At 38.9% G+C, this 47688-nt stretch carries 48 protein-coding genes and 1 pseudogene; 12 read left to right on the top strand and 37 right to left on the bottom strand.

Translation table 11 applies throughout. The features are described from left to right. From AC1M9J_RS13780 to AC1M9J_RS13800, 5 genes and pseudogenes are all read right to left on the bottom strand, one after another. Nucleotides 1-80, bottom strand: a pseudogene (locus AC1M9J_RS13780) (hypothetical protein); the annotation flags it as partial. A gap of 92 nt (nt 81-172) precedes the next feature. Beyond that, nucleotides 173-2308 carry an elongation factor G gene (gene fusA, locus AC1M9J_RS13785; RefSeq protein ID WP_035268315.1) on the bottom strand — a complete coding sequence of 712 codons (2136 nt, stop codon included), beginning with the start codon at nt 2306-2308 and terminating at the stop codon, nt 173-175. A 131-nt stretch (nt 2309-2439) separates the two neighbouring features. Then, on the bottom strand, nt 2440-2910 hold the full coding sequence (rpsG, locus tag AC1M9J_RS13790) for a 30S ribosomal protein S7 (protein ID WP_004648014.1): 471 nt from the start codon (nt 2908-2910) through the stop codon (nt 2440-2442). Nucleotides 2911-3090: 180 nt separating this feature from the next. Next, a complete protein-coding gene (rpsL, locus tag AC1M9J_RS13795) occupies nt 3091-3465 on the bottom strand; it encodes a 30S ribosomal protein S12 (protein ID WP_004648013.1) in 375 nt (124 codons plus the stop codon). Nucleotides 3466-3636: 171 nt separating this feature from the next. After that, on the bottom strand, nt 3637-5064 hold the full coding sequence (locus AC1M9J_RS13800) for an EcsC family protein (protein WP_481952509.1): 1428 nt from the start codon (nt 5062-5064) through the stop codon (nt 3637-3639). A 275-nt stretch (nt 5065-5339) separates the two neighbouring features. On the opposite strand from AC1M9J_RS13800, the gene AC1M9J_RS13805 reads away from it, so the two are divergent. Together AC1M9J_RS13805 and AC1M9J_RS13810 are read left to right on the top strand one after the other, a co-directional pair. Then, nucleotides 5340-6569 carry a beta-ketoacyl synthase N-terminal-like domain-containing protein gene (locus AC1M9J_RS13805; RefSeq protein ID WP_035268310.1) on the top strand — a complete coding sequence of 410 codons (1230 nt, stop codon included), beginning with the start codon at nt 5340-5342 and terminating at the stop codon, nt 6567-6569. A gap of 28 nt (nt 6570-6597) precedes the next feature. Continuing rightward, complete coding sequence (locus tag AC1M9J_RS13810) at nt 6598-7050, top strand: CopD family protein (protein ID WP_481596645.1); 453 nt, start codon at nt 6598-6600, stop codon at nt 7048-7050. A gap of 53 nt (nt 7051-7103) precedes the next feature. Here AC1M9J_RS13810 and AC1M9J_RS13815 read toward each other — a convergent pair whose 3' ends face one another. The 4 genes from AC1M9J_RS13815 to AC1M9J_RS13830 all read right to left on the bottom strand — a co-directional run bounded on the left by AC1M9J_RS13815 (nt 7104) and on the right by AC1M9J_RS13830 (nt 11483). Beyond that, entirely contained in the window at nt 7104-8525 is a 1422-nt protein-coding gene (locus AC1M9J_RS13815; protein WP_035268305.1) for an amino acid permease, read from the bottom strand. Nucleotides 8526-8659: 134 nt separating this feature from the next. Further along, nucleotides 8660-9019 (bottom strand): RidA family protein, encoded by a 360-nt coding sequence (locus AC1M9J_RS13820; RefSeq protein WP_035268302.1) that lies wholly within the window; start codon nt 9017-9019, stop codon nt 8660-8662. A gap of 56 nt (nt 9020-9075) precedes the next feature. Further along, entirely contained in the window at nt 9076-10179 is a 1104-nt protein-coding gene (gene alr / locus AC1M9J_RS13825) for an alanine racemase (RefSeq protein WP_481952510.1), read from the bottom strand. Between the two features lie 44 nt (nt 10180-10223). After that, entirely contained in the window at nt 10224-11483 is a 1260-nt protein-coding gene (locus tag AC1M9J_RS13830) for a D-amino acid dehydrogenase (protein ID WP_035268298.1), read from the bottom strand. A gap of 138 nt (nt 11484-11621) precedes the next feature. On the opposite strand from AC1M9J_RS13830, the gene AC1M9J_RS13835 reads away from it, so the two are divergent. Next, nucleotides 11622-12086 (top strand): winged helix-turn-helix transcriptional regulator, encoded by a 465-nt coding sequence (locus AC1M9J_RS13835; protein ID WP_092768640.1) that lies wholly within the window; start codon nt 11622-11624, stop codon nt 12084-12086. Nucleotides 12087-12140: 54 nt separating this feature from the next. Here the strand turns inward: AC1M9J_RS13835 and AC1M9J_RS13840 are convergent, their stop codons facing one another. Next, entirely contained in the window at nt 12141-12788 is a 648-nt protein-coding gene (locus tag AC1M9J_RS13840; protein WP_481952511.1) for an HAD-IA family hydrolase, read from the bottom strand. Between the two features lie 83 nt (nt 12789-12871). On the opposite strand from AC1M9J_RS13840, the gene AC1M9J_RS13845 reads away from it, so the two are divergent. Continuing rightward, nucleotides 12872-13639: a hydroxymethylpyrimidine/phosphomethylpyrimidine kinase gene (locus tag AC1M9J_RS13845; RefSeq protein ID WP_481952512.1), complete on the top strand. Its 768-nt coding sequence runs from the start codon at nt 12872-12874 to the stop codon at nt 13637-13639. Nucleotides 13640-13670: 31 nt separating this feature from the next. Here the strand turns inward: AC1M9J_RS13845 and AC1M9J_RS13850 are convergent, their stop codons facing one another. The 5 genes from AC1M9J_RS13850 to rpe all read right to left on the bottom strand — a co-directional run bounded on the left by AC1M9J_RS13850 (nt 13671) and on the right by rpe (nt 16878). Further along, entirely contained in the window at nt 13671-14339 is a 669-nt protein-coding gene (locus tag AC1M9J_RS13850) for a nuclease-related domain-containing protein (protein ID WP_051586594.1), read from the bottom strand. Nucleotides 14340-14375: 36 nt separating this feature from the next. Then, nucleotides 14376-14864 (bottom strand): methylated-DNA--[protein]-cysteine S-methyltransferase, encoded by a 489-nt coding sequence (locus AC1M9J_RS13855; RefSeq protein WP_481952513.1) that lies wholly within the window; start codon nt 14862-14864, stop codon nt 14376-14378. A 31-nt stretch (nt 14865-14895) separates the two neighbouring features. After that, nucleotides 14896-15213 (bottom strand): quaternary ammonium compound efflux SMR transporter SugE, encoded by a 318-nt coding sequence (sugE, locus tag AC1M9J_RS13860; protein ID WP_180000188.1) that lies wholly within the window; start codon nt 15211-15213, stop codon nt 14896-14898. A gap of 54 nt (nt 15214-15267) precedes the next feature. Further along, a complete protein-coding gene (locus AC1M9J_RS13865; RefSeq protein ID WP_481588038.1) occupies nt 15268-15585 on the bottom strand; it encodes a DMT family transporter in 318 nt (105 codons plus the stop codon). 606 nt (nt 15586-16191) lie between these two features. Then, the gene (gene rpe, locus AC1M9J_RS13870; RefSeq protein WP_481610419.1) at nt 16192-16878 is read right to left on the bottom strand and encodes a ribulose-phosphate 3-epimerase; all 687 of its coding nucleotides are present in this window, start codon (nt 16876-16878) and stop codon (nt 16192-16194) included. A gap of 229 nt (nt 16879-17107) precedes the next feature. Between rpe and AC1M9J_RS13875 the strand changes: the two genes are divergently transcribed. Further along, nucleotides 17108-17398: a DUF2218 domain-containing protein gene (locus AC1M9J_RS13875; protein ID WP_481594038.1), complete on the top strand. Its 291-nt coding sequence runs from the start codon at nt 17108-17110 to the stop codon at nt 17396-17398. A 29-nt stretch (nt 17399-17427) separates the two neighbouring features. Here AC1M9J_RS13875 and AC1M9J_RS13880 read toward each other — a convergent pair whose 3' ends face one another. From AC1M9J_RS13880 to AC1M9J_RS13920, 9 genes are all read right to left on the bottom strand, one after another. Next, on the bottom strand, nt 17428-18453 hold the full coding sequence (locus tag AC1M9J_RS13880) for a M48 family metallopeptidase (RefSeq protein ID WP_481952514.1): 1026 nt from the start codon (nt 18451-18453) through the stop codon (nt 17428-17430). 11 nt (nt 18454-18464) lie between these two features. Continuing rightward, a complete protein-coding gene (locus AC1M9J_RS13885; RefSeq protein WP_481952522.1) occupies nt 18465-19475 on the bottom strand; it encodes a YjgN family protein in 1011 nt (336 codons plus the stop codon). 219 nt (nt 19476-19694) lie between these two features. Beyond that, complete coding sequence (gene fghA / locus AC1M9J_RS13890; protein ID WP_481592379.1) at nt 19695-20531, bottom strand: S-formylglutathione hydrolase; 837 nt, start codon at nt 20529-20531, stop codon at nt 19695-19697. A 32-nt stretch (nt 20532-20563) separates the two neighbouring features. Continuing rightward, nucleotides 20564-21988, bottom strand: coding sequence for a C13 family peptidase (locus AC1M9J_RS13895; RefSeq protein WP_180028728.1), 1425 nt, complete (start codon nt 21986-21988; stop codon nt 20564-20566). A gap of 118 nt (nt 21989-22106) precedes the next feature. Beyond that, on the bottom strand, nt 22107-22925 hold the full coding sequence (locus tag AC1M9J_RS13900) for a class I SAM-dependent methyltransferase (protein WP_481594036.1): 819 nt from the start codon (nt 22923-22925) through the stop codon (nt 22107-22109). Next, entirely contained in the window at nt 22919-23743 is an 825-nt protein-coding gene (locus tag AC1M9J_RS13905) for an undecaprenyl-diphosphate phosphatase (protein WP_481592376.1), read from the bottom strand. The genes AC1M9J_RS13900 and AC1M9J_RS13905 overlap by 7 nt, the downstream gene beginning before the upstream one ends. A 12-nt stretch (nt 23744-23755) precedes the next feature. After that, nucleotides 23756-24421, bottom strand: coding sequence for a tRNA (adenosine(37)-N6)-threonylcarbamoyltransferase complex dimerization subunit type 1 TsaB (gene tsaB, locus AC1M9J_RS13910; RefSeq protein ID WP_481590799.1), 666 nt, complete (start codon nt 24419-24421; stop codon nt 23756-23758). A gap of 122 nt (nt 24422-24543) precedes the next feature. Continuing rightward, on the bottom strand, nt 24544-25074 hold the full coding sequence (locus AC1M9J_RS13915; RefSeq protein ID WP_481952515.1) for a gamma carbonic anhydrase family protein: 531 nt from the start codon (nt 25072-25074) through the stop codon (nt 24544-24546). A gap of 27 nt (nt 25075-25101) precedes the next feature. Beyond that, on the bottom strand, nt 25102-25716 hold the full coding sequence (locus AC1M9J_RS13920) for a CoA pyrophosphatase (protein ID WP_035268255.1): 615 nt from the start codon (nt 25714-25716) through the stop codon (nt 25102-25104). 130 nt (nt 25717-25846) lie between these two features. Between AC1M9J_RS13920 and AC1M9J_RS13925 the strand changes: the two genes are divergently transcribed. Continuing rightward, complete coding sequence (locus AC1M9J_RS13925) at nt 25847-26395, top strand: NUDIX hydrolase (protein ID WP_035268253.1); 549 nt, start codon at nt 25847-25849, stop codon at nt 26393-26395. Between the two features lie 35 nt (nt 26396-26430). On the opposite strand, the gene filF is transcribed toward AC1M9J_RS13925, so the two are convergent. The 6 genes from filF to filA all read right to left on the bottom strand — a co-directional run bounded on the left by filF (nt 26431) and on the right by filA (nt 34447). After that, on the bottom strand, nt 26431-28338 hold the full coding sequence (gene filF, locus AC1M9J_RS13930) for a putative pilus system protein FilF (protein ID WP_481952516.1): 1908 nt from the start codon (nt 28336-28338) through the stop codon (nt 26431-26433). A 12-nt stretch (nt 28339-28350) separates the two neighbouring features. After that, nucleotides 28351-29607 (bottom strand): putative pilus assembly protein FilE, encoded by a 1257-nt coding sequence (gene filE, locus AC1M9J_RS13935; RefSeq protein WP_481952517.1) that lies wholly within the window; start codon nt 29605-29607, stop codon nt 28351-28353. Then, nucleotides 29607-31274, bottom strand: a complete 1668-nt coding sequence (gene filD, locus AC1M9J_RS13940) for a putative pilus system OmpP1/FadL family transporter FilD (protein ID WP_180000164.1) — start codon at nt 31272-31274, stop codon at nt 29607-29609. Before filD ends, filE begins: the two co-directional genes overlap by 1 nt. A 12-nt stretch (nt 31275-31286) precedes the next feature. Next, nucleotides 31287-32495 carry a putative pilus system protein FilC gene (gene filC / locus AC1M9J_RS13945; RefSeq protein WP_092768595.1) on the bottom strand — a complete coding sequence of 403 codons (1209 nt, stop codon included), beginning with the start codon at nt 32493-32495 and terminating at the stop codon, nt 31287-31289. Between the two features lie 65 nt (nt 32496-32560). After that, the gene (gene filB / locus AC1M9J_RS13950) at nt 32561-33394 is read right to left on the bottom strand and encodes a putative pilus system C39 family peptidase FilB (protein ID WP_035268934.1); all 834 of its coding nucleotides are present in this window, start codon (nt 33392-33394) and stop codon (nt 32561-32563) included. A gap of 183 nt (nt 33395-33577) precedes the next feature. Then, nucleotides 33578-34447: a putative pilus system protein FilA gene (gene filA, locus AC1M9J_RS13955; RefSeq protein ID WP_092768589.1), complete on the bottom strand. Its 870-nt coding sequence runs from the start codon at nt 34445-34447 to the stop codon at nt 33578-33580. Nucleotides 34448-34692: 245 nt separating this feature from the next. Between filA and pabB the strand changes: the two genes are divergently transcribed. Further along, complete coding sequence (gene pabB / locus AC1M9J_RS13960) at nt 34693-36039, top strand: aminodeoxychorismate synthase component I (protein WP_481952518.1); 1347 nt, start codon at nt 34693-34695, stop codon at nt 36037-36039. A 48-nt stretch (nt 36040-36087) separates the two neighbouring features. Here the strand turns inward: pabB and hisC are convergent, their stop codons facing one another. Then, complete coding sequence (gene hisC / locus AC1M9J_RS13965) at nt 36088-37179, bottom strand: histidinol-phosphate transaminase (RefSeq protein WP_035268929.1); 1092 nt, start codon at nt 37177-37179, stop codon at nt 36088-36090. Between the two features lie 150 nt (nt 37180-37329). Then, nucleotides 37330-38631, bottom strand: a complete 1302-nt coding sequence (gene hisD, locus AC1M9J_RS13970; RefSeq protein WP_481608040.1) for a histidinol dehydrogenase — start codon at nt 38629-38631, stop codon at nt 37330-37332. A gap of 272 nt (nt 38632-38903) precedes the next feature. Between hisD and AC1M9J_RS13975 the strand changes: the two genes are divergently transcribed. After that, nucleotides 38904-39455 (top strand): hypothetical protein, encoded by a 552-nt coding sequence (locus AC1M9J_RS13975; protein ID WP_481952519.1) that lies wholly within the window; start codon nt 38904-38906, stop codon nt 39453-39455. A 39-nt stretch (nt 39456-39494) separates the two neighbouring features. Here the strand turns inward: AC1M9J_RS13975 and hisG are convergent, their stop codons facing one another. The 5 genes from hisG to AC1M9J_RS14000 all read right to left on the bottom strand — a co-directional run bounded on the left by hisG (nt 39495) and on the right by AC1M9J_RS14000 (nt 43835). Beyond that, nucleotides 39495-40196 carry an ATP phosphoribosyltransferase gene (gene hisG / locus AC1M9J_RS13980; RefSeq protein WP_481952520.1) on the bottom strand — a complete coding sequence of 234 codons (702 nt, stop codon included), beginning with the start codon at nt 40194-40196 and terminating at the stop codon, nt 39495-39497. A 4-nt stretch (nt 40197-40200) separates the two neighbouring features. Next, entirely contained in the window at nt 40201-41460 is a 1260-nt protein-coding gene (murA, locus tag AC1M9J_RS13985; protein ID WP_180000148.1) for a UDP-N-acetylglucosamine 1-carboxyvinyltransferase, read from the bottom strand. Between the two features lie 7 nt (nt 41461-41467). Next, nucleotides 41468-41719, bottom strand: coding sequence for a BolA family iron metabolism protein IbaG (gene ibaG, locus AC1M9J_RS13990; protein ID WP_481596636.1), 252 nt, complete (start codon nt 41717-41719; stop codon nt 41468-41470). A gap of 143 nt (nt 41720-41862) precedes the next feature. Further along, nucleotides 41863-42195 (bottom strand): ribosome hibernation-promoting factor, HPF/YfiA family, encoded by a 333-nt coding sequence (gene hpf, locus AC1M9J_RS13995; RefSeq protein WP_035268921.1) that lies wholly within the window; start codon nt 42193-42195, stop codon nt 41863-41865. 188 nt (nt 42196-42383) lie between these two features. After that, nucleotides 42384-43835 carry an RNA polymerase factor sigma-54 gene (locus AC1M9J_RS14000; RefSeq protein WP_481596635.1) on the bottom strand — a complete coding sequence of 484 codons (1452 nt, stop codon included), beginning with the start codon at nt 43833-43835 and terminating at the stop codon, nt 42384-42386. Nucleotides 43836-44291: 456 nt separating this feature from the next. Here AC1M9J_RS14000 and AC1M9J_RS14005 point away from each other — a divergent pair, with 456 nt between their 5' ends. The 4 genes from AC1M9J_RS14005 to AC1M9J_RS14020 all read left to right on the top strand — a co-directional run bounded on the left by AC1M9J_RS14005 (nt 44292) and on the right by AC1M9J_RS14020 (nt 47537). After that, nucleotides 44292-45191 (top strand): amino acid ABC transporter substrate-binding protein, encoded by a 900-nt coding sequence (locus AC1M9J_RS14005; RefSeq protein ID WP_180028739.1) that lies wholly within the window; start codon nt 44292-44294, stop codon nt 45189-45191. A gap of 69 nt (nt 45192-45260) precedes the next feature. Beyond that, entirely contained in the window at nt 45261-46103 is an 843-nt protein-coding gene (locus tag AC1M9J_RS14010; protein WP_481592365.1) for an amino acid ABC transporter permease, read from the top strand. 1 nt (nt 46104) lies between these two features. Next, nucleotides 46105-46782, top strand: coding sequence for an amino acid ABC transporter permease (locus AC1M9J_RS14015; RefSeq protein ID WP_180028741.1), 678 nt, complete (start codon nt 46105-46107; stop codon nt 46780-46782). 11 nt (nt 46783-46793) lie between these two features. Next, the gene (locus AC1M9J_RS14020; RefSeq protein WP_481952521.1) at nt 46794-47537 is read left to right on the top strand and encodes an amino acid ABC transporter ATP-binding protein; all 744 of its coding nucleotides are present in this window, start codon (nt 46794-46796) and stop codon (nt 47535-47537) included. Nucleotides 47538-47688 lie beyond the last annotated feature (151 nt).

Raw genomic sequence — 47688 nt, forward strand, 5'->3', positions numbered from 1 at the left:
GTTGTTTTACCATGGTCAACGTGACCGATTGTGCCCACGTTAACGTGTGGCTTATTACGTTCAAACTTAGCCTTAGCCATGAGATCTTCCTTTTTAAACTACTCATGGAGGATCACTCCATGAGCACTTGGTTTTAAACTATGAATTAGTTGGGCTTATAGTAATCGAAAGATTACTCGTCGTCACCTTTTTTACCACCAGCTTGGAACTTAGCAATGATGCCTTCAGCCACGTTACGTGGAGTTTCAGCATATTTAGCAAATTCCATAGAGTAAGTCGCACGACCTTGAGACATAGAACGCATGTGTGTTGCGTAACCGAACATCTCAGAAAGTGGAACTTCAGCACGGATTGCTTTAGTACCGCCAGGTAAATCGTCCATACCTTGAACCATACCACGACGACGGTTTAAGTCACCCATGATATCGCCCATGTAGTCTTCTGGAGTTTCTACTTCAACTTTCATGATAGGTTCAAGAAGAACAGGATCTGCTTTCATGAAACCATCACGGAATGCGTAAGAACCCGCCATTTTGAACGATAATTCGTCAGAGTCGACATCATGGTAAGAACCATCGAACAATGTCGCTTTGATGCCAACAACTGGGTAACCAGCTAGGACACCATTCTTCATACGTTCTTGAATACCTTTGTCTACAGCACCAAAGAATTCTTTAGGTACAACACCACCAACAACTTCTTCAGCGAACTCGTAGTCTTTACCAGCTTCAGGATCCATTGGCTCTAAACGTACATATACGTGACCGAATTTACCTTTACCACCAGTTTGACGAACAAACTTACCTTCTTGCTCAACAGATTTTTTAATCGTTTCGCGGTAAGCAACCATTGGTTTACCAATGTTCGCTTCAACACCGAATTCACGCTTCATACGGTCAACGATGATGTCAAGGTGAAGCTCACCCATACCAGCAATAATAGTCTGACCAGATTCTTCATCAGTACGAACGCGGAATGATGGATCTTCTTTCGCCAAGCGGCCCAAAGCAACTGACATTTTTTCTTGGTCAGCTTTAGTTTTAGGTTCAACTGCAAGTGCAATTACTGGCTCTGGGAATTCCATACGCTCCAATGTGATCACGTTGTTTTCATCACAAAGTGTATCACCTGTAGTCGTATCTTTAAGACCTACACATGCCGCGATATCGCCCGCACGAATTTCTTCGATGTCATGACGGTCATTAGCGTGCATCTGTACAATACGGCCAACACGTTCACGTTTAGATTTAACAGGGTTATAAACTGCACTACCAGCTTTTAGAACACCTGAGTAAACACGAACGAATGTCAAGTTACCAACGAATTTGTCGTTCATAATTTTGAACGCAAGCGCAGCAAACGGTGCTTCATCAGACGCTTCACGAGAACCTTCTGTCTCATCTTTGTCGTCTAAGATACCTTTAATTGCTTCAACGTCAGTAGGTGCTGGTAAGAATTCAATAACAGCATCCAACATACGTTGAACACCTTTGTTTTTGAACGCTGAACCACAAAGCATTGGTTGAATTTCATTCAATAATGTACGTGCACGAAGACCACCGATGATTTCTTCTTTAGTCAAATCACCTTCTTCTAGGTACTTATCCATGAGTTCTTCTGATGCTTCTGCAGCAGCTTCAACCATGTTCGTACGCCATTCTTGAGCAAGCTCAACAAGGTCAGCAGGAATTTCACCGTATTCAAACTTCATACCTTGAGATGCTTCATCCCAGATAATCGCTTTCATTTCGATAAGGTCTACTACACCTTGGAAGTTTTCTTCTGCGCCAACAGGAATCACGATTGGCACTGGATTACCACCAAGACGTGTTTTTACTTGTTCAACAGCACGGAAGAAGTTTGCACCAGTACGGTCCATTTTGTTAACGAACGCAATACGAGGTACTTTATATTTATTTGCTTGACGCCATACAGTTTCTGACTGAGGTTGTACACCACCTACAGCACAGTAAACCATGCACGCGCCGTCAAGAACACGCATAGAACGCTCAACTTCGATCGTGAAGTCAACGTGTCCCGGTGTGTCAATTACGTTAATACGGTGTTGTTCGAACTGGTTACCCATACCTTTCCAGAAGCAAGTTACTGCTGCTGAAGTAATAGTAATACCACGTTCTTGCTCTTGTTCCATCCAGTCAGTTGTTGCTGAACCTTCGTGAGTTTCACCTAGTTTGTGGCTCTCACCTGTGTAGAACAAAATACGTTCAGAAGTCGTTGTTTTACCAGCATCAATGTGTGCTGAGATACCAATGTTACGGTAACGAGAAATTGGGGTTTGACGAGCCATGATTTCTTGCATTCCTAAATTTTGTTGTTTAAAACAGGACGCTTTAAGCTGCTGAGCAGCTTAAAGCGATTCGATGACAAATCAGTGAAACCCGACTTACCACCCTCCTGAATAGGGGCTGTTTTATCCGCTTAGAAACGGTAGTGAGAGAAGGCTTTGTTGGCTTCAGCCATACGATGCACATCTTCACGTTTCTTGATCGCTGAACCTTTACCTTCAGCTGCGTCAAGCAACTCACCAGCAAGGCGTAACGCCATAGTTTTTTCAGAACGCTTAGCAGCAGCATCTACTAACCAACGCATCGCTAAAGCAGTACGACGGGATGGGCGTACTTCCATAGGAACTTGGTATGTAGCACCACCAACACGGCGTGCTTTTACTTCGACCATAGGACGAACTTTTTCAAGAGTAGTCTCGAAAAATTCAACTGGGTCTACTTTAGATTTTTCTTGAACGCGGTCTAAAGCACCGTAAACGATACTTTCAGCAATAGATTTTTTACCATCTTGCATTACGTGGTTCATGAACTTAGCGATTGTTTGGCTGCCGAACTTAGGATCCGGAAGGATTTCACGAGCAGCGACTACGCGACGTCTTGGCATTTTAATACTACCTATAAATATGACACTTCAGGTTTATCCAGCAGCAGTACAAAGTGTCATGTACTATTCGCTGGCCTTACTACACGTCGCTTGAATTTCACAAAATTAAATGCAGAAATCAGACAAGCGAGACGATAAAGGATTGCAGTTCTATACGTTTAAGAAAATGATCTAGTTAGATTATTTCTTAGGACGCTTAGTACCGTATTTAGAACGAGACTGGTTACGATCTTTAACACCAGCACAGTCTAAAGAACCACGAACGGTATGGTAACGTACACCTGGTAAGTCTTTAACACGACCACCACGGATAAGAACAACACTGTGCTCTTGTAGGTTATGGCCTTCACCACCGATATAGCTAGATACTTCAAAACCTGAAGTTAAGCGAACACGGCAAACTTTACGCATTGCTGAGTTAGGTTTTTTAGGTGTAGTTGTGTAAACACGTGTACAAACACCACGACGTTGTGGACAAGCCTTCAACGCAGGAACTTTTGATTTTTCAATCAAAGTCGTACGACCCTTACGGATCAACTGATTTGTTGTTGCCATGTGGCAATTCTCCCGTTAATAAAAAGCCCCAAAAAATACTACTTTTTGAGGGCATGCAATTGTAAGCCAAGAAGTAAAAATGGTCAACATTCAACATGACATCAAATATTGACCATTGTGTGCTTACAACGAAATTTTCAGAATGATTTGATCAACCATTCATAACTAAATTTATTGTTTTTTCTGTGAAGTAGGTAGTGAGTTTGCTGCTTCGTCTTTCTTTTTTGAATTACGACGCTTAGGGGGCACTTTTACCTGCACAATAGGTTCGCCTTGAGGCTGGTCTTTATCAGCGTCTTGAACACTTTCATTAGAAGCCGATTCCACATGTTTTTCAGCTAAGGCCTTAAGACCATCCTCAACACTGACCACTTCTTCTTTTTCAGACTCGGTAGATTTTGCTTCAATTTTAATTGCTGAAATTGAATCATTATGAACTGCAGACTCATCAACTTGAATAGACTCTTCTCCTTCAAGTTTTTTTGCAAACTCTTCAACCTCAACCACTAACTCATTATTGATTGACACTGCGGAATTCAATGCGAGTGAAGATTGCTTTAATAATTCTGTACCGCGCTCAAAGGCCTCCTGAACAGATACCTGCTCATCTGGATGTTGGAGAATGTACTTCTGTGCTCCTGAAAAAACAGCTCTAGCTTTAGTATGAGCCTCTTCCACCAAACGCCAGCTATATACTGCACCAATTCCAGCACCAGCCACAGGTGCTAATTTAGATAAAATTGAAATTTGAGGAATCTGATTCAACCAATTCCATTTATAACCACCTTCAGGATTACTCAGCCAATTTTTTAAAGCCGTGAAGTCGTTACTAGAGCCCAATAGGGTTTGTAGCTGATGAGTATCTTGTGTTTCCAATAAATTTGCGACTGTTCTTAATGCCACTAAAAGTGTTTGCTTTTCCGCAATAACACCTAAATCGACTTGTTTGAATACATACTCAACGATCTCTTGCTCTTGACGATGATTAAGTTCAAAACCGTGCGCGCGCCCTTCTTGGTAAATACTACGCAACGTAAATGCCAACGAGAAAGGAATATCGATGGCCGTACCAACTACGCCTGTCGCACCAGACACTGCCCCCTGAACCGCTGCAATCAACTTATTTTGATTGGCTAATGCTTCACCGATACGATTCGCACGATCAGGGCTTGATTTAAGTTCATCCAAGCTTTTTGCACCAACTTCCTTTAATACATGCTCAACTGAACTTAACTCAGAAACAAAATCATTCAATTTATCAAAAAAATAATCTGCAACTTTGTTGTTTAAGTCCGGAGAGATAAAAGAAGCAACATTATTTAATTTACTGTAATGACGACCAAAAATTTTTTGAGAAACTTGAGGGACATGATCACGAAATAATTGTTGAGGGGTTTCGTACTTTTTTTGTTCAGTCATTTTTCTCTCATCTAAAGTTATGTCAATAATTTTTTGTGGATCAGGTTGTTGCGTCAATTTCGCAATTGATCCTGGTGCAACATGTTGTGCCAGTTCAAATCCAGTAGCATTGAGCTTTTTAGCCACTCCAAATGCTTTTAATACCAGTCCGCTAGATTGCTTATTATTAGAATTTGCCATTTACAACCCTCCTTCGCATTTATCACTTATGTTTAAAATTCTATGCGCAGTCAAGAGTTATCTCAACTTTATCGTGTTTTATTCGGTTGCAATATAGTGAACATATCTGCCAATAAGCGTTTTAACGCTGCGATATTGATTTGCCATAAGAATTTAAAATAGATTCTGATATCATGATACGAATTTTTGACAAGATCTTATGGACTTTTACATCCAATCAAATCATCGATGTGAATTTTTCCATAAAATGACTTCACCATAATAGGGAATTGTAAATGAAACGTGTTGTAATCACTGGTATGGGCATTAACTCATGCATTGGTAATACATTAGAAGATGTAAATCATGCCTTACAAAATGGTATTTCAGGCACACGTTTTAACCCAACTTATGCTGAACTTAATTTTAAAAGTCATGTTAGTGCTGCAGCAGAACAAAATTTTGACGGTATTGACCGTAAACTGAAACGCTTTATGGGTGTATGTGCGATGTATGCCTATAACGCTGCAGTCGCTGCGGTTGAAAATGCGGGTCTAACCGCTGAAGATCTTGCGGGCAATCCTCGTTATGGTATTGCGGGTGGTTCAGGCGGCAACTCTACAGCTTCTGTCGCTGAAATGATTGAACTTCTTGAAGAGAAAGGCGCACGTAAAATTGGCCCTTTCTTTGTTCCACGCAATATGTCAAATACTATTACAGCTAACGTTGGTGTGGCATTCAAATTACAAGGTATCGCTCACTCTATTACAAGTGCTTGTGCAACCTCAGCTGATGCCATTGGTTACGCATACAACCTGATTCAACTTGGCAAACAGGATCTAATGCTCGCTGGTGGTGGTGAAGAAGACCATTGGTCACAAAGTCTATTATTTGATGCAATGGGTGCTTTATGCTCAAAATATAATGACTCACCAGAAACCGCTTCTCGCCCTTACTCTGCTGATCGTGATGGTTTTGTCATTGCTGGCGGCGGTGGTTTCGTGGTACTTGAATCTCTTGAGCATGCTCAAGCGCGCGGTGCAAATATTCTTGCTGAAGTCGTTGCATATGCAGCCAACTCTGATGGTGCTGATATGGTCGCACCATCAGGTGAAGGTGCAACACGTTGCATCTTGATGGCACTTGATGAAGCAAAACAGCATGGTGTTGAAAAAATTGATTATGTAAATACACACGGCACATCTACACCAGCTGGTGATGTGACTGAATTGAAAGCAATGGAACGCGCATTCGGTGAAGGTCAAGTACCACCTTTAAGTTCAACAAAATCTATGACAGGTCATAGCTTAGGCGCTGCAGGTGTACAAGAAGCGATTTACTCTATTCTCATGATGCAGAATGACTTTATTGCACCAAATATCAACGTTACTGAGCTTGATGAAGGTGCAAAACCATTTGATATCGTACTTGAAAAGCGCGATACAAAACTGAATACTGTAATGAGTAACAGTTTTGGTTTCGGCGGCGTAAATGCCTGCCTCATTTTCAAGAAATGGGAAGGCTAATTTAATTCCGCCCATAATGGGTGATTAGATGGATGCTCCTTCAGATGCTTTCCTATGGGTAAAAGCATTACATATTATTGCTGTGGTATGTTGGTTCGCTGCTTTGTTCTATCTACCACGGCTTTATGTTTATCATGCGATGAGTGACGATGCCATAAGTCATCAACGCTTTGAAGTCATGGAACGTAAGCTTTATCGTGGCATTATGTGGCCTGCGATGATCGCAACATTGATCACTGCACATTTTTTAGTGGACTGGGGTGATGCAACTCGACATTATCATGAAGCTTTATGGTTTTATTTAAAAGTTGGTTTAGTCGGATTACTGGTCATATACCACCTAGTGTGTGGATATTACCGTAAAAAACTCATTGATAATGCACACTATAAAAGTCATAAGTTCTGGCGCTATTTCAACGAAATGCCCACATTGATCTTATTCGCAGTTGTAATTTTAGTTGTGGTCAAACCTTCATTCTAACTAAAGAATATAAAAAAACCTCCATTCGTGGAGGTTTTTTCTTTCTCTAAAAATTAATTATGGTTACGCTTACGCATACGTGGTTTATAAAGAACACGGTATGTTACAGCCAACAGAATTAACCAGATTGGGCTAATCATCAAAGCTTTCAGCGTGTCTGGCTCTAAACTTAAAATGATTAATGCAAATAGCAAAAATGCCAATACAACGTATGACATTGCCACTCCACCCGGCATTTTAAAATTCGACTTTTCATGTAGCTCAGGTCGCAATTTACGGTAGCGTATATAGCACACCATGATAATCGCCCAAATACTAATGAAAAGAATCACACACAGCGAACTTGCTAATGTAAAAGCTTCCATCGTATTTGGCACAAAATACTGAAATGCTGCACCGGCCATAATAAATGTACATGAAAAGATTAATCCCTTAGCAGGTACGGCACGACTTGAAAGTTCTGCTAGCTTTTGAGGGGCTTGGCCGTCACGGGCCAATCCAAATAACATTCGACTGGTAGAAAAGACACCACTGTTCATGGAAGACATCACAGAAGACAAAACCACTAGGTTCATAATCACAGCAGCTGAACCAATACCCGCAAATAAGAATAATGTGACAAATGGACTTTGATCTGCTGGGATATTGATCCAAGGTGTCACAGACATAATCATGATCAACGAAAGCACATAGAAAATAATAATACGTGTCGGAATAGCATTAACCGCTTTTGGTAAATTTTTTTCAGGATCTTTGGTTTCCGCAGCCATCGTCCCGAGTAACTCTACACCAACAAAGGCAAACATTGCGATTTGAAAGCCTGCCAAAAAGCCCATGGATCCTTTCGGGAACATTCCACCATGAGACCAAATGTTACTGAAGCTTGCAACAGCACCACTTGGTGACTGAAAACTCGTAAACACCATGAAGGCACCCACCAAGATCAATCCAATAATGGCTAGAATTTTGATTAATGCAAACCAAAACTCAATTTCACCAAAAAGTTTTACAGTGACTAAGTTAATTGCGAGTATGAATAAGACACATCCTGCACTAATCGCTGCTTGCCCCATTGGGGTAAACATTTGATCTGGAGGTAACCAAAAACTGAGATAATTGATAATTGCTGCTAAATCAGCAATACCGACCAAAATCCATCCCAGCCAATAGGACCAACCAATATAATACCCTGCACCTGGTCCAATGAGATCATGTGCCATATCAATAAATGATTTGTAGTGCAGATTAGATAAAAGGATTTCACCAAGGGCACGCATCAAGAAAAAAAACATAGCACCAATAATCATATAAATGATGATGATTGAAGGTCCTGCAAGTGAAATCGTTTTTCCTGAGCCCATAAACAACCCTGTACCAATCGCTCCACCGATGGCGATGAGTTGTAAATGTCGATTTGAAAGCTTACGCTGTAATTCATTGGGAGATGATTGTTCATCAATATTTGTGGTTGTCATTATTCAACATCCTTTTACACCATCTAATCTAATCGATCAGCCTAAATTCCGCTTCAAACTGAGATTCGAGAGATTTTGTTATTATGAGAGGAGCCATAAATGACTCTTCCTCGTGAAGTCTTACTTATATTCAGTTATTTCAATGCAGCAATCACTGCGATTTCAATTAACCATTCTGGATTAACGAGGTCAGCCTGAATGGTTGCTCGTGATGGTGGTATTGAATCCTCCATCCATTCAATCCAAATTTGATTGAAGATTTGAAAATCTTCCAAATTCTTCACGAAAACTTGTGCTGACAATAAACGAGATTTATCTGTGCCTACTTGAGCCAAAAGAGCGTCGATCGTATTCAGCACATCTTTCGTTTGTAAGGCGATATCAGGCGTCGTAATCTTAGGTACTTGACCAGAAAGATAAGCCACTTGATTAAAGACTGTAACTGCACTCATCACGCCATTACTATTGAATTTTTGAATATCCTGATTTTGCATATTAATTCCTTGATTACTCAGTATCGATCCTAGTGTTGATCGTTGAATTTTTAACATTAAATTTCTAGAACAAATGGAACCCGCGTCGTTACGCCACACATTAACTCATATCCCACAGTACTCGCTCCTGCAGCGACCTCATCAATCGGTAACAAACTTCCGTACTTTGAGACGCCCCACAGTACGACTTCACTGCCAATTTTTGCATCTTCAATATGCGTGATATCAACAGCTAGCATGTCCATACTTACACGACCAATCAAAGAAGTTTTTTTTCCATTCACAAGCACTGTTGTGCCAGATTGAGTAATCCGTTGATATCCATCTGCATATCCACAAGCGACAATGCCAATTTTCATAGCTTGTTCTGCAAAAAATGTCGATCCATAGCCAATACTTTGCTGAGGATTAATTTCTTGAATTGCAATCAATTCACTTCTTAAAGACATTGTTGGTTTTAAGTCCCAATCTTGAATAGTATGGGTTGGATAATCCGGTGAACTCCCATACAACATAATGCCACTACGTACAATGTTAGAGTGGACATGATTGGCATGTCTAAGAATGGCTGCGCTATTACTTAGTGAACAAGGACCACCTAAAACGCTGACGATTTGATTGAATACTGAAATTTGATAGTCAACCCCAACCTGATTCAAGCGCTCGCCATCAGCATCAGAAAAATGTGTCATGTGAGTGATTGATGCCACTTGCGGCAATTCAGTTAACAGACTCCAAATTTCAGGGTAACGTTGAGGTTGGAATCCTAAACGGTTCATGCCACTGTTCATTTTCAAAAAAATATTAAAATGAGCATCAAGACTAAACCGCTTAATCCATTCGACTTGAATCTCATTATGAACGGTAAATTGAAGTTCCAAATCATGACACAACTGTAAATCCGCTTCTTGAAAGATACCTTCCAAAAGCAAAATTGGGCCTTTCCAACCTAAATCTCGAACTCGTTGTGCTTCACTCAGCTCTAGAAGTGCAATCCCATCAGCATCCTTTAAGGCTGAATAAATGCGCTCGATCCCATGGCCATAAGCATTAGCTTTTACAACAGCAAAAATTTGGGCATTTGGCACATGTTGCTTAGCAACTTTCAAATTATGTTTGATTGCGTTTAAATGAATGACAGCCTGTATCGGGCGAGACATATTCCTTGTCCTATTATATTTTTTAATAGCAAACCACGCAGCCTTTAAGCTGCGTGGTTATAACGTTGAATTGAAAGTCCATCGGTACTAATCTCTGGAGTCCGATTCAGCACTAAATCACTAATCAGCTTTCCAGAACCACATGCCATGGTCCAGCCGAGCGTGCCATGTCCAGTATTTAAAAATAGATTCTTATATTTCGTCGCACCGATAATAGGCGTACTGTCTGGTGTCATCGGTCGTAGTCCCGTCCAGAAACTGGCTTGTGCCATATCTCCACCTGGGAACAAATCACGTGTTACCATCTCTAAGGTGCCACGGCGATCCTCATTTAACTCTTTATTAAAACCACTTAACTCAGCCATCCCACCAACACGAATTCGTTGATCAAAACGAGTTATTGCAATCTTGTAAGTTTCATCTAAGACAGTTGATTGAGGGGCATATTGCGCATCCACGATAGGTATAGTTAATGAATATCCCTTTACAGGATAAATGGGCAAATCTAGACCTAATGGTTTAATAAAATCTCGTGAATAGCTACCGAAGGCAAGTACATAACGATCTGCCGTGAGTACCTGACCGTCTACAATAACGCCTTTAATTTCGTCGCCCTCAACTACGAGTTTTTCAACATTTTGATTAAATTTAAACTCAACACCAATACCTTTTGCATATTCAGCAAGCGCGTTGGTAAAGATATAGCAATCACCAGTCTCATCATTTGGAAGATGTAAGCCACCGACTAATTTGTCTTTAACTTCCGCTAATGCAGGTTCAACTCGACCTAGACCTTCACGATCTAATAACTCAAATTCGACACCTGTTTCTTTTAAAACTTCAATGTCTCGTTGAACTGCGTCTAATTGCGCATCCTTACGAAAAATTTGTAATGTTCCTTTTGAACGATTCTCATAAGATATGCCAATATTTTCGCGTAATTCTCTTAAACAATCTCGACTGTATTCAGCAACACGTACCATACGCTCTTTATTGATGGCGTAATGTGCCGCATTGCAGTTCTTCAACATTTGAGCCATCCATTTCAGCTGCCACAAGCTTCCATCTACATTAATTGCTAATGGTGCATGATGTTGAAACATCCATTTAACCGCTTTAAATGGAATTCCTGGTGCGGCCCATGGTGTAGAATACCCAGGAGAAATCTGTCCTGCATTGCCAAAACTCGTTTCTTCGGCAGGACCTGATTGACGATCTAATACAGTGACGCTTGCTCCTTGTTGCGCTAGGTAATACGCACTTGCAACACCAATGACACCACTACCTAATACAATAACGCGCATGAACTATCCCTCAGCACTGTGTAGTTTATTTCACTAGTATATTTTTGCTTTAATAGTTTTTTTCACTCTTTTAATCGTTATAATTTAGGTAATTTAAGGGTTTTATCCTGAAAAAATTAAAAAATAAGGAAATTATTCATGCGGAAATTAGATCGCACTGATCGTATGATTTTAGATATTCTGCAAAAGGACGGTCGTATTGCCATTAGTGAACTGGCTGCAAAAGTAAATCTTTCTACAACCCCATGCTCGGAAAGAGTGAAAAGACTAGAACGAGATGGAATTATTATGGGCTATTACGCCCGATTAAATCCGGAGTTATTGGAGCGTAATTTACTCGTCTTTCTAGAAATTAAGTTATCGGCGAAATCTGGAGATGTTTTTGATCAAGTCGCCAAGAATTTAGTTGAGATACCTGAGGTATTAGAGTGTCATTTAATTTCAGGTGAATTCGATTACTTGGTGAAAGCGAGACTAAAAGAAATGAGTGCTTATCGCCAACTACTGGGTGACCTGCTTAAAATGCTTCCCTCCTCTGCATCCTCCCATAGTTACATCGTGATGGAAGAGGTCAAAGAGTCCTTGTACTTGGATCTAAGCTAAGCTACGAAGAGCAATCTCTTGAGAGTTGCTCTTGAGCCCAAATTTCGGCTTAGATTAATCAACGTAATTTAAAATTTGATGGAAAGCTTGAATTCTGGCTTTGGGTGCAGCAGCGGCTAACTCTGCATCACTGCCATAACCGTATTCCACCGCAATCGTTTCAATCCCATTTTTTCGAGCACCGATAATGTCATGCTCTCGGTCCCCTACCATTAAACAGGTTTCTGGCTTAATTTTTTCTCGCTCTAAAATATATGCAATAAGTTCAGCTTTATTGGTGCGGTCACCATTTAACTCACTGCCATAGGCATAATCAAAATACGGTGTGAGATTGAAATGTTCAAGAATTTTCTGGGCATACACCTCAGGCTTTGCAGTAGCTAAAAACAATCTGTAACCTTTGTTCTTAAGTGTTGCCAATGTCTCTGTTACATCTTCAAATAATAAATTTTCAAATAAACCTTTTACAGCAAAGCGTTCACGATAACCAAGTAAAGCCTGTTCCGCCAAATCATCATTCACATCAACCTTCAAAATTTTGGCCAGCGAGGCTTTTAAAGGTGGTCCAATAATCCAATCAATATTCTCATCCTCCGCGATAAGATGACCTACTTTTTCTAAACCATAACGTGCAGAAGTCGTAATACCCACTTTAGGATCAGTTAGCGTTCCATCTAAATCAATGAGAATATTTTTAATCATGCTGTACCTTTTTTAGAAATGCTATCGAGACTTCTCAGAAACTTGCCTATACTACTCCAAATTGATCGATGAAGGACATTGTTGTGCGCCCTACTGTATTGTGCTTTTCTGGTTTAGATCCATCTGGTGGTGCTGGCTTACAAGCAGATATTGAAGCGATCGGCCAAAGTGGTGCTCATGCAGCAATCGCATGTACAGCGTTAACCATTCAAAACTCTCAACAAGTTTTTGGATTTGAAGCAACCTCAAAAGATTTACTGCTGGCTCAAGCGAATGCTGTAGTGAATGATCTTCCTATCAAAGTAGTGAAATCTGGCATGCTCGGCACTACCGACAATATCGCCGCTTTGGCAGAATTCCTAAGAGCACATCCTGATTTCCAATACGTACTCGATCCAGTTTTGGTTGCCAATAGTGGTGGCTCATTAGGAAATCAAGCAACATTGGTCAAGGCTTTTGTTGAATTGATTCCTCTTGCTACGATTCTTACACCCAATACCGTTGAACTTCGCGCATTAACAGGCTGTGAAGATTTAGATCAAGCCACACAGAAGTTATTTGAAATGGGTGCTAAAGCTGTATTAGTCAAAGGTGGTCACGAAGACACACCGACTTATATTAGAAATGCACTCTACATTAACGGTGATATGGTCTCTGAAACAAAATGCCCTCGTCTTGAAGGTGAGTATCATGGTTCAGGCTGTTCTCTTGCTAGTTTTATTGCAGGGAGGTTGGCACAAGGTGATCAAATTAAAAATGCAGTTCACCATGCGGAAACATGGCTATTTGGTGTATTAAAACGTGCTGAAATCCCAGTTGAAGGTGGCCAAAGAGTTCCAAAACGCTTCTAAATAAAAAGCCCACTGACTGTGGGCTTTTTTATTAATCTTTTAGTCTTTCTTTGACTGATCGGATATGTTCTCTATTGGTTTTCCACGATTTTTGAAGCGCTGCTTTTTCAATACGATATTTAATTCTCTGTAGTCTACGATCATCAATCACTTTCATTTGGTAGCTTTTAACTTCTTCAATCCAACTTTTACCCCAATGAACATGTACAGGAATTGGTGTTTTAAACTCACAATTAGGCACGAAAACTATTAACCCATGTATCGACAGATTTGAATCGATTAAATCTTTTAACAATCCCTCTAAAACCTTTATATGCTTGTAGTTTTGGTGCAATGGATTTTGAAATTTATGGCTAGATTTATAAATTTTTTGAGTCCACATTTTTTGATGTGATGAGCCAAAAATCCAACCTTTATAGTTTTTGGTCTCAATCACAAATATTCCATAAGGACTCAATAAAATATGGTCAATCTGTGTGGTCTGATTGTCCTGATCCAAAAATGTTAGATCATTCAGTAAAATATAGTCCTCATTCAAAAATTTTTTTGCATGATATTGGACAATGTATTCACCCAATTTTCCTTTGATATAAGGTACAAACATTTTGAATACAGGGATGATTGCTAGAATTAAGATCAACCACCATAACTGCGATATGAGATTAACAACAATTGTAATTATAGGATTTTCATTAGACATAATTTTTATATTTCATATGTTTATGCTGTTATAACATCACCACTTATCATCTTCAAGCTGCAGCAGCTTAAGCTTATTTTCCACACCTCCTGAAAATCCGACCAGCTTGCCATTGACACCTATTACACGATGACAAGGTACAATGATCGCGATAGGATTTTTCCCATTGGCCAACCCGACCGCTCGAACCGCTTTTACATTCCCAACATCCTCAGCAATTTGCTTATACGTTCTAGACTCTCCAAAAGGAATTTTTAACAGCGCATTCCATACCGAGCGTTGGAATTCTGTCCCATAAAGTTCTATGGGCAAATCAAATACCTGACGTTGTTTTAAAAAATATTCGCGAAGCTGTGTTTCGGCAATGCATAAAATCTCGTGATCATCCCGCTGAATGATTATTTGATTTTGAATAAACTGAGGAAGTGCATTCTCCCAAGCGACAACAATCAATGCTCGATCATGAGCAACCAATTGAAGTTCACCGACAGGTGTCATTATTTTTTTTAAATAAAATTGAGTCATTTTTTAATCGCCTGAAAGTTGAATCATCTAACTATGTTGATGATAACTTCATCAAGACCAAACCCGAAATAATCAATACTGCAGCGATCATTCTCATTGCATTTGCAGGTTCTCCAAGAATAAAAATCCCAACCACAAATGAACCTACAGCGCCTATGCCTGTCCATACGGTATAAGCTGTCCCGAGTGGCAAAGTTTTCATCGCATGGGAAAGTAAAGCAAAACTTGCGATCATGAAAACGATCGTCAAAATACTGGGTGTCAATTTGGTGAATCCATCTGAAACTTTCATAAAATAGGCCCAGACCACTTCCAACAACCCTGCAACAATCAAGACTAACCAAGCCAAAATAAACCCTCTCTCAATTAAAAAAAGCAGCGTATGGATACGCTGCCTTAAATCTTACGCTGAAGCTAATTTCATCATGACTAAACCTGAAATAATCAGAATAGCCGCAATCATCCGCATTGCTGTCGCAGGCTCACCCAGAATAAAAATGCCGACTAAAAAAGACCCTACTGCACCAATCCCCGTCCAAATCGTATAGGCAGTTCCCAGAGGGAATGTTTTCATGGCATGTGCCAACAACCCAAAACTGAGAACCATAAAAAATAGAGTAATTGCAGTCGGTGTGAATTTAGTAAATCCTTCAGACATTTTCATACTATATGCCCAAACGATCTCAAATAAACCCGCGAGAATAAGAATAAACCAAGCCATGATGCCTGCTCCCAATTAAAATAATTTAAGAGTCAGGCCGTCCTGACGATTTTTCTCAGAGAAATGAGGGAGGTCGTTCCTCCAAATGATGGTTGAATTATATCAACACACGCACAAAATAGGCGCAATTTTACAATTTTTGACCCAAAATACACCTACAAAAAATAGGTCATTATCGGACTAGCTTTTCTAGATTATTTCTGCATTTTTAGGCTATTGCATTACAAAGGCGATCGCTATTGGCAGATAGAAGACTAAATCCACACTAAATTAAAACACTTTACTGCACTATAGAATCACTGGTCTGGGATGTTTAAATTGATTTTTTATCTCGCTCTTTTAAGACTTATTCACGAAGATAAGCCAAATAATGAGCAACGAAAATTTCTCCCCCAAACAATACAACAGAAAAGATAAGAAGATCCATTTTTTGTAAAAAAGGACTCAAATGAGTCCTTTTTATACATTTATTGTCTAATAAACAAACCATTGAACTAAATATGATTATAATCTAATCAAATTATCCAGACTGTTATCAACACAGATATCCACCACGTTATCCATAGACTTATCCACAGATGTGTGTAGTGTTATACATGTTTCGGATCAAACGTTAATTGAACCTACTTTCGCCAACTCTGCACGCATTTCATCAATTACAGCTTTATAATCTGGCTTTCCAAAAATGGCAGAACCAGCTACAAACATATCTGCACCAGCTTCAGCGATTTCACGAATATTTGCTGGACCAACACCACCATCAACTTCTAAGCGAATATCTTTACCAGATGCATCAATAATTTTGCGTGCTTTACGAAGTTTATCTAGCGTCATTGGGATAAATTTTTGTCCACCGAAGCCAGGGTTGACGCTCATTAATAAGACTTGATCCACTTTATCCAGTACATAATCAAGGTAATGTAAAGGCGTTGCAGGGTTAAAAACTAAACCTGCTTTAGCACCACCAGCTTTAATCAGCTGCAATGAACGGTCGATATGGTCTGATGCTTCTGGATGAAAAGTGATGATATCTGCACCCGCTTCTAAGAAATCTCCGATCATACGATCGACTGGTTTCACCATAAGATGAACGTCAATTGGGGCCTGAATACCATATTTTTTAAGTGCCTTACATACACCAGCACCAAAAGTTAAATTTGGTACATAATGATTGTCCATTACATCGAAATGGACCACATCTGCACCTGCTTCAAGTACGTTTTCGACTTCTTCACCTAAGCGAGCGAAATCAGCAGATAAAATCGATGGAGCAATTAAGAATGGCTTGGACATGTCAGGACCTGGCGGGAAATTAGAATTCAAAAGTTGATTATAGCAAAACTTCGTTTATTCATTCCTTCGAAATTACTGCTATTTAAATTTCAACTCAAAATGCAAATCGTTGATAAAAAAATCTTCAAGGACGGAATATGACTTATGCAAAGCTATGTTGCATATTCGGAACAACCTTATGGTGAGATGAATGTTAAGATACAATAAATTTCAAGCATTACGGTAAATAATGAAAACAACCACAACGATAGACAGCTCCGAAGCATTACGTATCGCTAAACGATTAAGCAATCATTGGAAACATAAATTTGATGTCACCAATACCGATGACCAATATCAAATTTTTATGCCAAAAGTGACAGTTGAATTATCAATACAACCTGATCAACTTCATGTCAGTATTGTGAATAAAGAAGAAATATCTTTAGAAGAATTAATACGACTAGAAAATGTCGTGCTTGATCATATCAATCGCATGGTTCAAGCTGACTATCAAGTTATATGGTCTAGAGAAAGTTAAAGAAAAACCGACATAAAGTCGGCTTTTCATTATTGTTGCTGTTTAAATTCAGTAACACGGCGAATTCGTTCTTCAGTGGCAGGATGACTTGCAAAGAGATCAAGAATTTTTGATTGATCTTCGTCTTCTCCCATATCATCACTCATACGTTTTAAAAAGTTTGCAAAATGCACTGTATCCATTTCATGTTTATGCATGAGTTCTAGCGCATACTGATCTGATTCTAACTCAAACTTCCGTGAATATCCTGCACCAATCATGGCAACTGGCAAAGTCGCAATTAAATCCGATCCATCACCAGTGATAGCAATATAAAGTACACTGAATCCTAGGCTCGAAAGACCTTGTTGTAAGCTGTGACGTTTTAATAAATGTGCTTGTTCATGTGCCAAAACGCCGATAATTTCCTGATCATTCTTGGCAAGCTTCACTAATTCATCGGTGAGATAAATTGTATTGTTTGGCAATGCGAGTGCATTGGCTCCAAGCGAGGTACCTTCCCTAAATTTCACCTGAGCGGGACGACCCTCAGCAACATATTTCAGATAATCCGCGAGAATCCGATCCTGTCTTTGCTGTGATAACTGAGAAGGTTTAGTGTATTCGGCTAAATAAACTTCTGCCTGTCCACCCAAACGATTCAGCGTATTTTCTGGCAGCTGGAAAGCAACAATGTGCGATGCCGTCGGTATTCCCCATTTAATGACGGAGAAACCAAGTGCGACCACGAAAATAACACTAAAAATAATCAACGATGGTGTACGTTCAAGTTTCCATACTTTTTGATGAAAATTTTTATGCTCAACAGGCAACCATTCAGGAAGCTGACGCTCATGAAATTCAATCCTAGCGTCATGTGTTAACTCTAAAGCTGGATTACGTCGACCAATTTTACCAAGCAATACCATTTCATCTGCATGATAGTAGACTGTTTTCACTTCGCCTTTATCTGTATAACTGACAGCGATACTGTCTTGATTAGCAGGGCGAATCTGTGCTGTAAAAGGCTTAGAAAGAACACCATCATAATATGTCACTGTGAGAGGTTGATTCATTGAATTAACTCCTAAAGTGAAATATCAATATCAAAAATATCACTAATTTCTTCCGCGATGGCACTATGATCACTTTGCGCAATATTCATCATCAGGTTTGGATCATCATTTAATTCTAAGCTCATCGATTCAACTTGGTATCGATAAATGCGAATAGCAGCCCATGCTGACAATAATCCTAAACTTAAGATTCTAGCGATCCAATTACTCGCAACAATCCATGCATAGCGCCATTGATTACAACTGGTCTTAAACTGACTGTTGTTGAGTGTTGTGCTATTCCACGTAGTAATAAAAATTCGTGCCTGTATTAACGGACCAATAAACAACATTCCAATCACATAAACGGCAAAGATCATCATCAGCATCATATCCATTCCATGACCACTGAGTATTGATAATGTCGAACCACCAAATCCGATGAGCATAAGAATCAATACAAAGAGAATCATGGGAACATATACTGCTCGCATATAACTAGGCCAGTCATTGTTTAATTGAAATTTGAGTTGTCCAACGTACAAATGATTAAGCGTATATTTTTTATAAATCCAAATTGCGACAGGGCTAAATATACCTAATGTAAAAATGGTGATAGCAAGCGCAAGTAAAAATTGTTTATAGGCTTCTTTATTCGTGCCAGAAAAATAAAAACGGCTGTTCCCAAATTTACTGTTGCGCGCATTAAATCGAATTGTGGCACGAACCAACCATGGAAGAGCAATATAAATAATCAGTCCACCAAATGCTGCTATCGTCATATCCATATATGAGGCAATCGCAAATATTGCCCAAATGCCAATGGCTATCAGTCGACCAATCAAAATTTTAGTCGGTAAACCAGTAAAATCAAAAAAGCGATGAAAAAATTCGGTATTGTTATAAAAATATCTTAAACGACGTACTTTCGCCCATGGCGCATATAGGCTCAATGTCGCAATCGTCAATAAAATATTGACGATCCATATGCCAAAGTACTCCATCGCATTGCCATGAAATTTAAATTTAAATACTTTCCCCATATAAATCGGTCGATTTTCATCTGCATCAGATAATGGAAATGGATCGTTGATCAATGGTAAGGGTGCTTGTTCAGCGGAGTGTTCTGATGAATTCATTATTATTTTCTCTGATTATAAAAAATGACATCCCGAGAGATGTCATCATTCAACATGGTTTAAATGTGATATCGCACACATTATAACGAACTTAAGTATGAATATCTTAAAATTCAAATCAGATTAATTTTGCAATTGTAAAGCATGGAATTGCAGATGATCATCAATAAAACTTTGGATAAAGAAGTATCCGTGATCATAAGCCTCGTGCTCACGCAATGTGAGCTTTTGACCTACGGTTTTACATGATTCAGCAAATAGTGCTGGATTAAGTTGAGCATAAAACTGATCTGCAACCCCCTGATCAATTAAAATTTCGTGATATAGAGCACCCTTTGCTTTCACGAGCTCATTCGCATCATGTGCTTTCCATAACTCACGATCTTCTCCGAGGTAAGCTGAAAATGCCTTTTCACCCCATGGACAAATTGATGGTGCACAAATCGGTGCAAATGCTGAGACTGACTTGAATAAGTCTGGATATTTCCAAGCAAGCGTGAGTGCACCGTGCCCTCCCATGCTGTGACCAAAAATACCAATCCCGTCATCCTGTACAGGAAACGATGTAAGAACTAAAGGATACAACTCCTGTATAAGATACGACTCCATCTGATAATGCTCAGCCCAAGGTGCTTGAGTTGCGTTTAAATAGAATCCAGCCCCTTGCCCTATATCCCAAGAATCCCCGACCGCCACGTCGTCACCACGAGGTGATGTATCTGGAGCAATCAAGATAATTCCCAATTGTGCAGCTAAACGTTGTGCATGTGCTTTGATAACAAAAGTTTCTTCAGTACAAGTCAAACCTGCAAGATAGTACAACGCAATACATTTTTGACCCTCGAGTGCCTGTGAAGGTAAAAATACAGAAAATTTAGTGGGATTTTTCAAAAACTTTGAATTGATCTGATAAACACGTTGTTCACCATCAAAACATTTATTCTTTTGAACCAATTCCATTGCACTGCCTCACACATTTAATTTTTAAAACATCATCGCATATTCGTAAACTGAGCACTATCACTCTGGTGTTCACTACTTACGGTTGATAATCCAACCTGAGGAAATAATCTCTTTTCAAGTTGCGGCAACATAATTTCCATATTCTTACCAATGACCCATTGTGGCTCTGATGGCATAAACCCTTGTGCATTTTCCCAATGCGCAATATTGACTGATGCATCTTCAAAGGCTTCACGTAAGCTATTTTTTTCACGCATCGCTAAATCAAAGAAAGCACGTCCAAAATAAGTCGAGTCTGCATCATTTGAACAACCAAAAGACTCTCGATCTGCTGCAGCTGCAGTAATGACTAATGTATCTGGCGATTGCAACGCTGGAATAAAACTACCAGAGAAACATGATGAAATCACAATGACTCTCCATCTGATCCCTGATTTATCAAGCGTTTGGCGCAACCATTTTGGATCTATGTCTTCCAAATCAATTGGCGTATTTTCCATTTGAAATTGGTTACTCAATCCATGGGAAGTCATATAAAGAAACAGGACATCACTTTCACGATTCATCTGAGCGCCAATACGTTGCAATGCCAAATCAATACTGGTCTTTGACGCAATTGGATATTCTTCGCGAGTTGCAGGATTATTAATTAACGCAATTGAACGACCAAAGGTTCCGAAACGCGTATCAAATTGATCTTTAAATCTTTGAATTTCCAATTTGAATACATCTTGATAACTTGCACCAGCTACGCCCATAAAATACCAATGCGAGTTCGCGAACTCTCCAAATTGGATCTGTTCAAGCGCCTGATTTAATAATCTGCTTTGCGCGTAAAATGATTGTTCTGAAATACTTGGAGGCGCCTCATCTACCTTCCAAATTGGTTGACTTTGTGACGAAATCTGCCACACAAAAAGTGTAAAAAACGTGGCGATCATGATGAGCAGTCGCTCCCACCAAGGCCATTTTAATTCACGCGAAAAAACCCAAACAACAGCTAAACTTTGCCAAACAAACAATAAAGAAAATATGTGCTGCAAATGATCAACAAGGAAATTAGGTTGATAGTCAAAGTTATTAAAATAATATTGGATAAGACACTGAATCAAAACAATATGTGTGTCTAGTACTAACCAAAGTAATGCTGGCACTAACATCAAACGTGGATTATTAGTACGCTGTGAAAGGAAAATCCCAACAATTAAAGCAATAAATGGCCAGAGCGCATAACTCACTAATCCTTGAGAATTAAATTCTCCAGCACCATTCGATAACAACCAGCTAAATAAAGAGCTCGCTGAACCTCCAAGAATTCCCCAAAAAATAAGTTGAAGAATTGATGGCCTTACAATCTGTAGTGATTTCCTTGAACCTAAAAATAACCAAATCCCTGCAAGCTGGTTACTTTTTAAATCATGCCAAAAGTTAATTGAAGGTTTAAGGTCTATCATAAGATTACTGTGTAGGTGCTTGGATCAGCTTTTTTAAGTTTATGCTCGGTTAAATAATTATCAATGCTACTTTTAACTATATAACAATTTTTCGATTATTTTTGAGTCATTTACCAAACTACTCAGAAACAATCGTTTGAAAATAGGCATCAAAGCGACATGCATCACCTAACCATTGATGATCAGGTTTTTGCGCATTGAGATAAACAGCATGCCTTGGTCGCTTTACAATAACTCGCTTAGCAACGCTTTGAGCCAATGCCAACAATTCTTCACCTAAATCCATCTCTCCATCTTCAGGCAACAGAAGATGTAACAGCTGCATTTGTTTTTTAACTTGCGCTTGTTTTTTAATGGCATTTTGATTCTGATCGCGCTGTGGAAACATTGGATCTAAATATACTACATCGGCATCGACGTGTTGGTTTTCACATTGCTTAAGATAATCAGCGGAATCTGAAAAAACCAGCTGAATACGCGCAACAATACTCTTTAAAAATGGGTCAAGACTCGCTTGTTGATGAGTAGATTCTAACAAAGTATATAAAATTGGATGTCGTTCAACTAATGTGACATTTGCCCCTAAATGTGCCATCAGTAAACTGTCATGCCCAAGCCCTGCGGTGGCATCAATGAGCTGGGGTTTTTCAGATAACTGGCATGCCCTCGCAATCATTTCAGATTTCAAGCTAGCACGTTTTAAGCGACCGACTTCGGCTTTCCAATCAGGTTGCATACGCATGCCCTGTGCGCACAGCCACAACCCATCTTGATCAACACAAAGCGCAAGTTCAGGATGATGTCTGAAAAATCGAGCATTCAATTTTTCAACCTCTTCGATTGTTGACTGCACCCCACGAGAAGAAAGCACAGCATTAAAATGCTGTGCTTTCTCAAGAAAATCTCGTTCAGCAAATAAGCGTATTTCGCTTACCATAATTTCCAACCTGTAAATGCAAAGAGAAGGATCACTAAACCTGAAGCAATTCGATACCAAGCAAAAATCATAAAATCACGTTTTGCGACATAGGCAACCAAAGCTCGAATGAGTAATAAAGCTGAGACAAATGAAACAATCAACCCAGTTGTCAACACTGCCCAATCTTCAGCAGTCTGGAACACATCATAGCTTTGATATAAATCTAATAATCCAGCACCAATAATGACTGGAATTCCAAGAAAGAATGAAAATTCGGTCGCTGCTTTGCGGGAAACGCCTAAAAACATTGCCCCGATGATCGTAGCACCAGAACGTGATGTACCTGGGATCAAAGAGAGCACTTGAATTAAACCAATCCAAATTGCATCTTTATAACTGAGCTCTTCAACTTCTTTGACACGTATTCTTGGGGGATTTTTTTCTACCCAAATGATAATTAAACCACCCACAATCAGGCCAATTGCAATCGCGTAGTTATTAAATAATAGCTCTTTTACTGTTTGCCCAAAGGTCAAACCTATTGTAACAATTGGGATTGAAGCCAAGATTAAACCAAATCCGAGTCTTCTACCTTGTGCTTCGCCAGTGACCATACCCGTTGCAGCACCCCATAAGCGCGACCAATATTCATAAATAACCGCTGCGATTGCCCCCATTTGAATGGCAATCACAAAGACATCACTTTTTTCCTTGGTCCAGAAATTCATGAGTTCAGCGGCTAAAATTAAATGGCCTGTACTAGAAATGGGTAAAAACTCAGTAATACCTTCAACGATACCCATAATTGCCGCTTTAAGCAGCAGTAAAAGATCCATAGAAATTCCTAATTATGCTTTGCCTTGTTCTGGAATTTTTTTCCACGCATTGTCACGTAAATAAACGGGTAGTGCGAGATCGGCACTGAGCCATTGTTCTTTTAAAGCATGTTCACGTGCAATCGTGGCTATATCCTCAGCAGTTGCTTGGACATTTGAATAATCATTTAATTCGGGATGAATACATTTTGTTCCCGAACCAATCATTTGATACTTTTGATAGGCTGCAGCATTTTCATAATTTAATAACTGCTCTTCATCTACCAACTGCATTAAACCTTGAGCATTTAACTGAAAACTTGCGATGTAGACCTCACTCATTCTTGCATCAAGTACAGCCGTAACTTCTGTCAGTTGATACATTCGATAAGCAGCCTGTGCCAGAGCTTGAAGGGATGAAACAGGAATCACAGGCACGTCATGTGACCATGCAAGCGCCTGAGTGACTGCTGCATTAATACGCACACCGCTGAATGAGCCAGGACCACGACTAAAAGCGATCGCATCCAAATCTGAAACGTGTACTTCAGCTTGCTGAAAAGCTGCTTCAATCATTGGGAGGATAGATTGGGTCTGCGCTTTTGCACGATCATCTAGTTGATAAAAAAGTACTTGATTCTCATCAATTAACGAAACTGAGCACTGCTCATTGGCAGTTTCTAATGCAAGCAATTTCATGCATGCCCCTATAAATCGTTAAAAATGGTGCTAATCATACTCCACTCGAATTATTCCTGCGAGAGCAGATCTGTTCAGATTTAGTGATTATTGAACGCTCGTATCAATCTCAACACTTATATTTAAAATTCAAATTTTTCAAGCTGAGTGAAATTTTTGAAATGATGCGCATAATGCATCGCACTCATTTTGAGTTTAGCTTCTGCAAACTCATCTAATGTTTTTATTACTTTGCCAGGAGAGCCCATCACCAATGAATTATCTGGGATGATTTTACCTTCTGGAATCAACGCATTCGCGCCAATAATGCAATTTTTACCGATTACAGCATTATTTAATATGACGGCGTTGATACCAATCAAACTATTATCTCCAATCGTACAACCATGTAACATTGCTTGATGACCAATGGTGACATATTGCCCAACATTCAATTCAATGCCCGGATCAGTGTGTAAGACGGCATTTTCTTGAATATTACTGAAATCACCAATACGAATTTTGCAGTTATCCCCGCGTATTACCGCACCAAACCAAACACTCACCTCTTGTCCAAGTTCAACATCGCCAATCACAGTGGCATTGTCTGCAATCCATCCATTCCATGGTTGAATCGTCGTTGAAGGGGTTTTGTCTTGAAATTTGTACATCATATGCAGCAATCCTATGCATTTAATATTTTAATGTTGTTTGAAAATTGAAGATTTAAAACTTGGGGAATTGAGCAAAAAGGGCCAGTTTTTTTTATAATTTAAGCCATACTGAAACAACGAAATCAGGATCCTTGCTGTAAGACCCCATATCACCTCATTCTCAACTCTTAAACTTGGAAAATAGATTGATTGCTTAGCCAATCGAACTTCATAAGGTGTTGGGCGAGCATCCATCATTTCGCGGATTGAAGCAAAAAAAATACGATCGATTTCTGTAGGTTGTGGGACAAGCTTCACATTAGGCGGTATCAATCCAACCACAGGTTTTACTAAAACACCCGCTTTCGAGCGCTCTGAAGGCAGATCACCTAGCAACTTTACATCGAACGGATTCAAAGCCGTTTCTTCCCACGCTTCTCGGAGTGCAACAACAATATTACTGGTGTCGTTCGGATCTCTTTTTCCTCCTGGGAATGACACTTCACCCGCATGATTATTCATATAAATAGAGCGACGCGTCAGCAGAATTTTAGGATCATCTTCATTGGTGATTGCAAGTAATACTGCAGCATCAGCTTTTTGAATGCGTTTAGAAAACCTAAGGTGTTGTTGCAGTTGCAATGTTAATGAATGATCCATCATCTTGAATAGCTCGATCTCTCTTTTTTATTCTCATCCCATCATATATGAAATTTTGTGCATAAGGCTATAAATGATGCGAAAGTTATTTTTTTGGGGTATGCTGAATCATCTCATTTTTACTTGACAGCATATGCCTTTTTGCACGGCCTGTGGGCAACCGACGACCGAACAGATTCCTTTAGGTGATCATAAAGTACGCCAAGTCTGTACGCATTGTAAAACCATTCACTATGTGAATCCAAAGGTCATTTGTGGAGCCTTAGCGATTTGGGAAGATAAAGTACTCTTATGTCGTAGAGCGATTGAGCCGCGCTATGGTCTTTGGACGCTACCAGCAGGATATATGGAACTCTTCGAGACAATGGAGCAAGGTGCAGCTCGTGAAACTCGTGAAGAAGCTGAAGCTGAAGTGGAAATTGAGCAATTGTACTGTATGTACAATATCCCTCGTATTGGTCAAATTTACGTATTATTTAAATCTCACCTTGTTGAAGGTAAATTTGGAGCTGGTGAAGAAACCATCGAAAGTCGTTTATTTGAAGAACACGAGATTCCATGGGATAGTTTAGCTTTCCCAAGTGTTGAACGAACGCTTCGTCATTATTTTGAAGACCGAAAATCGAATCATTTTCCTACACACTTAGAGACCTTAGGTACTCGACTTGATCAAACAGGTTAAAAAAAACTCCATCTCATAAGATGGAGTTTTTTTGGTTAAGCTTTTCGACCTATTTGATAACAAGGTGTTAAAGCAATTTCAATTGTTCCTGTTCTAAGCTTTGCTAGATTAAGTTGTTCAGTCGTTGGTTTATTCTCTGGAATCGAATTGTACGTGTGTTGGTATGTCGCATGCGTATTCACCCATTCAGCTGCGGCTGTAGAGCCCTTAGTATCCCAACTCGTGATATTAATACCCGCTCTTATGTCATTATTTACGATTAAGTTTTGTAAATTTAAACGTACGCCTCCAGATGACACAAGTTCACTATTAGAATCGACTCCAAAGTCTGGTCTGTTATTTAGTCCAGCTCTGACCCCATTTAGGTTCCCAAAAATTGGATTCGCTAGAATCATACGTATTGTCAGAGATTTATCATTTGCAGTTGAATATGTTGTGCCTATCGTACCAATAATGAATTGTTGAACATCCAATTCATCGGTCATGGTTGAAGTATTCTTAATGCTTGGACAAGTGGTAGATTTTAAACTCGATGCAGTACGATTGGTTCGTATATCTCCATTTTCATCAATGACGATACTCACTGTTTGTGATGGAATCGTTTTATCATTAAAGTTAAACACTAAATCTGCGTATAATGGGAAAATAATTTGATCCCCAGATTCAACATTTTTACGTGTTTTGAACACTTTACGATCTAAATAGCTCACTGGACTGTATTTTAGAATATCAAGCTTACCTGTATAGCGCTCAGAATTGACATCTTGACGCCACTCCCCATATACCTCAGTGCTTGTAGGTGTAACCTTGCTGCCTAAGAATCCTTGATAAGCATACTGATTACCAGGAATAATGGATTGACCAAACAGAGTTCCTTTATAGATTTCTAATTTGTCATTTGAAGATTCAATACTTTTAAAAACTAAAGGTTTTTGTATTTTTTGTGAGATATTATTCAACCAATCTTTTGAATTAGAAACGACATCTAATTTTTCAGGTGGTACTTGATTGATTAATAATACTCGTGCTAACTCTTCTGAAGTATTACTACCCGTAACAATTGGTTTCCCTCTCCACTGTGAAAGATAACCACTCGCATAACCTTCGCGCGTAGTAATTACGCTCATATCAGCAATTGCTTGATTATTGTTTAGGCTTGAGCCGTGAAACCCTGCGAAATTAGTATTTTGTCCAATAAAGACTAAGTGATTGGCCTGATAAATACCCACACTTCTCATTCTGATGATCTGTTGTGCTACTTTTTCCGCATCATCAATTGATACCTTATCGACATCTAACCATGGTTTCAGGATCTGAACATAACTGCCATTTTTGAACTCATTGGCCGTTATATTTTGGCTGATCACTTGAAGACCATCCAAATTGTCTTTTGACAGCACAACTTGCTGTATATCACCAGGTACATTACTGATTTGATCTACACCTAATGTTTGCAAAATTCGTATAATTCCGACCATTGCGTTATAGGTAGGATCGGACATATTAAAATTTTCAATTGGCTTACCAGTTAGCCCTTGAGCCATATCTTGTACACCAATCTGAATATAAACATCGCTCATTTTCTTAGGCACAATTGAACCTAGATCGACCGTCCCTAACTCAATTTTTCGAGCACTGGCTTCACCCTGAATATAAAATGTAACTTTGTCTCCCACTTGGCATGAACCAGTTGCAACATTAGGATCGAGTTCAGTTCGATAGTGATTCAGTTTGTCAGTACTACAATCGAACTTTAGTCCCTCTACAGGATAGTCCAAGACAAATCCAAGACAATTAGCATCATTTGAGGTTAAACAACCATTAGAGGTTGTAACGGAACCACGGTTAGGATCTTCATTTATTTTAGCACTCTCTCCACCACATCCAGTCAGTGCTAAAAAAAGCGTGGAAAACGTGAATGGGATAATATTAGACTTTTTCATTCTAGTTCTCTTTTATTTGATGGCCTTAAGCTTTAGCTGACCAGTATTCACGAGTTTTTGATTTTGAATATCAATTGATTCGACTAAAGGGGTGAGTAATAAATATCGTGTTTGAGGTGGTTTTTTTAATATACCTTCGAGTGCAGAGTATGTCGTGACGTTGGCTTGAGTATCTGTACTTTTAAAACCAGTCGCTCCCTCTAAAATGCAACCTTGCTGATCCAAAAATACTGCAATCGGCCAATAAAAAGTTGGGTTATTTTGAGATGAAGCAAATGATTGAATTTGAATCTGATCAATTGATTCATCTAACTCCACCACCTCATAAGCAAAACGTTCTTTCAATGGCGCAACTGGCCATAAACCAATTTCACCTTGAGCACCCTTCAAACGCTTAGCTTTCTGAATTTTTTTATCTTGAAAGCATGTACGTTCCAAAGATTCTGCAAGATCTTTTGCTTCAATACGCATGTACGTACTCGATAAAGCCATTGCTTCTTTCGCTGTAGGCTCTGTCGGCTGTAGGAACTGAGATAAAACGGCTTTGGTAATCCCTTTTTGTCGCTCAATCGTTTCAAAACGAGCTGCACCTACACCCTGCGTATCAGGAACTACATAAAACCGTTTTCTTCCTTCCAGATTAAACTCATGATCCTCAAGATATTCATGATCAATGTATTCAACACCATCAATCACAGTTACAGGACTTCCTGTTTCAGCTTTCAGTGAACCACCTGCGTTTTTGCTATCTGAAATCTGCTCAACACGTTGAAGGCTTTCTTTAGAATTTTGATCGTGTGTAGATTTATTTTTTGTTAATGACTGCTCATGTTTCGTATTGACTTTAGTCTGTGCAAGATCAATTTTCGTCATTTGATCTTGAGTCTTTTTTTCAACACTCACTGTTGATTGTTCAACATTGTCATTTTGACTGCGCCCAACTGATTTGCTCGCTGTAGGAGCTTTAATACTCGGCTGAGCGATTTCAACCTGTATTTTTTTAGGCTCATCTGCTGGTTTTTTTTGAATGATTTTTGGCTGAATATTTTCTCTTTGAACTGATTTTTGATTTTTAATAGATTCGCTGTTTTGGGCACTAGATGCAGCTCTTTCGATGACAATCGGTCTGCCATCTGGACCTATAATTGTGTAAAAGTCTTGGGCATACAATGTAGGACTTACTAAAAAAGAACCTGCACATAAAACACAACCGAGAGACTGGCTCACCCTTGTTTTTATTTGTTTAAATTGCTCAAGATTTAAGTCCATTACCATCTCGTTCTATAATTAATACCTAAAATCGTAACTTTAGTATTCGTCGATACATTTAAGCCTGCATATGGATTAAGTAATAAATTATCCACGGCGTCTAGATTGGCTAGGCTACTTGATCCCGCTGGAATTCTATCGCGGCTACGAAGGAACCCGACTGATAAATCAATATCTGTATCTTCATCAAAACGGTAACCAATACCCAATCCAAACAATTGTGCATTATTGATCGGTACCATTGTATTCCGCTTTCCATCTGGGATCGCACTTGTTCTAGGTTCATAACCAGCACGGAATTTCAAACGGTCATTGGCAGAATATTCAACGCCAACGCCCCAACTCCATGGAGATTGAAAACCTAGAGGCAGAGATAAAGAAGAGTCTGTTACATCATTAGATAACAGTTTTGCAATCTTCAGAGCAGAAATTTGACGATCGAACTCAAATTTAAACTTATCCCAAGCCGCATAGTCAGTCCATCCCACATCGAAATTTACCTGTAAGTCCGGGAATACTTTGTACTTAATCCCTGCTTGGAAATGTGCTGGATATTCTAAATCCATAGACATTAGACCAGTTTCAATCGCAGGTACATAGTTCGGAAAACCAAGTATGGTTGCCAAAACTTGCCCCGTAGGTGAGGAGTTTAGTCCTTTGATTAATTCTCGGGATGCGTTTCCATTTTCTACAATATATTTACCCTTCAAGCGCATTTTAGCACCGCTTTGGTAAACCAGCCCCAAACCAAACTCTTCAGTGGGTTCCCACAAGACACCTAAGTTGTAGCTTGGTGATAAACTCTGCTCCATTTCAACATTGATTTTCCCGAAAGTTGAAAATGGATTCATGCCCTCATTGGTATTACATAAGCCGAATAACAAAATATTCGTGACAATATTGTCATTCCCTCCACGGAAAGGGGCACAGACAGACTCATCCACCATCCGAAGAAGACCAATCATTTCATTTGGAAAACGTAAATCTGTTTTCATGGCAATGGCTTGATAAGACATGCCCACTGAAGCACCAATTGAAAGTTCATCATTTACTTGATATGCAATCGATGGTGATAAATATGTAATACGCTCCATGGCAACTTGCTGCCCCATGAAGTTACCCGGATTACCATCTTCTGCACCGAAACCTGCAACCATTGGTGCATAAACTGCTGTAGCGAAAGTAAACTTAGATCCTGGTGGGTTGTAGGAGATTCCTCCAGTTGGAGCTGCTACTGGCCATCCCTCTCCTAAATCCACCATTTTTTTCAATATAGGAATATATAAGGATGCGTACTCGACATCACCTCTCACAGAATCCTTAAAATCAGTACAGAGGTTTGATGGATTATCAAGCGCATCATTACAGATTAATGGATCATCAGAATATCCAAAGACGTCATAACCTGATGGCGCGGAAAATTCACGCTGAATATCAAAATTAGCAACTAAGCCTTGAACGTCGGTTTGTAACCCTTTGAGTTTGGTTAAACCCGCAGGGTTAAAGTGAATTGCACTAATCCCGGGTGGATCTGCAGTGACAGCATTACCCATTGATAATGAGCGTACATCTACAGATAAATTCTGCCCAAGGTGTGCAAAGACTTGCGTACTACATCCACTCAGAACAATTGCCGTAACTAAAGGATGCAAACGGAATTGACTCATTTCCGAACTCCTTTAGCTTGCTTTTTTCTTACCGAAGCCGAGTATATCTAATGGGAACGATAGGCCGAGAGAAACATCTGGAGAGTCTTCAGTTAAACCGATACCTATCGTTCCATTGACAATCGTCTTCGGACTAACACGTACACCGAGTGCCACCGCAAACATAGAGCTGGTCTGAGTCGCAGGTTCGTAATATTCACCTGTATCATATGTAAATTTGGTACCCATGTTCATTGATTGCTGATAAGACATGGTCAAGGAGACATCATAGTTAAATGAATATGCAAACCCGAACGAGAATCCAGCCGTAACACCGGGTTCAAAAGTATCTAAAACACGGTTACGCCCGGTTAAACCTTCACCTTGAGTATTTCCTCCCCCTCGGATTTGATTTAAGCCAGATTCTTTAAAACCATAATTTGTTGATACTGACGCAAACAATACAACTGGATCAATATATTTTCTTGTACTTGCACCAACACCAACTGAATAATACCCCTTACCTGTTGAGAGATCCGTCAAAGGATTAATTTCATAGGGGCTATCACCTGTTTTTGTCGATAGATTACCAAACAAAATAAGTGGCAAACGACCTTCTTTCAGTGGAAATGGCTCCCAACGCGCCCCTAAACTAATATCACCCAATCCAGCAGTGGTCGTATCTTTGACACTATCAGACTTTGCAACCAATGGAATTGAAGCGTTTAGCGTGATGTTATCTCTTAAACCATATTGCGCTGTGATGGTATTGGTAATCGTATGATTTGCATCTTCATCAATACGAAGTTGATACAACTGTCCTTCATCGATCGAAGCATTTATTTGAGAATCCCGATAGTACGAATAATCAAGATCATAGAACGTTGAAAACTCACCACGCTTAATCAGTGAATATTGTCGCTCATTAGAGGAAAAAACCTCCTGCAAGTTAGTCTCTTGCGTCGCATCACCTTCTTTTTGTTGGAGTGCATTTGCAGCCTGCCCTTCAACACCTGGCTTAAGAGAAGGTGTTGCATCAACATTTTCAGTAGATTCTGCCGTATAACTTGATTGTGCTTGTTCAAGCTCGGTCGCAGAACTATTTTCAGTATTATTTTGAGTATCTTGAGAAATATTCTCTTCTGATGGAGCTTCAACTGTTTCGGGTGCTGCATAGACGCCTGTGACAATCATTTGAATACTGATTGCGAGTAGCGTTCTTTTCGTCCATTGATTATTCATTTTACTTCCTACCACAATTCTTCATTATTTGGATTTTGTTTCAATTCAATTTAATTGCATTTAAATTACTTACGTTTATAGTAAAGCCGCATATATGTTGTAATGGGTTGATTATACGTTGGAGATTTGGGATCAAGATCTAATACTTTACGCATAGTTGAGGCTTTATCTGCGATTTTATTCATATAATCTGACGAAAATTGTGCATCAACTAAGGCGTAACGGTTAATTGTTGCATCATCGACATGTCTTAAATCTGTTTCTTGTAATGCCAATAGATCTGTCTGTTGAGATTCAGGAACGTTCACTAAAAATAAGGTATTGTTTTCCCAAATTTCTTTAAATCGTGCTTCATCAAAACTGATATTTCCTAATGCAGGGTCAGCAACATAAACCCTTCCATCTTTATATGCTTTGTATACAACAAAGTGCTTAAAACCTGCATAGTGAATTGGAACAATAGCAGGTTGTGTCTGTTTAATCAGGTCTTTGAATTCACCACGGTAACCCCCACTTTCATAACCTAAAGCAGTGACGAAGCGCTTCATATCCAATAATGAAAAGCTTCTACGCTCAATGATTCGATCATACTCGCCAAATCGCAACAATCCCTCCATGGTTTGTTGTTCTGTCAAATTTAGACCAGCGTGACCATTAAGAACTGTCGTCAACGCCGCAGAACCACAACTATAGTCATACGCTTGACGGACTATTCCTCTAAACTGATTTTCGATAGCCGGCTTGATAGCTACAGGTTCACGGTGATTTTTTGTATAAGATAGATGTCGTGAGTCTGCAATCTCACTGTAATAAACTGCTTCGCGTGGTTTTTCTTTAATTTCGAGAGCATGACTCGCAAAAAAATACATAATTGCAGAGCCTAAAGTAATTTCTATCATAATGTTAACTGTTCTAGTTCGGCGTACTTGCCTTTATGATTCTGTAGTTGGAGTTTGCACTCACATTTATTCTTATATTCAGAATACCTTTTTCATCCTAAAAATACAGTACTTTTACTTTTTAATTTCAAATTCGCAAAATTTAAAAAACGCGTGATCAACACGCGTTTTTTGTATAAAAACTTAGTGACCAGAAATTTTGATTGAAGTGCTACCCAAATTCAAACCTTGAACTTCGATTGAACCGATACTCTTATTAGCTTCACCTAAAGAAACTTTTTGGATGTAAGCATTCAATGGTGATTGAGCTGGGCTGATATATAATCCATCTTTTGTTACACCAATTTTGGCGTCAGCATTCAGGTTTTTACTGCCTGAACTTGTAACTTTCAAGCCCTCGATTCCAATGCTACCACCACCCGATGTAGATGTATCATTAATAGTTAAGCTTGTAGATAAACCACCAGTGATTTCAGAATCAACGACAATCATAGCGCCTTGAGGTGCATTACCTAATTGAACGTTTGCTTTGGTTGCACCCAATGATAATGTTAAACCTGTAATAATTTGTTTTTCAGAACCTTCAACAACACCACGAACATTGTCATCAGAACTGTAAGTGCCAGAGCTTGCAACCCCAATAGAACCAACATTGATGTCTAAAGCACCAGTTTCAGCAAGAACATTAAGTACCGCTTGACCACCAACATCTGCGGCATCAACTTTCAACGTTGCTAAGTTTTGAGTATTTCCAGTACCCTTTGAAATCGTTAAACCGTTAACCGTGATTGCACCAGCACCAATTGTTGGATCAGCAGTGCCAGCTGTATTAATGGTCGTATCACCGAATGTCAAAGCGCTATTTGTAAAACCATCATTATCATGAATATATAACTTATCGATTTCGATACCAGCAGTTGTATCAATGGCAATAGTAATACCATCTTGACCAGTCGTTGCGCTGAGTGATGCATCATCCATTGCCTGCATCGCCATAGCATTCACGCTCACCGCCATTGAAGAAACTAAAGCCAATTTTGTGAATAATTTCATTATGTACTCTCCCAAGAGCATTTTTTCATTTTTTTGACTGCTCTCCGTGTTTCTGAAGTTTTTATAATTTAACGACTGAAACTTCATCCTTGAGCAGTTCGCTTTGCAGTATTAAGTTAACCTTATGTTATCTTATGATCAATATCTGTTAAGAAAATTCGACCTATTCCCGATAAATGGCATAAGTGTGAACTAGTATTAAATGGGTGATGCAAATTTTCTGAAAAGAGTGTAACAAGTCACAAATGGTAAGTGCTTCATTTTTTAAACAAAACTTAAAAATTTCAGGACTAAGTAAAGCTGATTTTTTGCAAAAAATTGGTTCATTGACAGGATTGGTATATCTTGAAAATCAGGATTTACCGATTATCGGATTTTTGCCAAAAAAATATTGCGTTTATATAAACTGCGGATTCAGTCAATTTGTGCGTTGCTCTGATTTTAATTATCAGTATGAAAGCCAATTTTCTTCACTCAAAGATTTTGTTCAATGTAGCGAAAATTCACTTCCAGATTCTGCAAGCCATTATTTCAGAGGCGGTTACATTGGTTACTATGATTATAATTTTGCAGCAAATTTTCAAATTAACACCAAGGTAAAAAAACAACCACAATTGTTTTTTGGCTTGTATGAAAGCTATTTGATTTATGAAAATAATGATTGGGTTTTCTATAGCACTGAACATAATGCCGAGTGCCTTTATACACGATTATTAGACTGTTTTCAGCAATCTAGTCCATCATCATTTCAACTCAGTTCACCCATGCAAGCACGTTGGACTAAACAACAATATCGAACTGCATTTCAACGAGTACAAGATTACATTGTTGCTGGGGATTGTTACCAAATTAACCTAACTCAAGAATTTGTAGCACAAGCTGAAGGTGAGCTACTGAGTATAGCTAAACCTTTTTGGGCACTCACAAATGCTCCTTATGCTGCTTATCTTAAAATTGATAACCTTGAACTTTTGAGCTGTTCACCTGAGTTATTTATCGAGTTTAGACCCAATAAAAAAATGATCACTAAACCGATCAAAGGCACCATGCCACGCTTTAAAGATCCTCAAAAAGACCAAGAATCAAAACAAACACTCATCAACTCTGAGAAAGATAAAGCCGAAAATCTAATGATTGTTGACCTTCTCAGAAATGATTTAAGCATTTATGCAGAAACTGGCACTGTCAAGACACCAAAATTATTTAACATTGAAAGCTTTAATCAAGTCCACCACATGGTCAGTGAAATTGAAGCGACGTTAAAATCCGATGTTCATCAATTAGATGTTTTACACGCAGCGCTCCCCGGCGGTTCAATAACGGGGGCACCCAAAATTCGAGCGATGGAAATTATTGAAGAACTTGAAGAGTCCCCACGCGGTGCATACTGTGGCTCTATTGGTTATTTCAATTTTGATGGTACTGGTTCTTGGAATATTTTGATCCGAACAATTCAAAAATATCAGCAAGATGTGTCTATTTGGGCTGGTGGTGGTGTCACAATCAGTTCAGATTGCGATGCAGAATATCAAGAATGTTTTGATAAGGTTGAAGCCATGCTAAAACTGATGAATCAATGGTACGAATCATAAAAAAGCGACCTATCTGGTCGCTTTTTCAACAACAAAAATTTGCAGCACTCACACTTTTAAAATGTCATTCTTCAAGGTGTCTACTAAACGTTGATTTTGCTCATCTGTACCAATGGTGATACGCAAATACTGATTAATACGTGGTTTATTAAAATATCTTACGATAATGCCACGCTCTCGCAATTCATTTGCAAGCTGACCTGCATCTTTGCTAGGCAGTGTTGCAAATATAAAATTTGCGGCAGAAGGCAACACATCAAACCCTAAGGATTTCAGTTGCTCAACTAACTTTATACGACTAGCAATCACTTTGGCATTTTGCGCTTCGAAATAGGCTTGATCCTCGAAAGACGCCACTGCAGCGGCAATCGCAAAACGGTCCATTGGATATGAATTGAAGCTATTTTTTACCGCTTCTAACGCTGCAATTAAATGCGGCTGTGCAATCGCAAACCCGACCCGTAATCCCGCAAGCGAACGTGATTTCGAAGTTGTTTGACAGACCACCAAGTTGTCATATTTTTCTACGAGAGCCACTGCAGATTCAGCACCAAAGTCTACATATGCTTCATCAATCACAACCACTGAATTTGGGTTCGATTGAAGTACTTCCTCAATTGCGGACAAACCAAGTGCAATACTGGTAGGGGCATTTGGATTGGTGATAATGATGCCACCATTTGGTTGCTTATAGTCATCCACAACAATTTCAAATTTTTCGTTTAAAGGCAAAATTTGAGTTTTCACACCAAAAAATTGGCTATAAACAGGATAGAAACTGTAGGTAATATCTGGATAAAGAATTGGCAAATCTTGAACAAAAAATGCCTTAAAAATATGAGCTAAAACCTCATCAGAACCATTACCAACAAACACGTGTCCCACTGGAACATGTTGCTGTTTCGCAATTGCTTGCTTTAATTCCGATGCGTCAGGGTCAGGATACAAACGTAAAACATCCGCGCCATTTGCTAAAACTTGTTGTACCGCTTCTACAACTTTTGGAGATGGTGGATACGGGTTCTCGTTGGTATTCAATTTTAAAAGATTTTGGATCTTGGGTTGTTCACCAGGCACATAAGGCTCTAGTTCACGTACTTCGGGACTCCAAAAACGCATTTGTTCTACTGTAATATTCATTTTTAAATTCTCTAAATTCCCCTCACTGACTAAGGAGGTTAGGGAGAGATTTTTTAATTACCTTCACCTAACCTCACTTGCATTTCGATTTCCAGCAATGCTTAAAAACAGATTTAGAGAGGAATATTCATACCAAATTTATGGTTTAAATTACTGATAACGATATCGCGCTGAACGAGCGTGAGCATCTAAGTTTTCTTGCTGTGCAAGAATATCTGCTGTTTTCGCTAAAGTTTTCACGCCATCTTCCGAACACATGATTAGGCTTGAACGCTTTTGGAAATCATACACCCCGAGTGGTGATGAAAAACGTGCCGTACCCGAGGTTGGCAATACATGATTCGGACCTGCACAGTAATCACCAATTGCTTCAGGCGTATAACGCCCCATGAAGATAGCACCTGCATGGCGAATACCTTCAGCCATTTCTTGTGCTTCATCTAAACATAGCATCAAGTGTTCAGGGGCAACTTGGTTGATCAATTCCACACCTTCGGCACGGTCTTTAACTAAAACAAGCGCACCACGATTAGCAATAGAAGTTCGTGCGATTTCTGCTTTAGGAAGTGCTTTTAAGTGCTCTTCAATTGCAATCGCGACATCATGAAGCAGTTGCTCGTCTGGCGTAATAAATACAGCTTGAGCAACAGTATCATGCTCTGCTTGAGACAGAAGATCCATTGCAAGCCATTCTGCATTATTGTCCCCTTCAGCATACACTAAAATTTCTGAAGGACCTGCAATCATATCAATACCTACCTGACCAAATACGGCGCGTTTTGCTGCTGCAACAAAACGATTGCCCGGTCCAGTGATCTTGTCTACTGCTGGAATAGTTTCAGTACCATAGGCCAATGCTGCAACCGCTTGCGCACCACCAATCGTAAACACTCGAGTGACACCTGCCAAATACGCAGCTGCCAACACCAATGGATTTAAATCACCATTTGGTGCAGGCACAACCATAATAATTTCAGGCACTCCTGCGACGTGTGCAGGAACTGCATTCATGAGTACTGATGATGGGTATGAAGCTAAACCACCTGGCACATAAATTCCAACACGGTCAAGCGGCGTCACTTTTTGGCCTAAGGTGTTACCCAAAGCATCAACATAGGTCCAACCATCTTGTTTTTGTGCCTGATGGAATTCACGGACACGATTTGCAGCTAACTCTAAAGCTTCTCGAACTTCAGTCGTTAAATGATCAAATGCAGCTTTAAGTTGGTCTTGTGTCAGTTCTAAATCTGAAAATTGATGCGCTGGATGTCGATCGAACTGTTGTGTGAGTTTGAGAACATGAGCATCACCATGTTGACGAACATCGGCAATGATTTGGTCTACTGTTTTTAAAAGTTCTGGGTCACTCACGGTTTCAAAAGCGAGCAAGTCAGCAAAGTCTTGCTTAAAATTTTGATCTTGAGTCGATAAACGTCGCATCAATTTATCCACAATGAAATTAAAGGGAAGCTTTAGTTTACCTGTTTTCTGTTGATTTGTGGGCATCTTCATTCAAGCAACCCAAATAGAAATGATTGAAAATAACTTTTGATTAAATTGAATTTTCTATTGAGCTCTGTTCTTATCATGATTTGATTTTATTCGGGGGAATTTTAGATGAAAGAAATAGAAAAATAGTCGGTTACTATTTAGGTGTTTATGTCGTTGTTTTAGCTATTTGTGGATTCTTTCAATACTTTTACTATTGTCAGGGACAGTCTTTGATGTGTGCCGTTACTAAAACTGGAATCGTGGATATAGTAACTGTAACCGCTTATGTACTGACGCCAATAGTTGCAATTATTGGTTTTCAAAGTTGGAAGAATGAAAAACAATATGATTTAGAAAAACAATATTCTATCGAAATCCTAGAATCCATAAATGAGATTAAAACCTTTTTAGATATAAAGTATTATGACCTTTCAATTTCTAACTTAGAAAATGTTCAAAAACAGCTAAATGAAAGCAAAATATTTAATCTACTCGAAAAACAATACTTTATTTCTGCAAAATTCAAAACCCTTCAAAAAATTTCAAATACTAATAAGTTATCTGACAATTTTTTAAAAAATTTTGAAAATAACTCATTGTTATTTAGCACAGCAATCGAGATGAAAAATAAGCATACTGCTTTAGAAAAAGTTGGTGTCCTAATAAAATGTTCTAACGGAAATCTAGTTAAACAATTAATCGCCCCCTTGTCTGAATTTAAATTAACCTTTGATAATTCATATTCAGAAATAACTAAAGAACTAATAAAATTCATTAAACCATAAAAAACCGCCCTTTCGGACGGTTCTTTTACTCAGACAACGTTAAGCTTGCTTTGCGTTTTCTCGTTCATCCACTGCTTTTTCAAGTTGTGCAAGAATTGGGTTAAGCAAAGCTTGCTTACGCTTAAAGCTCGCTTTGTTCACAATCAGTCGTGAAGAAACTTTGCAAATTTCTTCAAGAGGCTCTAAGCCATTCGCGCGAAGTGTATTACCTGTGTCCACGACGTCAACGATGTAATCACCCAAACCAACCAATGGTGCAAGCTCCATCGAACCGTAAAGTTTAATCACATCAACTTGCTCACCTAAGCTCGCATAGTATTGACGCGTCAAATTCACGTACTTGGTCGCGATCTTCAAACGACCTTTCGGACGCTCCATACCCACTTTGCCCGCTGTCATTAACTTACAGTTTGCAATTTTAAGATCTAATGGTTCATAGACATTTTGTGCACCATGTTCCATCAGTACATCTTTACCTGCAACACCAATATCAGCCGCACCATTTTCTACATAAGTTGGTACATCAGATGCACGTAAAATTAAAATTCGAACATGTTTATGCGTCGTAGGAAAAATTAATTTACGCGATTTATCTGGGTCTTCTAAAAGATTAATCCCTGCTGTTTCTAGCAATGGCAATGTCTCTTTTAAAATCCGACCTTTACTTAATGCTAAGGTTAAACCATGATCAAAATTGCCCATTACGTCAAAATTAGGATCATCGTTTCTCATATCGCTCATTAACTTACTCGCTCACTCGCTTAATTTGGGCACCTAAACCTTGTAATTTTGCTTCAACATCTTCATAACCGCGATCAATGTGATAAATACGGTCAATTAAAGTCTCTCCTTCAGCAGCTAAAGCAGCCAAAACTAAAGAAAATGAAGCACGCAAATCTGTTGCCATAACAGGTGCAGCTGAAAGTTTTTCAACTCCTGTTACAACTGCATCATTACCTTCAACCTGAATATTAGCGCCCATACGTGACAATTCAGGTACATGCATAAAACGGTTTTCAAAAATCGTTTCTGAAATTGTTGCAAACCCACGACCGATTGCATTGACCGCCATCAATTGTGCTTGCATATCTGTTGGAAAATCTGGATGAGGCAATGTACGGAAACTAACAGCCTTAGGACGCTTACCCATCATATCGAGTTCGATCCAATCATCACCGCGCGTAACTTCTGCACCCATTTCTTCAAATTTATCCAACACTGATTCCATCAGCAATGGATCTGTATGTGTCGTTTTAACTCGTCCACCCGTAATAGCAGCAGCCGCTAAATAAGATCCTGTTTCAATACGGTCAGCAACAACTGAATACTCACAACCATGCAAACTTTCTACACCAGTGACGATTAATGTATCCGTATCTAAACCTTCAATCTTCGCACCCATCTTAATGAGCATTTGTGCAAGATCAGTGATTTCAGGTTCACGAGCCGCATTACGGATGGTAGTAACACCTTCTGCTAAAACAGCAGCCATGAGGATGTTTTCTGTCCCACCTACAGTGACCATATCGAAAACAACTTCACCGCCTTTTAAGCGACCATCAACTTTTGCATTGACATAGCCTGCTTCCACTTCAATTTCCGCACCTAAAGCTTCTAATGCTTTTAAATGCTGGTCAACAGGACGTGAGCCAATAGCACAACCACCAGGTAAAGATACTTTTGCACTACCGTAGCGCGCCAGCAATGGGCCAAGCACCAAAATAGACGCTCGCATAGTCTTTACGAGTTCATATGGTGCAAATTGATTATCAAGGGTTGAAGTATCAGCGACAACAGTGTCACCTTCATACTTCATGGTAATCCCAAGACCTGCAATTAATTTTACAAGCGTATGAACATCTTTAAGCTTGGGTACATTTCTGAGCGTAATTGGTGTTTCAGCAAGAATCATTGCTGCTAAAAGTGGCAATGCAGCATTTTTTGCACCAGAGATGCGAACTTCGCCTTCTAGTCTTTTACCACCAGTGATTAGAAATTTATCCATTTATTCCTTAAGCTCCGAAAAGACTAGCTTTGCGCCATTCTTCTTTTGTCATTGCGCGTATGGTTACAGCGTGAACTTCACCACTTTTAATATATTCGTTAAGAGGAGCATAAACTGCTTGTTGACGAGCAACTGTTCTTTTACCTTCAAACAGATCATCTACAATACGGAGGTCAAATTTCCCACCTTGTCCACTTACAGCAACATCAGCAGAAGGGAAAGCAGCTTTTAAGATTTCAGTGAGCTGTTCACTATTCATTGCAAAGACCTCTCATGGGACGATCGATTGTGTAAAAACGGATTATTTTACTATAACTCATTCAATGAATTCATCTGCTATACAATTTATCTATAAAAAAAAAGAGGCAATATACCTCTTTTTTTATTTTCAGCTACAGACCGTCATATAGGCAGCGGCTGAAAAGCCATTTGCATTTTACGATATCGCATTAACTGTCTTTTTATTTTCTCAGTTAATTTTTTAATTGATGCATACATATCATCGCCAGATGCTTGAGCAAAAAGTTCGACGCCGGGTAAACGCACGATTGCTTCAGCGATATGATTCGAACTTCCTTTTTTCGAACGCTTATCGACTTGGTGATCCTTTGTGAGTTTCACCTGCATACTATTGACCTGATCAAGGTGCTTGGTCATTTCGGCGAATTTACAACGAATATTCTCTTCTATTGCAGGAGTAATACTTAAATGATGTCCACGAATTGTTATTTGCATAATCCTATCCCTCTCCTTCTAAAGGATTTGATTGAGTTAAGCCATGTGATTGCATGACAGAACATTCAACATAGAATTATTCTGCAAATTTAAGTCATGAAATCATGCTGGCTAAACCTCGTGTAACTAAAAAAAAGAGATTCATTATTTCGTCATAATGAACCTCTAGAATAATCACACTTCAAATTTCAGATCAAGACTTTTCGATCGGATGATGCAGGAATATGTAACGATTCGCGATATTTTGCGACTGTACGACGTGCAACATCGATACCATCCTCATTTAACAACTTAGCTAAACTGTTATCAGATAATGGTTTTCTTGGGTTCTCTTCAGCAATCAACTTTTTAATTTTTGCTCGGATCGCAGTTGAAGATGCTTCACCACCTGACGTTGTTCCAACATGGCTTGAGAAAAAATATTTAAGTTCAAACAACCCTCTCGGAGTAAGCAAATATTTATTGGTGGTTACACGAGATACTGTTGATTCATGTAACTCAACCTCCTCCGCCACATCTCTCAACACCAAAGGTTTCATTCCTTCAGCACCCAACTCTAAAAAATCTCGTTGATGCTGAACAATACATGTCGCTACTTTTAAAAGCGTTTTATGGCGCTCATCTACACTTTTAATAAAATTTTTAGCATCAAGCATTTGATTGCGTAAATATTGATTATCTGCACTTTGATCAGCTCGACGAATCATATTTGCATAATAAGGATTGATGCGTAATTTTGGCAAAATATCCGGATTTAAGTGCACATGCCAACTGTCATTTTTCTTTGCCACCACCACATCAGGTACCTGGTAATCAGATTCTTTATTCTCAAACATTAGACCTGGATAGGGTTGTAATGATTTTAAAAGTTGTATTGCTGCTTTTAACTGTTCAAGTTTAAAACCTGTTTGCTTCAGTAATTTATTTAGGTCATTGGCAATCAATAATTCATAATGCTGCAATAACAATAACGCGTCATTACGGCAAGGTAAGGTATTAGGCAATACTTGAAGCTGAACATATAAGCATTCCACAAGATTGCGTGAACCAACGCCAATCGGCTCTAGTCTTTGTATATGTTTCAACACCACTAAAATTTCATCAATCTCAACATCTTCTTGAATATCCATCTGTGCGAGTAAAGTCAGCACTGCGTGGTGAATTTCTTCAACGCTCTCATCTAAAAAGCCTTTTTCATCCAAACCATCTACGATGCAATAGGCAATCAAAAGATCAGTTTGGGAGAAATTTAGGAGATTAACTTGCTCTAAAATATGATCTTTCAGTGTATTTTGAATTGAACGATTATCCTCACGTTCTTCATATTCTGGTAATTCCATTGATGATGATTGATGGGTATATACATCATCCCATTCCGTATCTACAGGTAAATCATTTGGCAAATGATCTGCATTTAATTCTCGAGTAAGATCACTAGCAGAATTTTCCTGATTCAAGTCCTCCAAACTTTGCATTGGAGAATCATCATCCACCTTTTCAAGTAAGGGGTTACTATCCAACTGCAATTGAACTTCTTGCTCCAACTCTAAGCTGGATAATTGTAAAAGTCGGATCGCTTGTTGGAGCTGGGGTGTCAAAGACAAAGAATTGGATACTTTTAGTCCTAACGCTAATTTCATAAATCATTACCCCCTAACATCGTTATTATTCAAGCAATAATCATGCCTACAATTCTTATAACATAAGTTTCAAGTGTTAGGTTAATCAATTAGTCTTAATTGTTAATAAAAAAATAAGGATAAAATACATTATAATTCAATCACTTTTTTTTAATTAATATTCAAAAAATATGAGCACTCAAGTTTAAATTAAAAAAATAATTTTTTAGCGTTGTCTGCAGTTATGGTTGATTAAAAATAAACCACTTACTCATGATCAAGGTTTTATAAGCTCATGATTTATTTCGCGTTGATCAAAAAATCTAAATTCATTTGAATTTCGAGTATTTTTTATTCTTTACTTATTCTCATAGAAAGTATAAAAATAATTAATAGTTTATTTTGAATAGATTTCAACCAAATTTGAGAACTGTCAAAATTATAAGAACGATATATAAAAGACATGGAGATTTCTTGATGAAAAGTCTATCTGGTAAAGTCCTTCTCAGCGCATTAGGCTTCATCATCGCTGGCGGAACAATGAGTCAAGCCAATGCCACTGACACCATTGCGAAAATCAAAAAAAATGGAAAAGTGATCATCGGGTATCGTGAATCTTCTGATCCAATCTCATATATCGTGGGTGGTAAACCTATGGGATATGCCATCGATATCTGTAATAACGTAGCTAACGAATTAAAAAAAGACTTAAAACTCCCCAACTTAAAAGTTGAATATAAAGCGGTTACTTCTTCCACGCGAATTCCTGAAATGCTCGCTGGAAACATTGATATGGAATGCGGGACGACAACCAACTCTGTCCAGCGACAACAGCAAGTCAACTTCTCTACAAATTACTTTGCCACTGAAGTACGTATGGCAGTCAAAGCTTCAGCGCCTTTCAAAGATTTAGGGGATTTAAATGGTAAAGCCGTTGCCACAACGCAAGGAACAACCTCGGATAAATATATCAAAATGGGTGCAAGAGGAGAAAAAATAAAGGTTACCAATGTCTATGGTAAAGATCATGCTGATTCTTTTGCAATGGTCGCTTCGGGACGTGCAGCTGCATTTGTTATGGATGACAATATTCTTGCAGGGCTCATTGCCAAATCATCAAAACCTCAAGATTTTAAAATTGTAGGTCCAGTCCTTTCGTCAGAACCTTACGGAATTATGCTGCCTAAAGGCGATGCCAAGTTTAAAGCGATTGCAGATCGTGTGGTAACTGGAATGTGGAAAAATGGTCAAATGGATACCCTTTATAAAAAATGGTTCTTATCACCTATTCCACCACGCAATATCAATCTAAACATGCCTATGAGTAGCTCATTTAAAAAATTAAAAGCATCTCCGAATGATGCAGGGATTAAATAACAAAAATTATGAGGGCTTAAATAGAAACACTTAAGCCCTTTTTTCTCGTAACCATTGCAGGGAATTTCAATGGCTGTTGGTTCTTTAAATTGGACGTCATTTTGCTTGGCATCCAACGAATATGGCGTTGATAAAAAAGATTGGGCTGAATCTATCTGTAGTGCGATTGGAGGTTCAAGTTATTCAGCTGTTGCTGATGCACCGACTTGGTTACAGATACTTGGATCAGGTATTTGGACCATGATCTGGACTGCTGTCATTGCCTTTTTCATCGCATTTATACTTGGTTCACTTATTGGCATTATGCGTACATTACCCAATAAATTACTGTCATTCATTGGGACTTGTTATGTAGAGTTATTCAGAAATATACCCTTAATTGTTCAATTATTTTTCTGGGCATTCGTTTTCCCTCAACTTCTACCATTGAGTATGAGTACTGGAAGTGGTGAAATGGTTTCTGGCGGATGGTGGCAAAATATTTTAAATAATAATCCAGCAATTATTGGTGTATTTGCGCTGGGCCTATATACCGCTGCAAGGATTGCTGAGCAGGTTCGAGCAGGTATTAATACCGTTTCACAAGGTCAAAAAAATGCAGCTTATGCGATCGGTTTAAATTTAAACCAAAGTTATCGTTATGTCATTCTGCCAGTGGCTTATCGAATCGTTTGGCCAACACTAACATCAGAAGCAATGAATGTATTTAAAAATTCAGCCGTGCTTTTTGCCTTAAGTGTTTTGAATTTTTTTGCATATACCAAAACAATGCGAGAAGAAACCTCTCAAGACGTGGTCATTTTAATTCTTTCAACACCTGTTTACCTCATCATCACTTATTCAATTAAATACTTGATGGCATGGATTGAGAAACGAATGGCTGTACCAGGTCTAGGTTCGGGAGGTAAATAAAATGGACTTTAGTGTTCTAACTCATCCCGATGTCGTTGCAAGTTTGATCGCTGGTTTTAAATTTACAGTTACAGTAACCATTCTTTCGATTATTGGTGGGATTCTTCTTGGTACACCAATCGCGATGATGCGTCTATCGAATAATAAAATTGCCAGTGGATTTGCAAAATTTTATGTCGACTTTTTTCGAGGTGTTCCCCTCATTCAAGTTATTTTTATCTTTTACTTTTTACTTCCTAAGTTTTTCGATTTCCAATATCACACCTATTGGGGACCTTTATTTTCAAGTGTAGTAACCTTCGCCATTTTTGAGGCTGCTTTTTTTTCAGAAATTGTCCGTTCTGGCATTCAATCAGTTTCTAAAGGACAAGTGAATGCAGGTTACGCCTTGGGTTTTAATTATCGCCAGACAATGTCATACGTAGTTTTACCCCAAGCTTTTAGAAATATGTTACCCGTGATATTGACGCAATCCATTGTTCTTTTTCAAGATGTTTCTTTGGTTTATGTCATCAGTGCACCAGATTTCCTAGGCAATGCAAATACTTTAGCTAATACCTATGGTTCGGAAACCAAAGCCGTTTTTTATCTAGTTGTTGCTGTCGTCTATTTTGTCATTTCATTTGCACTTTCACGACTAGTTAAACGCTTACATCAAAAAATAGCCATTATTCGATAAGGAGAATCAAAATGCCAATGATTGAAATTCAAGATGTATCCAAATGGTATGGAGATTTTCAGGTACTTAGCGAATGCTCAACCACTATCAACAAAGGTGAAGTTGTCGTTATATGCGGTCCATCTGGCTCAGGTAAATCTACACTTATTAAGACAGTGAATGCTTTAGAACCTTTTCAACAAGGAAATATTATCGTTGATGGTACCGCTTTAAAAGACTCTAAAACGAATCTAGCAAAATTCAGATCTAGAGTAGGTATGGTATTTCAACATTTTGAACTATTTCCTCATATGACTGTGTTAGAGAACCTAACAATAGGACAAATCAAAGTACTTAATCGCTCAACTGAAGAAGCTAAAATAAAGGCCTTACAATATTTGGATCGAGTGGGTTTGACAGCACACAAAGATAAATTTCCAGGACAATTATCAGGTGGTCAACAACAACGTGTCGCGATTGCACGTGGTCTTTGTATGGACCCAGTCTGTATGCTTTTTGATGAACCCACTTCCGCATTAGATCCTGAAATGGTCGGTGAAGTGCTTGAAGTCATGAGCCAACTTGCAAAAGAAGGCATGACGATGATGTGTGTTACGCATGAAATGGGATTTGCAAAAAAAGTTTCAGATCGAGTGATATTTATGGATCAAGGCAAAATTCTAGAAGATTGCCCGACTGATGACTTCTTTAATAAGCCACAAGAGCGACATGAAAGAACAAAGTATTTTTTAGAGAAAATTTCAGCAGTACATTAAATATTAGATTAAATCCGAAAATTTCGCGATAACTACTTAAATTATTTTAAATTCGATTTTTATATATAAAAAAACACCCCCTTCTATTGAAGGGGGTGTTTAGAATAATGAGCTGGCGATGACTTACTCTCACATGGGTAACCCCACACTA

It is taken from the genome of Acinetobacter sp. ANC_7588, from assembly GCF_056783995.1.

Excerpts from the sequence above, each read along its gene's own strand:
- rpsL (WP_004648013.1), bottom strand. The coding sequence starts at position 3,465 with ATGGCAACAACAAATCAGTTGATCCGTAAGGGTCGTACGACTTTGATT.
- AC1M9J_RS13900 (WP_481594036.1), bottom strand. The coding sequence starts at position 22,925 with ATGGTAAGCGAAATACGCTTATTTGCTGAACGAGATTTTCTTGAGAAA.
- AC1M9J_RS13975 (WP_481952519.1), top strand. The coding sequence starts at position 38,904 with ATGTGTGCCGTTACTAAAACTGGAATCGTGGATATAGTAACTGTAACC.
- AC1M9J_RS13865 (WP_481588038.1), bottom strand. The coding sequence starts at position 15,585 with ATGGCTTGGTTTATTCTTATTCTCGCGGGTTTATTTGAGATCGTTTGG.
- pabB (WP_481952518.1), top strand. The coding sequence starts at position 34,693 with ATGGTAAGTGCTTCATTTTTTAAACAAAACTTAAAAATTTCAGGACTA.
- AC1M9J_RS13925 (WP_035268253.1), top strand. The coding sequence starts at position 25,847 with ATGCCTTTTTGCACGGCCTGTGGGCAACCGACGACCGAACAGATTCCT.
- filA (WP_092768589.1), bottom strand. The coding sequence starts at position 34,447 with ATGAAATTATTCACAAAATTGGCTTTAGTTTCTTCAATGGCGGTGAGC.
- AC1M9J_RS13850 (WP_051586594.1), bottom strand. The coding sequence starts at position 14,339 with ATGTCTAATGAAAATCCTATAATTACAATTGTTGTTAATCTCATATCG.
- AC1M9J_RS13815 (WP_035268305.1), bottom strand. The coding sequence starts at position 8,525 with ATGACAACCACAAATATTGATGAACAATCATCTCCCAATGAATTACAG.
- AC1M9J_RS14000 (WP_481596635.1), bottom strand. The coding sequence starts at position 43,835 with ATGAAATTAGCGTTAGGACTAAAAGTATCCAATTCTTTGTCTTTGACA.
- ibaG (WP_481596636.1), bottom strand. The coding sequence starts at position 41,719 with ATGAATAGTGAACAGCTCACTGAAATCTTAAAAGCTGCTTTCCCTTCT.
- AC1M9J_RS13835 (WP_092768640.1), top strand. The coding sequence starts at position 11,622 with ATGCGGAAATTAGATCGCACTGATCGTATGATTTTAGATATTCTGCAA.
- AC1M9J_RS13805 (WP_035268310.1), top strand. The coding sequence starts at position 5,340 with ATGAAACGTGTTGTAATCACTGGTATGGGCATTAACTCATGCATTGGT.
- fusA (WP_035268315.1), bottom strand. The coding sequence starts at position 2,308 with ATGGCTCGTCAAACCCCAATTTCTCGTTACCGTAACATTGGTATCTCA.
- AC1M9J_RS13915 (WP_481952515.1), bottom strand. The coding sequence starts at position 25,074 with ATGATGTACAAATTTCAAGACAAAACCCCTTCAACGACGATTCAACCA.
- filE (WP_481952517.1), bottom strand. The coding sequence starts at position 29,607 with ATGGACTTAAATCTTGAGCAATTTAAACAAATAAAAACAAGGGTGAGC.
- murA (WP_180000148.1), bottom strand. The coding sequence starts at position 41,460 with ATGGATAAATTTCTAATCACTGGTGGTAAAAGACTAGAAGGCGAAGTT.
- hisC (WP_035268929.1), bottom strand. The coding sequence starts at position 37,179 with ATGAATATTACAGTAGAACAAATGCGTTTTTGGAGTCCCGAAGTACGT.
- AC1M9J_RS13800 (WP_481952509.1), bottom strand. The coding sequence starts at position 5,064 with ATGGCAAATTCTAATAATAAGCAATCTAGCGGACTGGTATTAAAAGCA.
- rpe (WP_481610419.1), bottom strand. The coding sequence starts at position 16,878 with ATGTCCAAGCCATTCTTAATTGCTCCATCGATTTTATCTGCTGATTTC.
- AC1M9J_RS13830 (WP_035268298.1), bottom strand. The coding sequence starts at position 11,483 with ATGCGCGTTATTGTATTAGGTAGTGGTGTCATTGGTGTTGCAAGTGCG.
- AC1M9J_RS13885 (WP_481952522.1), bottom strand. The coding sequence starts at position 19,475 with ATGGGGAAAGTATTTAAATTTAAATTTCATGGCAATGCGATGGAGTAC.
- filC (WP_092768595.1), bottom strand. The coding sequence starts at position 32,495 with ATGAATAATCAATGGACGAAAAGAACGCTACTCGCAATCAGTATTCAA.
- AC1M9J_RS13810 (WP_481596645.1), top strand. The coding sequence starts at position 6,598 with ATGGATGCTCCTTCAGATGCTTTCCTATGGGTAAAAGCATTACATATT.
- AC1M9J_RS13905 (WP_481592376.1), bottom strand. The coding sequence starts at position 23,743 with ATGGATCTTTTACTGCTGCTTAAAGCGGCAATTATGGGTATCGTTGAA.
- rpsG (WP_004648014.1), bottom strand. The coding sequence starts at position 2,910 with ATGCCAAGACGTCGCGTAGTCGCTGCTCGTGAAATCCTTCCGGATCCT.
- AC1M9J_RS14005 (WP_180028739.1), top strand. The coding sequence starts at position 44,292 with ATGAAAAGTCTATCTGGTAAAGTCCTTCTCAGCGCATTAGGCTTCATC.
- AC1M9J_RS13840 (WP_481952511.1), bottom strand. The coding sequence starts at position 12,788 with ATGATTAAAAATATTCTCATTGATTTAGATGGAACGCTAACTGATCCT.
- tsaB (WP_481590799.1), bottom strand. The coding sequence starts at position 24,421 with ATGAAATTGCTTGCATTAGAAACTGCCAATGAGCAGTGCTCAGTTTCG.
- filD (WP_180000164.1), bottom strand. The coding sequence starts at position 31,274 with ATGAGTCAATTCCGTTTGCATCCTTTAGTTACGGCAATTGTTCTGAGT.
- AC1M9J_RS14010 (WP_481592365.1), top strand. The coding sequence starts at position 45,261 with ATGGCTGTTGGTTCTTTAAATTGGACGTCATTTTGCTTGGCATCCAAC.
- alr (WP_481952510.1), bottom strand. The coding sequence starts at position 10,179 with ATGTCTCGCCCGATACAGGCTGTCATTCATTTAAACGCAATCAAACAT.
- AC1M9J_RS13875 (WP_481594038.1), top strand. The coding sequence starts at position 17,108 with ATGAAAACAACCACAACGATAGACAGCTCCGAAGCATTACGTATCGCT.
- AC1M9J_RS13820 (WP_035268302.1), bottom strand. The coding sequence starts at position 9,019 with ATGCAAAATCAGGATATTCAAAAATTCAATAGTAATGGCGTGATGAGT.
- filF (WP_481952516.1), bottom strand. The coding sequence starts at position 28,338 with ATGAAAAAGTCTAATATTATCCCATTCACGTTTTCCACGCTTTTTTTA.
- fghA (WP_481592379.1), bottom strand. The coding sequence starts at position 20,531 with ATGGAATTGGTTCAAAAGAATAAATGTTTTGATGGTGAACAACGTGTT.
- filB (WP_035268934.1), bottom strand. The coding sequence starts at position 33,394 with ATGATAGAAATTACTTTAGGCTCTGCAATTATGTATTTTTTTGCGAGT.
- hisG (WP_481952520.1), bottom strand. The coding sequence starts at position 40,196 with ATGAGCGATATGAGAAACGATGATCCTAATTTTGACGTAATGGGCAAT.
- AC1M9J_RS14015 (WP_180028741.1), top strand. The coding sequence starts at position 46,105 with ATGGACTTTAGTGTTCTAACTCATCCCGATGTCGTTGCAAGTTTGATC.
- AC1M9J_RS13895 (WP_180028728.1), bottom strand. The coding sequence starts at position 21,988 with ATGATAGACCTTAAACCTTCAATTAACTTTTGGCATGATTTAAAAAGT.
- AC1M9J_RS14020 (WP_481952521.1), top strand. The coding sequence starts at position 46,794 with ATGCCAATGATTGAAATTCAAGATGTATCCAAATGGTATGGAGATTTT.
- hpf (WP_035268921.1), bottom strand. The coding sequence starts at position 42,195 with ATGCAAATAACAATTCGTGGACATCATTTAAGTATTACTCCTGCAATA.
- AC1M9J_RS13920 (WP_035268255.1), bottom strand. The coding sequence starts at position 25,716 with ATGATGGATCATTCATTAACATTGCAACTGCAACAACACCTTAGGTTT.
- AC1M9J_RS13880 (WP_481952514.1), bottom strand. The coding sequence starts at position 18,453 with ATGAATCAACCTCTCACAGTGACATATTATGATGGTGTTCTTTCTAAG.
- AC1M9J_RS13855 (WP_481952513.1), bottom strand. The coding sequence starts at position 14,864 with ATGACTCAATTTTATTTAAAAAAAATAATGACACCTGTCGGTGAACTT.